51 protein-coding genes and 1 other RNA gene (2 of these 52 only partly in view) are annotated in these 57,671 nt (G+C 68.5%); 28 read left to right on the top strand and 24 right to left on the bottom strand.

Annotated elements, in window-relative coordinates:
- Positions 1–1,318, top strand: the 3' portion of a protein-coding gene (locus ACNUDN_RS17525; protein WP_419123081.1) for a xanthine dehydrogenase family protein molybdopterin-binding subunit. It extends 290 nt beyond the left edge of the window; the window shows 1,318 of its 1,608 coding nt (coding positions 291–1,608); the start codon falls outside the window, past its left edge; the stop codon is at positions 1,316–1,318.
- 85 nt (positions 1,319–1,403) lie between these two features.
- On the opposite strand, the gene ACNUDN_RS17520 is transcribed toward ACNUDN_RS17525, so the two are convergent.
- The 3 genes from ACNUDN_RS17520 to ACNUDN_RS17510 are packed head-to-tail and all read right to left on the bottom strand — an operon-like array spanning position 1,404 to position 5,252.
- Positions 1,404–2,789, bottom strand: a complete 1,386-nt coding sequence (locus tag ACNUDN_RS17520) for an HNH endonuclease signature motif containing protein (RefSeq protein WP_419123080.1) — start codon at positions 2,787–2,789, stop codon at positions 1,404–1,406.
- A 57-nt stretch (positions 2,790–2,846) separates the two neighbouring features.
- Entirely contained in the window at positions 2,847–3,494 is a 648-nt protein-coding gene (locus ACNUDN_RS17515) for an SOUL family heme-binding protein (protein WP_419123079.1), read from the bottom strand.
- 48 nt (positions 3,495–3,542) lie between these two features.
- Positions 3,543–5,252 (bottom strand): amidohydrolase, encoded by a 1,710-nt coding sequence (locus ACNUDN_RS17510; protein ID WP_419123078.1) that lies wholly within the window; start codon positions 5,250–5,252, stop codon positions 3,543–3,545.
- Positions 5,253–5,315: 63 nt separating this feature from the next.
- Between ACNUDN_RS17510 and ACNUDN_RS17505 the strand changes: the two genes are divergently transcribed.
- A complete protein-coding gene (locus ACNUDN_RS17505) occupies positions 5,316–6,296 on the top strand; it encodes a cobalamin biosynthesis protein (RefSeq protein ID WP_419123077.1) in 981 nt (326 codons plus the stop codon).
- Here ACNUDN_RS17505 and ACNUDN_RS17500 read toward each other — a convergent pair.
- Genes ACNUDN_RS17500 through ACNUDN_RS17490 form a run of 3 tightly spaced genes read right to left on the bottom strand, consistent with a single transcriptional unit; the run spans position 6,223 to position 8,235 of the window.
- On the bottom strand, positions 6,223–7,059 hold the full coding sequence (locus ACNUDN_RS17500) for an SURF1 family cytochrome oxidase biogenesis protein (protein ID WP_419125198.1): 837 nt from the start codon (positions 7,057–7,059) through the stop codon (positions 6,223–6,225). The two genes, ACNUDN_RS17505 and ACNUDN_RS17500, sit on opposite strands and share 74 nt — an antisense overlap.
- Before the next feature lie 2 nt (positions 7,060–7,061).
- Positions 7,062–7,556 carry a low molecular weight protein-tyrosine-phosphatase gene (locus tag ACNUDN_RS17495; protein ID WP_419123076.1) on the bottom strand — a complete coding sequence of 165 codons (495 nt, stop codon included), beginning with the start codon at positions 7,554–7,556 and terminating at the stop codon, positions 7,062–7,064.
- Complete coding sequence (locus tag ACNUDN_RS17490) at positions 7,549–8,235, bottom strand: HAD hydrolase-like protein (protein WP_419123075.1); 687 nt, start codon at positions 8,233–8,235, stop codon at positions 7,549–7,551. The genes ACNUDN_RS17495 and ACNUDN_RS17490 overlap by 8 nt, the downstream gene beginning before the upstream one ends.
- 75 nt (positions 8,236–8,310) lie before the next feature.
- Between ACNUDN_RS17490 and ACNUDN_RS17485 the strand changes: the two genes are divergently transcribed.
- The 3 genes from ACNUDN_RS17485 to ACNUDN_RS17475 are packed head-to-tail and all read left to right on the top strand — an operon-like array spanning position 8,311 to position 11,303.
- Positions 8,311–9,435 (top strand): Nif3-like dinuclear metal center hexameric protein, encoded by a 1,125-nt coding sequence (locus ACNUDN_RS17485; RefSeq protein ID WP_419123074.1) that lies wholly within the window; start codon positions 8,311–8,313, stop codon positions 9,433–9,435.
- Position 9,436: 1 nt separating this feature from the next.
- Positions 9,437–10,174 carry a zinc ribbon domain-containing protein gene (locus tag ACNUDN_RS17480; RefSeq protein ID WP_419123073.1) on the top strand — a complete coding sequence of 246 codons (738 nt, stop codon included), beginning with the start codon at positions 9,437–9,439 and terminating at the stop codon, positions 10,172–10,174.
- A gap of 13 nt (positions 10,175–10,187) precedes the next feature.
- Positions 10,188–11,303 carry a bifunctional RNase H/acid phosphatase gene (locus ACNUDN_RS17475; protein WP_419123072.1) on the top strand — a complete coding sequence of 372 codons (1,116 nt, stop codon included), beginning with the start codon at positions 10,188–10,190 and terminating at the stop codon, positions 11,301–11,303.
- Here the strand turns inward: ACNUDN_RS17475 and ACNUDN_RS17470 are convergent.
- A complete protein-coding gene (locus ACNUDN_RS17470) occupies positions 11,294–11,881 on the bottom strand; it encodes a helix-turn-helix domain-containing protein (protein ID WP_419123071.1) in 588 nt (195 codons plus the stop codon). The genes ACNUDN_RS17475 and ACNUDN_RS17470 overlap by 10 nt on opposite strands.
- 46 nt (positions 11,882–11,927) lie before the next feature.
- Between ACNUDN_RS17470 and ACNUDN_RS17465 the strand changes: the two genes are divergently transcribed.
- The 3 genes from ACNUDN_RS17465 (at position 11,928) to rnpB (ending at position 14,006) form a co-directional block, all read left to right on the top strand.
- Positions 11,928–12,842, top strand: coding sequence for an NAD(P)/FAD-dependent oxidoreductase (locus ACNUDN_RS17465; protein WP_419123070.1), 915 nt, complete (start codon positions 11,928–11,930; stop codon positions 12,840–12,842).
- Positions 12,839–13,456: an SAM-dependent methyltransferase gene (locus ACNUDN_RS17460; RefSeq protein ID WP_419123069.1), complete on the top strand. Its 618-nt coding sequence runs from the start codon at positions 12,839–12,841 to the stop codon at positions 13,454–13,456. The genes ACNUDN_RS17465 and ACNUDN_RS17460 overlap by 4 nt, the downstream gene beginning before the upstream one ends.
- Positions 13,457–13,602: 146 nt before the next feature.
- Positions 13,603–14,006: RNase P RNA component class A (gene rnpB / locus ACNUDN_RS17455), an RNA gene on the top strand.
- Between the two features lie 73 nt (positions 14,007–14,079).
- On the opposite strand, the gene ACNUDN_RS17450 is transcribed toward rnpB, so the two are convergent.
- Both ACNUDN_RS17450 and ACNUDN_RS17445 read right to left on the bottom strand, forming a co-directional pair.
- Positions 14,080–14,514, bottom strand: a complete 435-nt coding sequence (locus ACNUDN_RS17450; RefSeq protein WP_419123068.1) for an SRPBCC family protein — start codon at positions 14,512–14,514, stop codon at positions 14,080–14,082.
- 472 nt (positions 14,515–14,986) lie between these two features.
- Positions 14,987–16,510 carry a CYTH and CHAD domain-containing protein gene (locus ACNUDN_RS17445; protein WP_431960299.1) on the bottom strand — a complete coding sequence of 508 codons (1,524 nt, stop codon included), beginning with the start codon at positions 16,508–16,510 and terminating at the stop codon, positions 14,987–14,989.
- A gap of 172 nt (positions 16,511–16,682) precedes the next feature.
- Between ACNUDN_RS17445 and ACNUDN_RS17440 the strand changes: the two genes are divergently transcribed.
- Positions 16,683–18,464, top strand: coding sequence for a fatty acyl-AMP ligase (locus tag ACNUDN_RS17440; RefSeq protein WP_419123067.1), 1,782 nt, complete (start codon positions 16,683–16,685; stop codon positions 18,462–18,464).
- A gap of 16 nt (positions 18,465–18,480) precedes the next feature.
- Complete coding sequence (locus ACNUDN_RS17435; RefSeq protein ID WP_419123066.1) at positions 18,481–19,269, top strand: enoyl-CoA hydratase/isomerase family protein; 789 nt, start codon at positions 18,481–18,483, stop codon at positions 19,267–19,269.
- 40 nt (positions 19,270–19,309) lie between these two features.
- On the opposite strand, the gene panB is transcribed toward ACNUDN_RS17435, so the two are convergent.
- Positions 19,310–20,260: a 3-methyl-2-oxobutanoate hydroxymethyltransferase gene (gene panB, locus ACNUDN_RS17430; protein ID WP_419123065.1), complete on the bottom strand. Its 951-nt coding sequence runs from the start codon at positions 20,258–20,260 to the stop codon at positions 19,310–19,312.
- Positions 20,261–20,422: 162 nt separating this feature from the next.
- Between panB and ACNUDN_RS17425 the strand changes: the two genes are divergently transcribed.
- The 7 genes from ACNUDN_RS17425 (at position 20,423) to ACNUDN_RS17395 (ending at position 30,879) form a co-directional block, all read left to right on the top strand.
- Positions 20,423–21,814 (top strand): WS/DGAT/MGAT family O-acyltransferase, encoded by a 1,392-nt coding sequence (locus ACNUDN_RS17425; protein ID WP_419123064.1) that lies wholly within the window; start codon positions 20,423–20,425, stop codon positions 21,812–21,814.
- Positions 21,815–21,872: 58 nt separating this feature from the next.
- The gene (locus ACNUDN_RS17420) at positions 21,873–23,405 is read left to right on the top strand and encodes an alpha/beta hydrolase (RefSeq protein WP_419123063.1); all 1,533 of its coding nucleotides are present in this window, start codon (positions 21,873–21,875) and stop codon (positions 23,403–23,405) included.
- Between the two features lie 77 nt (positions 23,406–23,482).
- Entirely contained in the window at positions 23,483–24,991 is a 1,509-nt protein-coding gene (locus tag ACNUDN_RS17415; protein ID WP_419123062.1) for an alpha/beta hydrolase, read from the top strand.
- Between the two features lie 45 nt (positions 24,992–25,036).
- Positions 25,037–26,377 (top strand): glutamine synthetase family protein, encoded by a 1,341-nt coding sequence (locus ACNUDN_RS17410; protein WP_419123061.1) that lies wholly within the window; start codon positions 25,037–25,039, stop codon positions 26,375–26,377.
- A gap of 24 nt (positions 26,378–26,401) precedes the next feature.
- A complete protein-coding gene (locus ACNUDN_RS17405) occupies positions 26,402–29,386 on the top strand; it encodes a bifunctional [glutamine synthetase] adenylyltransferase/[glutamine synthetase]-adenylyl-L-tyrosine phosphorylase (protein WP_431960295.1) in 2,985 nt (994 codons plus the stop codon).
- Between the two features lie 9 nt (positions 29,387–29,395).
- On the top strand, positions 29,396–30,025 hold the full coding sequence (locus tag ACNUDN_RS17400) for a PaaI family thioesterase (RefSeq protein WP_419123060.1): 630 nt from the start codon (positions 29,396–29,398) through the stop codon (positions 30,023–30,025).
- Positions 30,022–30,879, top strand: coding sequence for a TIGR03619 family F420-dependent LLM class oxidoreductase (locus ACNUDN_RS17395; RefSeq protein WP_419123059.1), 858 nt, complete (start codon positions 30,022–30,024; stop codon positions 30,877–30,879). The genes ACNUDN_RS17400 and ACNUDN_RS17395 overlap by 4 nt, the downstream gene beginning before the upstream one ends.
- Positions 30,880–30,891: 12 nt before the next feature.
- Here ACNUDN_RS17395 and ACNUDN_RS17390 read toward each other — a convergent pair whose 3' ends face one another.
- On the bottom strand, positions 30,892–31,341 hold the full coding sequence (locus tag ACNUDN_RS17390) for a DoxX family protein (RefSeq protein ID WP_419123058.1): 450 nt from the start codon (positions 31,339–31,341) through the stop codon (positions 30,892–30,894).
- A gap of 127 nt (positions 31,342–31,468) precedes the next feature.
- On the opposite strand from ACNUDN_RS17390, the gene ACNUDN_RS17385 reads away from it, so the two are divergent.
- Together ACNUDN_RS17385 and ACNUDN_RS17380 are read left to right on the top strand one after the other, a co-directional pair.
- A complete protein-coding gene (locus ACNUDN_RS17385; RefSeq protein ID WP_419123057.1) occupies positions 31,469–33,022 on the top strand; it encodes an alpha/beta hydrolase in 1,554 nt (517 codons plus the stop codon).
- Positions 33,022–33,651 (top strand): LppA family lipoprotein, encoded by a 630-nt coding sequence (locus ACNUDN_RS17380; protein ID WP_419123056.1) that lies wholly within the window; start codon positions 33,022–33,024, stop codon positions 33,649–33,651. Before ACNUDN_RS17385 ends, ACNUDN_RS17380 begins: the two co-directional genes overlap by 1 nt.
- Positions 33,652–33,730: 79 nt before the next feature.
- On the opposite strand, the gene glnA is transcribed toward ACNUDN_RS17380, so the two are convergent.
- On the bottom strand, positions 33,731–35,167 hold the full coding sequence (gene glnA / locus ACNUDN_RS17375; protein ID WP_419123055.1) for a type I glutamate--ammonia ligase: 1,437 nt from the start codon (positions 35,165–35,167) through the stop codon (positions 33,731–33,733).
- Between the two features lie 145 nt (positions 35,168–35,312).
- Here glnA and ACNUDN_RS17370 point away from each other — a divergent pair, with 145 nt between their 5' ends.
- A complete protein-coding gene (locus tag ACNUDN_RS17370) occupies positions 35,313–35,780 on the top strand; it encodes an RDD family protein (protein ID WP_419123054.1) in 468 nt (155 codons plus the stop codon).
- Between the two features lie 59 nt (positions 35,781–35,839).
- On the opposite strand, the gene ACNUDN_RS17365 is transcribed toward ACNUDN_RS17370, so the two are convergent.
- From ACNUDN_RS17365 to sucB, 6 genes are all read right to left on the bottom strand, one after another.
- Positions 35,840–37,657, bottom strand: coding sequence for an amidohydrolase (locus tag ACNUDN_RS17365; RefSeq protein ID WP_419123053.1), 1,818 nt, complete (start codon positions 37,655–37,657; stop codon positions 35,840–35,842).
- A gap of 7 nt (positions 37,658–37,664) precedes the next feature.
- Complete coding sequence (locus tag ACNUDN_RS17360) at positions 37,665–38,417, bottom strand: DUF4191 domain-containing protein (RefSeq protein ID WP_419123052.1); 753 nt, start codon at positions 38,415–38,417, stop codon at positions 37,665–37,667.
- 4 nt (positions 38,418–38,421) lie between these two features.
- Positions 38,422–39,357 carry a lipoyl synthase gene (gene lipA, locus ACNUDN_RS17355; RefSeq protein ID WP_419125197.1) on the bottom strand — a complete coding sequence of 312 codons (936 nt, stop codon included), beginning with the start codon at positions 39,355–39,357 and terminating at the stop codon, positions 38,422–38,424.
- Between the two features lie 77 nt (positions 39,358–39,434).
- The gene (gene lipB, locus ACNUDN_RS17350; RefSeq protein WP_419123051.1) at positions 39,435–40,133 is read right to left on the bottom strand and encodes a lipoyl(octanoyl) transferase LipB; all 699 of its coding nucleotides are present in this window, start codon (positions 40,131–40,133) and stop codon (positions 39,435–39,437) included.
- A gap of 10 nt (positions 40,134–40,143) precedes the next feature.
- Positions 40,144–41,055 (bottom strand): TIGR01777 family oxidoreductase, encoded by a 912-nt coding sequence (locus ACNUDN_RS17345; RefSeq protein ID WP_419123050.1) that lies wholly within the window; start codon positions 41,053–41,055, stop codon positions 40,144–40,146.
- Between the two features lie 12 nt (positions 41,056–41,067).
- Positions 41,068–42,855, bottom strand: a complete 1,788-nt coding sequence (gene sucB / locus ACNUDN_RS17340) for a 2-oxoglutarate dehydrogenase, E2 component, dihydrolipoamide succinyltransferase (protein WP_419123049.1) — start codon at positions 42,853–42,855, stop codon at positions 41,068–41,070.
- 174 nt (positions 42,856–43,029) lie between these two features.
- On the opposite strand from sucB, the gene ACNUDN_RS17335 reads away from it, so the two are divergent.
- Entirely contained in the window at positions 43,030–43,380 is a 351-nt protein-coding gene (locus ACNUDN_RS17335; RefSeq protein ID WP_419123048.1) for an oxidoreductase, read from the top strand.
- A 39-nt stretch (positions 43,381–43,419) separates the two neighbouring features.
- Positions 43,420–45,024 (top strand): SDR family oxidoreductase, encoded by a 1,605-nt coding sequence (locus ACNUDN_RS17330; protein ID WP_419123047.1) that lies wholly within the window; start codon positions 43,420–43,422, stop codon positions 45,022–45,024.
- Positions 45,025–45,173: 149 nt separating this feature from the next.
- Here the strand turns inward: ACNUDN_RS17330 and ACNUDN_RS17325 are convergent, their stop codons facing one another.
- Positions 45,174–46,697: a leucyl aminopeptidase gene (locus ACNUDN_RS17325; protein ID WP_419123046.1), complete on the bottom strand. Its 1,524-nt coding sequence runs from the start codon at positions 46,695–46,697 to the stop codon at positions 45,174–45,176.
- Positions 46,698–46,773: 76 nt separating this feature from the next.
- On the opposite strand from ACNUDN_RS17325, the gene gcvT reads away from it, so the two are divergent.
- Together gcvT and ACNUDN_RS17315 are read left to right on the top strand one after the other, a co-directional pair.
- Entirely contained in the window at positions 46,774–47,871 is a 1,098-nt protein-coding gene (gene gcvT, locus ACNUDN_RS17320; RefSeq protein ID WP_419123045.1) for a glycine cleavage system aminomethyltransferase GcvT, read from the top strand.
- A 47-nt stretch (positions 47,872–47,918) separates the two neighbouring features.
- A complete protein-coding gene (locus tag ACNUDN_RS17315) occupies positions 47,919–49,022 on the top strand; it encodes a branched-chain amino acid aminotransferase (protein WP_419123044.1) in 1,104 nt (367 codons plus the stop codon).
- Here the strand turns inward: ACNUDN_RS17315 and ACNUDN_RS17310 are convergent.
- Genes ACNUDN_RS17310 through ACNUDN_RS17300 form a run of 3 tightly spaced genes read right to left on the bottom strand, consistent with a single transcriptional unit; the run spans position 49,019 to position 51,496 of the window.
- Positions 49,019–49,750: an adenosylcobinamide-GDP ribazoletransferase gene (locus ACNUDN_RS17310; protein ID WP_419123043.1), complete on the bottom strand. Its 732-nt coding sequence runs from the start codon at positions 49,748–49,750 to the stop codon at positions 49,019–49,021. The two genes, ACNUDN_RS17315 and ACNUDN_RS17310, sit on opposite strands and share 4 nt — an antisense overlap.
- Positions 49,751–49,754: 4 nt before the next feature.
- Positions 49,755–50,798 carry a nicotinate-nucleotide--dimethylbenzimidazole phosphoribosyltransferase gene (gene cobT, locus ACNUDN_RS17305; protein WP_419125196.1) on the bottom strand — a complete coding sequence of 348 codons (1,044 nt, stop codon included), beginning with the start codon at positions 50,796–50,798 and terminating at the stop codon, positions 49,755–49,757.
- A gap of 8 nt (positions 50,799–50,806) precedes the next feature.
- The gene (locus tag ACNUDN_RS17300; RefSeq protein ID WP_419123042.1) at positions 50,807–51,496 is read right to left on the bottom strand and encodes a DUF3043 domain-containing protein; all 690 of its coding nucleotides are present in this window, start codon (positions 51,494–51,496) and stop codon (positions 50,807–50,809) included.
- 83 nt (positions 51,497–51,579) lie between these two features.
- On the opposite strand from ACNUDN_RS17300, the gene ACNUDN_RS17295 reads away from it, so the two are divergent.
- Positions 51,580–52,659, top strand: coding sequence for a glycerate kinase family protein (locus tag ACNUDN_RS17295; RefSeq protein ID WP_419123041.1), 1,080 nt, complete (start codon positions 51,580–51,582; stop codon positions 52,657–52,659).
- Between the two features lie 124 nt (positions 52,660–52,783).
- A complete protein-coding gene (locus tag ACNUDN_RS17290; RefSeq protein WP_419123040.1) occupies positions 52,784–53,161 on the top strand; it encodes a HesB/IscA family protein in 378 nt (125 codons plus the stop codon).
- 70 nt (positions 53,162–53,231) lie between these two features.
- On the opposite strand, the gene ACNUDN_RS17285 is transcribed toward ACNUDN_RS17290, so the two are convergent.
- Complete coding sequence (locus tag ACNUDN_RS17285; protein ID WP_419123039.1) at positions 53,232–53,900, bottom strand: Rv0361 family membrane protein; 669 nt, start codon at positions 53,898–53,900, stop codon at positions 53,232–53,234.
- Between the two features lie 199 nt (positions 53,901–54,099).
- On the opposite strand from ACNUDN_RS17285, the gene ACNUDN_RS17280 reads away from it, so the two are divergent.
- Positions 54,100–55,071: a carbohydrate kinase family protein gene (locus ACNUDN_RS17280; RefSeq protein ID WP_419123038.1), complete on the top strand. Its 972-nt coding sequence runs from the start codon at positions 54,100–54,102 to the stop codon at positions 55,069–55,071.
- Between the two features lie 10 nt (positions 55,072–55,081).
- Here ACNUDN_RS17280 and asnB read toward each other — a convergent pair whose 3' ends face one another.
- Entirely contained in the window at positions 55,082–57,022 is a 1,941-nt protein-coding gene (asnB, locus tag ACNUDN_RS17275; protein ID WP_419123037.1) for an asparagine synthase (glutamine-hydrolyzing), read from the bottom strand.
- Between the two features lie 159 nt (positions 57,023–57,181).
- Here asnB and ctaC point away from each other — a divergent pair, with 159 nt between their 5' ends.
- A protein-coding gene (gene ctaC, locus ACNUDN_RS17270) for an aa3-type cytochrome oxidase subunit II (protein WP_419123036.1) crosses the window boundary here: on the top strand, positions 57,182–57,671 show its beginning. The gene runs 545 nt beyond the window's last position; 490 of the gene's 1,035 nt are visible here — the first part of the coding sequence; the start codon lies at positions 57,182–57,184; its stop codon lies off the right edge, out of view.

The raw sequence follows: 57,671 nt of genomic DNA, 5'->3' as shown, positions 1-57,671 counted from the left end.
CGTGCACGATGGCAAGGTCGAGACCAGCAGAGACATCGCTTACGAGGACGACATCACCCCACCGCCGCGGTTCATGTATCGCAGCCCCGATATGCGTTCGACCTTCCGCGTGGTGCCATTGGACGTGAGCCCACCCACCTGGGTGCGCGGGGTCGGCAAGGTGACGTCCGGGTTCGCACTGGAGTGCGGAATGGACGACCTGGCACAGCAATTGGGTATCGATCCGATCGAGATGCGGGTCCGCAACGAACCGGATCGTGACCCCTCGACCGATCTGCCGTTCTCGACGCGACGACTGACCGAATGCCTGCGCCGTGGCGCCGAATCGTTCGGCTGGTCCCGGCGTGACCCGACGCCGCGGTCCACCCGCGACGGTGATCAACTCGTGGGCTTCGGGGTGGCGAGTGCGGTCTACCATTCGATCAGCAGTCCATGCAGCGTATCGGCGCGGATCAACGCTGACGGTACCGCCCAGGTCCGCACCGCCAGCAGTGACATCGGACCGGGCACTGTCACTTCGATGACACAGGTTGCCGCCGATGCGCTCGGGTTGCCGCTGGCTCGGGTCCGATTCGAATTGGGCGACAGCAACTTTCCCGAAGCCCCCATGCACGGTGCGCAGCAGACGATGGCCAGTGTGGGATCCGGGGTCGCTCACGCCGGGACGATGCTGCGTGACAGATTCGTCCGCACAGCTCTGCTGGATCCCGCGTCGCCGCTGCACGGTTCGAGCCCGGACGACGTCCGGGTGGACAACGGCCGGATGTCGCTCACCGACCGGCCGGACCGCAGCGAGACCTATCAGCAATTGTTGACCCGCCGTGGCTGGACGCATCTGGAATCCGAGCACACCTGGACTCCGGGCGAGAATATCGAGGACTATTCGATCTGGTCCTACGGAGCGGTCTTCGCCGAGGTGGCCGTGGACGAGATGCTCGGCACCGTTCGGGTCCGGCACCTGGACGCCTACTACGACGCCGGCAGGATCATCAACCCGAGGCTGGCGCACAGCCAGGCGCTCGGCGGCATGGTGTGGGGGATCGGCATGGCGCTGCTGGAAGATTCGCACATCGACCATCGCGACGGGCGGATCGTCAACGCCAACCTGGCCGACTACCTGGTCCCCGTCAACGCCGACATTCCAACTCTCGACGCCACATTCCTGCCGGCGGAGGACGCCATCGCCAGCCCCATCGGCGTCAAGGGTCTCGGCGAACTCGTCATGATCGGGGTGGCACCCGCCATCGCGAACGCCGTGTTCAACGCCACCGGCCGGCGCCTCACGGAGCTCCCGATCACTCCCGAGCGCTTGCTCTGAATGCCCGAAGGCATTCGGAGGCAAGCTGACTCGGTATCAAGCGGTCGGCGCCCTCGGTGGCCGTGAGGATGCCGACGATGCTCGACTAGTTCGCCCGTGTTCGGGTGGGGTCGGCCGGTGGGGGTTGGAAGGGTTGGTACCACCACCAGTGGGCGCGTTCGCCGGTGGGTCCGGGGTAGGGCGCGGCGGTTGGTGGTGTGGTGGTGGGTGGTCGGGCCAGTGATCGGGGGGTGATTTCTCGGCCGGTGGCGTCGGTGATGGTGAGGGTGGGGGCGGGGCCGGTGATGGTGATCAGGCCGCGGTGGTGGCATCGGTGGTGGTAGGGGCAGACCAGTACGAGGTTGTCCAGTTCGGTGGGGCCGCCGTCTTCCCAGTGGGTGATGTGGTGGGCGTGTAGGCCGCGGGTGGCTGCGCAGCCGGGGATCACGCAGGTGCGGTCGCGGTGTTCGAGCGCGCGGCGCAGCCGGCGGCTGATGGTGCGGGTGGTGCGTGCGGCGCCCAGTGGTTGTCCGTCGCGGTTGAACCACACCTCGCAGGTGGCGTCGCAGCTCAGGTATTGCCGTTGGGCGGTGGTCAGGGTGGGCCCCAGGTGCAGCGCGGCGACCCGCTCGGCGATGTCGACGTGGACGACCACGGTGGTGTGGTGTCCGTGCGGGCGGCGGGTGGCCTCGGCGTCCCAGCCGGCGGTGACCAGTTCCATAAACGCCGCGGCTGCGTCGGGCATCGGGGGGCGCCGCCCGTCTTCGCCGGCATCGCCGTGGCCGGTGGGTTCTTGGCTGTACAGATCGGGACTGTCGGGGTCGGGACTGTCGGTGGTGGGGTGGTCTTCGGTGGGGTGGTCGTGGCGCCATTGGGTGATCAGGGCGTCGTGGTGGGAGCGCAGCGCGGCCTCGAACAGTGCGGCTTCGATCGTCGGGAGGGTGATCTTCCAGCAGGTGAATTCACCGGTGCAGGTTTTGCTGATCGAGGGTCTCGGTGGCGGTGTCGGGGCTGGCCGCGGGTCGTCATCGAGGTCGGGGTCGGGGTCGGGGTCTTCCCGGGTGTCGGGGCGGGGTTCGAGTTTGATCGCGGTGCGCAGTTGCCCGACGGTGGCCACGCTGGCCAGCTCGGCGTAGTGCTCATCGGAGCCGGCCCCCGCGCCTTCGGCGATCACGCCGACCTGATCGAGGGACAACCGGCCCGCCGCCAGTTCTTCGGTGCAGCGCGGGAACTCCGCGAGCCGCGCCGCGATCGCTGCGATGGTCTTACCGTGGCGTGGGGCGGATCCGGTTTTCCAGGCCATCAACCCCGCCAGCGAGCGTGCACCGGTCGCTCCCCAGAGCCCCTCCCGATCGATCTGAGCGGCGATCTGCACGATCTGCCCATCGATCGCATTGCGCTGACCGGTCAACTCCGCCAACTCGTCGAACAACACCTCCAGCCGATCACCACACGACACACCAGGTGCCAAAGACGCTGCGGCCGAACACATGACAACATCCTGACAGAGACCACCGACAACACCCTCCAGGCCAGAAGCGGCCCGATATCAGCCGCGCGTACCACCGTCGACGACGACCACGACCTCGTTGCGCCGGCGGAACGGCAGTGTCCACGGTGGGTCGTAGAACCACGCCATCGGCTCGCCTCGGGGGGTGAACCCGCTGTCGCGCAGACCGTCGAGCAGCTCGGTGCTCTTGGCGGCCACCGCCTGCGGGCTGCGGTCGCCACTGAACCGCAGCACCGCGTACGTCTCGCCCGGTACCTCGACGAGTTCCACCCGCTCATCGTCGGGTTGCGGCAGCAGGTCCATCGACCACTTCGACGGCATGAAGAAACGGATGACCGAGCCCCCGTCGGCGCCGCGCGCCTGGGCCACCGGCGCGGTCATCGCGATCTTCTCGTTCTGCTGGGCCACCGGCGCGGTCATCGCGATTTCGGTCTTACGGTGATTGCCGCCGAAGATGTAGCCCGCCAACCGGCGGAACCCCGCGTTGCGGGCCATTTCCTCGTCTCCGGCAACTGTGGTCTGCGCCGCGATGCGCGGACCGTAGCGGCGGATTTCGATGGCTCCGTCTCCGGAGCCGATCAGCGCTTCTCGTACGTACATGGGTTCCTCGGTGCCGGCGCGAACGCCGACGAGCGCGCCGAAACCCTCGGCGACCTGGGTCGCGGTCTTGGTGATCTTGGCCAACATGCCGCCAAAGTACCCGTCAACCGGCCCGCCGTATCTGACGAATTTGTGTCAGCAACAACCCTTGGCATTGCGTTCAGCCAGATGCGCGTGCGCGGCGTTGTCGGCGCCGCTGACAGCGGACAGGAACCGGTCGAGGTCGATCCGGCGACCGCCCAACCAGGTTCCCGCCACCGCGACGGCACCGGTGATCGCGTCGGCGCCGACCGTCCACGGGTCTGCGGTCAGCTCGACGAAGTCCGCGAGCTTACCCACCTCGATGGACCCGACCAGATGGTCGCGGTGCAGGGTGCGGGCGGCGTCGATGGTCTGCGCGCGCCACGCCTGATCCAGCGTGATGGCCTGATCGGCGCGGTGCACGGTGCCCTTGCGGGTGCGGCGGGTGGCCGCGGTGGCGATGTTGGTCAACGGTTCCGGCGGGGACACCGAACCGTCGTTGTGCAGCGACACGCAGGCTCCGGAGCCGACCGCGTCGGCGAACGCTGCCCACCGCGCCCCGTGCTCGGGGTCGAACATCGCGCCGTCGAGCAGTTCCCCCCAGTAGTAGTACTGGAACGGTGCCAGGGAGACGTGCACCCCCAGCCGGGCTGCCCGGTCGAAATGCGCGCGGGTGCCGGCCCCGCAGTGTTCCAGCCGCCACCGGTGATCGCTGCCGAGCAGGCCGTGCCGGATCAGGGCATCCTCGTAGGCGTCCAGGGCGAGATCCAGCGCCAGGTCGCCGTTGGCGTGGAACGCCATCTGCCACCCCGCCGGTGCTGCGTGGTCGAGGATCGCGTCGAGTTGCTCGCGGGTGTAGTTCATCGACCGGGCTCCGCCGGCCACCGCCGGGTCGATGCCGGCGGTGCGGGTCGCCTCGGTATCGAGGTACGGGAACGAGATCGCGATGTTGCCCACCCACGGCGAGCCGTCGGTCCACAGCTTGACGCCTGCCTTGGTGAGCCAGTTCTCACCGGCCGCGAACGCGGCCGGTTCGGCGTAGGTGTCGGTGACCGACATCTCCCACATGCTGACCCGCAACGGGCACGACGGCGCCGCGGCGAGGGCCTCGTAGCCGGCGGCGAACTTCGGGTCGTAGGTCATGTCCGATGTCGAGGTGTAGCCGCCCCGGGCCATGAGCGCGAAGTAGTTCGCCGCTGACACCAGCGGATCGCCCATCTGCTCCATCAGCGGCATCGTCACGGCGGTGACCGCCGGCAGCTCGAAGCCCTGCCCGTTCAGCGATCCGTCCGGTTTGCGGCCGAAATGACCTGCGACCGGGTCGGCGGGCGGTGTGCGGTCCCAGCCGTTGCGCCGCATCAGTGCCGAGTTGAAGTACGCGCCGTGGCCGGAGTTGTCGGTGACCACGGTGACGCGGTCACCGAAGATCCGGTCGAGTTCCTCGGCGTCGGGCGCCGGGTGACCGTGCAGTAACGCGTCGTAGCCCGCGAACCACAGCGGGGTGTCCGCGTCGCTGGTCGCCAAAGCCTCGGCGAACACCTGCTGGACGTCGGCCCAGGTTGCGCAGTCCCACGGGGCCACCGACCGGGCCGGGGCTTGGGTGGCGACCCCGCTGATGAGCGGGTGGCCATGCGGCTCAACGAATCCCGGTGCCAGCACGGCCGCTCCGGTGTCGACGACGTCGGCCTCCGGTAGCGCCGCGCGGCACTCCTCGACACCACCCACGGCGACGATCCGGTCACCGGAGACCGCGACCGCCTGTGCGCGCGGGGCGGCGTCGTCCATCGTGACGACGGTCCCGGCGGTCAAGATCACCTCAGCCATGGGCACAGTGTGTCATCCGAACCTCGCGGCGTCGGGCGAATGCAGTTGTGAGACGCTGCCGGGATGCTCGCTCGTGGGATCGGCGTGGCCGCAGGGGTGCTGGCCGACATGATGTTCGGCGATCCGCGCCGCGGCCACCCGGTGGCGCTCTTCGGCAGCGGTGCAGCGACTTTGGAGCGGCTCAGCTATGCCGACGACCGCCGCCGCGGGGTGGCGCACACCGCGGGACTGCTGCTGGCCGTCGGTGCCGCAGGCGCGGCGGTGCAACGGGCGGCGCGGCGCCGTTCGGTGGCTGCCGAGGCGCTCTGCGTTGCGGCGGCGACCTTCGCGGCCGCGGGCGGCACTACGCTCAATCGCACCGGGCAGCAGATGGCGAACATGCTCAACAGTGCCGATGTCGACGGCGCCCGCAGGCTCCTGCCGTCGCTGTGCGGTCGCGATCCTTCGGTGCTCGACGCGCCGGGCCTGACCAGGGCAGCGCTGGAGTCGATCGCCGAGAACACCTCCGACGCCCAGATCGGGCCGCTCGTCTGGGCGGTCGTGGGAGGGGTACCGGCGGTGCTGGTGTACCGCGCCGCCAACACGCTGGACGCGATGATCGGCAGCCGTTCCCCGCGCTACGCCAAATTCGGGTGGGCCGCAGCCAGGTTCGACGACCTGGTCAATCTGGCGCCGGCACGGGTGACCGGCCTGCTGGTCGTGCTGTGCGCCCCGGTCGTCGGTGGCTCACCGGTGTCGGCCTGGCGGGCATGGTGGCGCGACGCGGACAAGCACCCGAGCCCGAACGCAGGTGTGGCGGAAGCATCCTTCGCCGGTGCCCTGGGAGTGCGACTCGGCGGACCGACGCAGTACGCCCACGAACTGGAGATCCGGCCGACGCTCGGTGACGGCCGCGTCCCCACCCCCGACGACCTGGTCCGGGCGGTCCGGCTGTCCCGTGCCGTCCAGCTGGTCGCGGCCGCTTGCGCGGTCAGCGCCGCTTGCCGTAGCGGTCGGCGAGCTTCTGTTCGGCGCTCAGCGGGACGGGCTCGTCGCCGGCGCTGACCGCCTGTGCGTCGGCCAGCGCTTTCTCCCGGCGTCGGACCTTGAGCTCCGAGTAGACGAAGTAACCGACCCCGAGCGGGGCGATGATGCCGAACGCGATCCACTGGATGCCGTAGGACAGGAACGGGCCCGCGTTGAGATGGGGGAGCGGAATCACCCCGAGTCCGCCGGGCTGACCGTCGACCAGTTGCAGGTAGGACCCCGTCAGCGGCACTCCGGTGACCGCGGAGATCTGCTCGGTGTTGATGGAGTACACCTGACGCACACCGTCGGCCTCGAACGGAGCCTTGTCCCTGGCCAAACCTTCGGAGTCGCGCAGCCGCGCGGTGATCGTGACCGTCTCGGTCGGCAGAGCGTCCAACGGCGGCACCCGCGACCCCTCGACCGGGCGCACATATCCGCGGTCGACGAGCACGGTCGGTCCGCCGTCCACCGCGAACGGAACCAGCACCTCGAATGCGGCGTCGCCGTCGATCAGGCGCAGCCGGGCCAACACCTGCGATTCGGGCAGATAGCGACCGGTGGCCGTGACGCGCTGCCACTGTTCTTCGGGGGCCGCCGAATCCTGCTGCGGCAACACCGAAGTCACCGGTACCGGATCGGCATCCAGCGACCGCGCGATCTGATCGTTTTCACGGGTGGTCTTGGTGTTCTTGCCCAGTTGCCACGGTGCGAGCACGGTGAAGCACAGGTAGGCGAAGGCCAGCACCACGACGTACAAGGCCAGCCACTGCGGCCGCAACAGGAACGCCCAGCGCCGCATCGTCACACCACCTGTTCCCGGTCGGCCAGCCGTTGGTCGACCCATCCGTGCAGCCCGGGCAACGCGGCGTCGATCACCGTGAAGACATCCTCGAAATCGTCCTGGGTGCCGTAGTAGGGATCCTCGACGTCGAGCACGTGGGCGCCGGATCTGGGGTCGAAGGAGCGCAGCATCCGCAGCCGTTCGGCGGGCACACCCATGTGCTGCAGCATCCGCAGGTGGTTGCGACCCAGCGCCACGACCAGGTCGGCGGCCAGATGGTCGTCGTCGACCCGAGCGGCCCGGTGCGCACTGGGATAGCCGTGGGCCCGCAACACGTGGCCCGCCCGTCGGTCGGCCGGTTCCCCTTCATGCCAGTGTCCGGTCCCGGCGCTGGTCACCCGCACCACGCCGGCGAGTCCGCGTTCGTCGATCTGATGCGCGAACATCTTCTCTGCCATCGGACTCCGGCAGATGTTGCCCGAGCAGATGAACGTCACATGCAACACCTCAGACACCCAGCACCTCACGCAGCGCCTCGACGTCACCGACGTGGGCCAGGGCGCCACCGTCACCCTCGCCGAAGTCGCGGTGACCGTACCCCCAGCCCACCACGATGGTGCCGATGCCATGCGCCGCCGCCCCCTCGACGTCATGGGCGCGGTCACCGACCATCACCACCCGCTCCGGGATGGGGGCCAGCTGGCCGAGCGCACGCGCGACGACGTCGGCTTTGGCCGCCCTGCTCCCGTCGGGACTGGCGCCCGCGATCACCTCGAAGTGCCTGTCGAGACCGAAATGCGCCAGGATGCGCTGCGCGGTGGTCTCGACCTTCGACGTCGCCACCGCAAGTCGCACCCCGGCTGCCTGTAGATCGGCGAGCACGGCCGGGATGCCGGTGAACGGCCGGTTCATCGACCAGCCCCGGCTGGTGTAGTCGGCCCGGTAGGCCGCGATCGCGGCGTCCGCGTGCTCCCCGAGGCGCAGCGACCGCAACGTCACGTGCATCGGGGGCCCGACGATGCGGCTGACCAGGTCCCCATCCGGGACGGCGGCACCCACGGCCTGCAGCGCATGCCGGAAGCTCGCGACGATTCCCTCGGCGGAATCGGTCAGTGTCCCGTCCAGATCGAAGATCACCAGGTCGCCGCGGCCCACGGGAGCCACGCGTTGAATGCCGTCGAGCGTGTCTGTCACGGGTCCATTGTCCCTGAGACGGGACGGTGGGCGCCGGTAGGTGTTCACCGACACCGCTAGCACTACTGTCGTGGGGTGGCAAGTGTCCGGCTGGTCGACCTCATCGACGTGCTCGAAGCGGCCTACCCTCCGGGCCTGGCGCAGAGCTGGGACTCTGTCGGCCTGGTCTGTGGCGACCCGTCCGAAACGGTGGAGTCGGTGACGGTCGCGGTGGATGTCACCCCCGAGGTGGTGGCGCAGGTGCCTGACGGCGGGTTGTTGCTGGCCCACCACCCGTTGTTGCTGCGCGGCGTCGACTCGGTATCGGCCGACACCGCCAAAGGGGCGTTGATCCACTCCCTGATCCGGACCGGGCGCGCGTTGTTCACCGCCCACACCAACGCCGACGCCGCCTCGCCCGGGGTCTCGGATGCGCTCGCCGGGGCGTTGGGCCTGGAGGTCTGCGGGGTTCTTTCGCCCGTCCCGTCGGGCCCGACGCTCGACAAATGGGTGGTGTTCGTGCCGGTCGGCGACGCCGACGCGGTCCGGTCGGCGATGTTCGCGGCGGGCGCCGGCCAGGTCGGTGACTATTCACAGTGCAGCTGGAGTGTGCCCGGTACCGGCCGGTTCCTGCCGGGAGACGGTGCGCGGCCGGCCATCGGCGCAGTGGGCACCGCCGAGCAGGTGGCCGAGGAGCGGGTCGAGATGGTGGCCCCGGCGGGGTGCCGCGGCGCGGTCATCGCCGCGCTGCGCGCCGCCCACCCCTACGAAGAGCCGGCGTTCGACGTGTTGGCCTTGCAGATGCCACCCGGTGACGTCGGCCTGGGACGTGTCGCATGCCTGCCCGAACCGGAGCCGCTCGCCGCGTTCGTGTCCCGGGTCCGCGCCGCGCTGCCCGCCACATCCTGGGGGGTACGCGCCGCCGGCGACCCCACGGCGACGGTGTCTCGCGTCGCGGTCTGCGGGGGTGCGGGCGACTCGCTGCTGGCCGAGGTGGCTGCGGCGGGCGTCCAGGCCTACCTGACCGCCGATCTGCGCCATCACCCCGCCGACGAGCACCGCCGGGTCTCCGGTGTCGCACTGATCGACGCCGCCCACTGGGCCACCGAGCTCCCGTGGTGCAATCAAGCCGCGGCGGTGTTGCGCGGCCACTTCGGCGAGGCGTTGCCGGTCGACGTGTCCACCGTGTGCACCGATCCATGGAATGTCGAGGGATTTTGACGTGAAAGCCTCTGTGGCGCAACAACAGTTACTTGCCGAGCTGGCCGAGCTGGACGCCGAGATCGGTCGGCTCGAGCATCGGACCAAGAACCTGCCGGAGCACAAGGCGGCGCAGGACGCGCAGGCCGCCCACCGTGCCGCCGGCGATCGGGTGGCGGCGCTGCAACTTGCGCTGGCCGACATCGACACCCAAGTCGCCAAGTTCGAGACCGAGATCGACGGTGTGCGGCAGCGCGAGGATCGCGACCGCGCGTTGTTGGAGGGCGGGACCGTCGACCCCAAGCAGCTCACCGATCTGCAGCACGAACTGGAGACCCTGCAACGCCGGCAGGCCAGCCTGGAGGACGCTCAGCTCGAAGTCATGGAACGGCGTGAGGAACTCGCGGCCGACCAGACCGCCGAGCAGACAGCCCTGGACGCGGCGCAAAGCGCACTCGACGACGCGCAGCGGGCGGCCGAGGAGGCCCGCGCCGAGCTGACCCAGGCCAAGGAGCGGTTAGCGGGCCGGCGCGCGGAACTGGTCGCCGCGATCGACGGCGAGTTGATCACACTCTACGAACGTCAACGGGCCCGTACCGGCGTCGGTGCAGGGCTGCTGCAGGGCCGCCGGTGCGGAGCGTGCCGCATCGAGATCGACCAAGGCGAGTCGGCGCGCATCGCCGCGGCTGCCGACGATGACGTCCTGCGCTGTCCGGAGTGCTCGGCGATCCTGCTGCGCGTCAAGGTCTCCCGATCGTGAAGGTCCCCCGATCGTGAAGGTGATCGTCGAGGCAGACGGTGGATCGCGGGGCAATCCGGGGCCGGCGGGCTACGGAGCGGTGGTGTGGTCGTCGGACCGGGGCGCGGTGCTCGCCGAGACCGCCAGGCCCATCGGCCGGGCCACCAACAACGTGGCCGAATACCGCGGGCTGATCGCCGGGCTGGAGGCCGCCGCGAACGTCGGCGCCACCGATGTGGAAGTCCTGATGGACTCCAAACTGGTCGTCGAGCAGATGTCCGGACGGTGGCGGGTCAAGCATCCCGACTTGGCGCCGCTACATCGACAGGCCGGTGATCTGGCACGCAGATTCGCGCGGATCAGCTACACCTGGATTCCCCGGGCGCAGAACAGCCACGCCGACCGGCTCGCCAACGAGGCGATGGATGCGTCCGGCGAGACGGAGCCCGAAAGAGGCTCGATGACAAGGGAAACGACGACCACTGAGGTGCCGGGAAGCGAAGCCACCGCCAATCCGGCGGGCTGGACCGGGGCTAAGGGGGCGCCCACCGAACTGTTGCTGTTGAGGCACGGGCAGACAGCACTGTCGGCGCAGCGCCGGTACTCCGGCCGGGGCAACCCGGAGCTCACCGAACTCGGGATCCGGCAGGCGGATGCGGCGGCGCGCTACCTCGGTCGGCGGGGCGGCATCGACGTCGTCGTCGCGTCTCCGCTGCAGCGCGCGCAAGACACCGCCGCGGCCGCCGCCAAGGCGTTGGACCTGGACGTCGACACCGACCACGATCTGATCGAGACGGACTTCGGCGCGTGGGAAGGTCTGACGTTCCGCGAGGCCTCAGAACGGGATCCGGACGTTCATTCGCGCTGGCTGCGCGACACGTCGGTGCCGCCCCCGGGCGGTGAGAGCTTCGACGCCGTGGCGGCGCGGGTGGTACGGGCCCAGCGCCGCCTGATCGCCGAGCATGCGGGACGGACCATCCTGGTGGTATCGCATGTAACCCCGATCAAGACGCTGCTGCGGGTCGCCCTCGATGCCGGCCCGGCCATCCTGTACCGGCTGCACCTGGATTTGGCGTCGTTGTCCATCGCTGAGTTCTACCCCGACGGCGCGGCATCGGTGCGGCTGGTCAACCAGACCTCCTACCTGTGATCGCTGTGCAGATGCACCCGCTCACCGTGCAACCCGAGCAGCATCAGTGCCTCGACCGGTCCGTCGACCGCCCCGAACCAGTGCGGGGTCCAGGTCGAAAATTCAACCGCCTCACCAGGTTTGATGGTGAAATCGCGGTCGCCGAGCATCAGCCGCAGCTGGCCCGACAGTACATACATCCAGTCGTGGCCTTCGTGGACCGGTAATTCGGCCGGTGGGGTGCGACGGCGGGCGCTGATCCGGATCTTGTACGCGTGCAGTCCGCCCGCCGGGCCCTGTCCGGTCAACGGCCAGAACGTGATCTGGTTGTGGGTGTGCGAGGCGCCGCGGATGCGTGGGTCCTCGATCTCGGGGTTCTTCAGCAGTTCGTCGGTGCTGACCGACAGCGCCGAGGCCAGCCGGGGCAGGTGATCGAGGGCGAGCCGGCGCTTGCCGGATTCGAGCCGGCTCAGCGTGGAGATGTCGATGTTCGACCGGGTCGCGACATCCTCGAGCGTCATGCCCCGTTGCCGACGCAGGTCGCGAAGTCGGCGCCGCACCCGTGCATCGACGCTGTCCTCCTCTTTATTTGCCTTCATGGCAAACAAGCTTGGCATTGTGATCTCGGCGAGGCAAGGTCGAGGCATGGACAAGATCTGGGACTGCGTGATCGTGGGCGGTGGCGCCGCCGGGCTCAGCGCCGCCCTGGTGCTGGGCAGGGCACGTAAACACACGCTGGTGGTGGACTCCGGTGCGCAGAGCAACCTGGCGGCCCACGGAATCGGTGGGCTGCTGGGCTTCGACGGGGTGCCGCCCGCCGAGCTCTACGCCCAGGGGCGCCGCGAACTGGCCAGGTACCCCGGTGTCGAATTCCGCTCCGGTGAAGTGGTATCGGGCACCGCGTCCGACGACGGATTCGTGCTGGAGTCGGCGGACGGCACAGTGATCCCGACGCGGCGCGTGGTGCTGGCCACGGGTATGCGCTACGAGGCGCCGCCGCTGCCGGGGATCGCCGAGCTCTGGGGCGGTCCGGTGTTCCACTGTCCGTTCTGCCACGGCTGGGAGGTCCGCGACAAGCCGCTGGCCGTTCTGGCCAACGGGGAGCGTGCGGTGCACATGGCGACCCTGTTGCGTGGCTGGAGTGACGATGTCGTGCTTCTCACCGGTGGACCGGCCGACCTGAGCGACGAAGACCGGTCCCGCCTGGCCGGTGCAGGGGTGCCGGTGGACGATCGGGCGGTGGCCGAATTGATTTCTGCGGATGGCGATTTGACCGAGGTGGTGTTCGCCGACGGGTCGACTCTGGCCCGCAGCGGGCTGCTGGTCGCCACGACACTGCGCCAGCGTTCGGAACTGGCGGCCAAGCTGGGGGTGAAATTCGCGGCGCCGGGCCCGGTGTCAGCCGACGCCGTCGCCGTCGACGGTCGGTTCCGGACCTCGGTACCCGGTGTGTTCGCGGCCGGGGACGTGAGTACTCAGATGCCGCAGGTGGCGGCGGCGATCGCCGCCGGTTCGGCGGCGGCAGCATCAGTCGTGGCGAGTTTTCAGGAGGAATCATGACATCTGAGGTGAAACAGCATTGGGAGGAGCGGTACGCCGAGCGGGACCGGATCTGGAGCGGTCGGGTCAACCCCTGGCTCGCCGAGGTCGCCGGTGCGGAGGGGCCCGGCCGAGCACTCGATCTCGGGTGTGGTGAGGGCGGGGACACCGTATGGCTGGCCGAGCACGGTTGGCATGTGGTCGGCGTCGACATCTCCGAAACCGCGCTCGGGCGGGCCGCGGCAGAGGTGGCTGCGCGGGGTCTGACCGATCGGGTGCAGTTGGTGGCGATGGACCTGTCGGCGGACTTTCCCGACGGCACGTTCGACCTGGTGTCGGCCCAGTTCCTACAGTCCATGGTGCACCTGGACCGGGAGCGGATCTTCGCTGCGGCCGCGCGGGCCGTCGCCGTGGGCGGACTGCTGGTGGTCGTGGACCACGGTGCGGCGCCGCCCTGGGCCGAACACGTCCGCGACCACGTGTTCCCCGGCGTCGACGAGGTGCTTGCGTCGATCGATCTCGGGGACCGACGGTGGGAACACGTGCGGGTCGAAGCGGTGGAGCGCGAGGCGGTGGGGCCCGACGGGCGGACCGGGGTGCTCATCGACAACCTCATCGTGCTGCGGCGGCAATAGGGTGATCGGACCAGGACGCGGGGGCGCCGGCTGCCGCATGAGCAGCCCGGCGAGCCCGTCGGATCGGGTGCCGACGCCGCTCCCGACGAACTGGTGATGCTTCATTACCGGAATCCGGGGGCGAGCCAGTACCTTGTTAAGGCGGATGAGCTGGCCGGGCGGCCGCGGCACCGTGGTGTCGAGGAAAGTCCGGACTTCACAGAGCAGGGTGATTGCTAACGGCAATCCGAGGTGACTCGCGGGACAGTGCCACAGAAAACAGACCGCCACCCTCAGGCTTTCGGGCCGCGGGGAGGTAAGGGTGAAAAGGTGCGGTAAGAGCGCACCAGCACCCCGGGTGACCGGGGTGGCTTGGTAAACCCCACCCGAAGCAAGGCCAAGAAGGCCGCAACCTGGTTGCGGCCGCGCAGACGTTCGAGGGTTGCTCGCCCGAGTCTGCGGGTAGGCCGCTTGAGGCACCCGGCGACGGAGTGTCCAGATGGATGGTCGCCGCCTCGCCGCCAGACATGGCGCCGAGGAACAGAATCCGGCTTACAGGCCAGCTCATCCGCCCCGGGCCGCTGAGCTGCACGGTCAGCCTGTTTGTGTGACCGTCGTCCGCAGTGCGTCCGCAGTAGATCGCACTAACCCTCTAACGCACTCGCGCAGCGGTCGAGGATCGTTCGGAAGTTCCAAGGGAAGAGCCGAGAGGTCACAGCTTCCAATGCCTTCCCACCCGAGTGAGTTGGGTGGGAATACGTTGTCGCCCAATTCACGCGCGTTCCGTCGCCTGAGGGAGTCAAAGTGAGCGTCCCGCCCTCGTGGGCAAATATTGGAAAGGAACGAGTAATCCGATATGAGTAACTTCGCGGCGGGTCGTAGGCAGTGATTTCCTCTCGAAGCCACATGCCGACAGCAGTGGCTTCCCGAAGTGCGCCGACGCCAGGTTCCGAGGAATCCTTCGTCCAACCGGCTCTTAGAATCAGCGGCGCGGTTTCCAAGTTTGCGGGGTCGGCAAGCCCGTGGAACACACGTTCCGGAGAGGCTCTGATTGTGCGCTCTACGTTGATCGTGACCATGGTGCCTCCTGCTCGACTACGTAGACCTTCCAGGATGCTAGGCCTCAAGTGTCTTCTAGTCAGGCGCGCCGCTGGGCCGATTCCTCGCATGAAGGGCAATGCGGCCATTTAGTGTCAGAAGTGAGTCAAGACTGGTTAGGACTCACTAGGCCAGTCTAGTACCGCGTAGGCCGCTGGGTTGACTGCATGACCCCTGGGGCATTGCGGCACAACTGTTTTGAATCGTCACCCGCGCGCAGCGTGTCACTGCCATCGGCGGATCGCCACGGAAGTTCCGCCACGCAGTGGCTACGCACAGAAGCACTCTGCGCCCACTGTCGGCAGCTTGAGGGAGGCTGACACATCGGCTTTCGCCTCCATGGATATCCCGCTGGCTGCCATGCGCCACCATTGACACCAACTTGCGCTACCCGCCGTAACGCCGAAACTCGATATCCGTCTTAAGGGCCGGCTCATCCGCCCCGGACTGCGGTCAGGACTTCCCGGCGGCCTTGTCCAGCCGCCGCAGCGCGTCCTCGATCTGTTCTTCACACCGCACGGCCAGGTCGTCTTCCTGCTGGTAGAGCAGGCCGTAGGTGAAGGTGTCCTCGCCCGCTGCATGAGCAACCTGCGCCTGCCGGCTCAGGTGCGCGCGGCTGACCACACTGTCCTGATGATCGCCCAGCAGCGTCTGGATGACCTTCGCGCGGTCGGCCACCTTGGTCTCCCCGGTGGCCGCGGCGGTGTATCGAAGCTGTTTGGCACGCTTGCGGATTCGATGCAGTGCCTCGTCGGCATCCTCGTCGGCTTCCCCGGCGGCGGCGCGAGCCGCCTTGGCCGCCTTGCGCACCCGCCGATACGCCGAGTCGATCGTCAACTCTGCCGGGGCGTCCCCGCCCGCCGCTGCGGTGGGCTCGGTGGCGACGAGCTCTTCGAGGGCATCGAGCAACCGAAAGTAGCGCTGCGAGCGCATCGCGGTCAGCGACCGCTTCCATCCCGCGTGGTATCGCTTCTTGGCGCCCTCGACCAGCCGTTCGCGCACCGGCCCGCGCACATTCGCCTCGGGCAGGCCGTCGATCGCGCGCTCGTAGCGTTCAGCGAGCACCTCGGCGTCACGGGCCACACCGAGTACCGCGGCGAGCTCCCGCAGCTCGTCGAGGACCCACTCGTGTCCGGCGACGTCGAACGAGCCCGCCGAGGATTGCAGCAGGCTGCGGATCTTGCGCGTCGCCACCCGCATCTGGTGCACCGAGTCCCAGGTGTCGGAGCGGACGGCGCGATCCCACTCGATGAGCTCGGCGAGGTGCTGGGCGACGGCGCGCCGCGCCGGATCCGCCGGCGGGGTGACCGTCCCGGCGGTTTGGTCGGCCGGCGTGCTGTCGGCCAGCACCCGCGCCAACTTCGAGCCGTGCCCGGCGGCTTGTGCGCCGGCGTCCAGCAGCCGATTGGTCAGACGGTCGAACACATCGTCACCGGCGCCCGGGTGTAACTCGAGCTCCCACTCCCGCCAGCGCTGCTCGTCCCCGCCGACCGCGCTGGCCGTCACCTGGTCGTCGCAGAACTCGGCGACGGGGTCGCCGGACAGCCCGTACAGCACCTCGACATTCCTGGTGGTGCTGATTCGTGCCACGGGTTCCAGCGGACGGTCCCGCACGATCGCGAGCACGATGTCGCGCAGACTCTCCGGAACGGCATACACGTCGGCAGCACTGACGTCGGCAGCACCCTCATCGGACAGCGGCGCGTGCACCTCGGTCCGACTGTCCGGGCCGGCGGGCAGCTTCAGGTGCCAGGCGGCGTCCGGCCCGCCGGTGCGGCGCCGCAGGGTGATGCGATTGCGGGCCAGGTCGCGGTTCGGTGTGTCGAAGTAGACAGCATCCAGGGACTGTGACGGTGACCGCTCCACTCGGCTGACCGCCGAGAGGCCTTCGAAGGAGGGGGAGACGGTCGCCTCGACCACCTCGAACTTGCGCTCGGTCTCCGTGTACCTGGAGGTTTCGCGCGATTTGGCCGCCATGGTCACCTTTGCTCTGGGATTTGTGTGGTCTGTTCTGTGGGCTCGATGGAGGGACCACAGCGTGCCATATCGAGGTGAACGGGCCACTCCGATCCTCGCCGGTGTCAAACCGTGATCCGGCACGCCCATTTTAGATGCGCACTTTTGGCCAGAGTTCTCTTAGGATTGTCTTATGAGTCCAGCGATGCGGCTCGACGACTACCTCGACCGCGAAGGCAACATAGCGATCCCGGTTGGCGTCACGCTGACCTCCTTCCTCGACCGTAACGTCGCGGAGCTCGGTGACGAGCCCGCGTACCGGTACCTGGATTTCGACCGTGAGCGCACGGTCGAATTGAGCTGGCGTCAGCTTGACGTGCGATTGCGTGCAGTCGGAGCCCGCCTGCAGCAGGTGACGCGACCCGGTGACAGAGTCGCCATCCTCGCGCCGCAGGGCGTCGACTACGTCGTCAGCTTTTTCGCCGCCATTCTCGCCGGCGGCATCGCGGTGCCGCTGTTCGCTCCCGAGCTGCCCGGCCACAGCGATCGGCTGCACGCGGTGCTGACCGACGCCGAACCTGCGGTACTGCTGACCACCACGGCCGCGGCGCAGTCGGTGCGTGACTTCGTCCGGGTGCTGCCCCGCGACCGGCGGCCGCGGATCATCGCGGTGGACGCCGTGCCTGACAGTGTGGGCGCGGCGTTCGCGCCCGCGCCGCTGCATACTGACGACGTCGCCTACCTGCAGTACACCTCGGGCTCCACCCGCGCGCCGGCCGGCGTGGAGATCACCCACCGCTGCGCCTGCACCAATGTCGTCCAGATGATCGAGTCCGTCGGCCTTGATCCCAACATCCGCAGTGTCAGCTGGCTGCCCCTGTTCCATGACATGGGCCTGCTGATGATCATGTTCCCAGCGTTGTGCGGCGGCCACATCACCTTGATGTCGCCGGTGTCCTTCGTGCGCCGCCCGTACCGGTGGATCAAGGAACTCGGCGCCTCGGACGCGCCGACATTCGCGGCGGCGCCCAACTTCGCCTTCGAACTGGCCGCCCAGCGCGGGCTGCCGCCGGCGGGGGACACCCTCGACCTGAGCAACGTCGCGGGTCTGATCAACGGCTCCGAGCCGGTCAGCATGGCCTCCATCGAGAAGTTCCACGCCGCGTTCGCGGCGTACGGTCTGCCCGCCACCGCGGTCAAGCCGTCCTACGGGATGGCCGAGGCGACACTGTTCGTGTCCACGACCGGACCGCAGGCTCGGCCCGAGGCCACGTATCTCGACCGCGAGCAACTCAGTGTGGGCCACGCCGTACCGGTCGGCGCCGACCACCCGAACGCGGTGGCGCAGGTGTCGTGCGGCACGGTCGCCCGCAGCCAGTGGGCGGTGATCGTGGACCCCTCGACAGAGGCCGAACTGCCCGACGGCAGGGTGGGCGAGATCTGGCTGCACGGCGACAACGTCGGTCGCGGCTACTGGGGGAGGCGGGAAGAGACGGAACTGACGTTCCAGAACAAGCTGCAGTCCCGCCTGCTCTACGACAGCCACGCCGAAGGTTGCGCCGAAGACGCACTGTGGCTGCGCACCGGTGATCTCGGGGTTTACCTCGGGGGCCAACTGTTCATCACCGGCCGGGTCAAAGACCTGGTCATCGTCGACGGACGCAATCACTACCCCCAGGACATCGAAGCGACGGTGGCGGCGGCCTCCGCGGCGGTGCGTACCGGATTCGTCACGGCATTCTCGGTGCCCGGCGACGGCCGCGAAGAGGTTGTCATCGTTGCCGAACGGGCCCCGGGCGCGGGGCGTGCCGACGCCGCGCCCATCCAGGAAGCGATCCGTGCGGCCGTGTCGCGCCACCACGCGATCCCGCTCAAAGAGGTCAAACTGGTGGCAGCAGGCGTGATTCCACGGACCACCAGCGGCAAGCTGGCGCGCCGGGCCTGCCGCGCCGAGTATCTCGACGGCGCACTGTAGCCGCTACAGTCCGGGCGTGACCGAATACCAGACCATCACCCTCGCGCAATCGGGCGTCATCGCCAGGATCACGCTGAATCGGCCCGACGCCGCGAACGGCATGAACGCCACCATGACTCGCGAGCTCGCGGATGCGGCCGGACGGTGCGACACCGCGCAGACCAAGGTCGTGGTCCTCACAGGCGCCGGCCGATTCTTCTGCGCCGGAGGTGATCTGAAGGATTTCGCCTCGGCGCCGAGCCGGGGGCGCCACGTCAAGGGGGTGGCCGACGACCTCCACCGCGCCATCTCGACGCTGGCACGCATGGATGCGGTCGTGATCACCGCCGTCAACGGCACGGCGGCGGGGGCAGGCTTTTCGCTGGCGGTCGCTGGTGACCTGGTGCTGGCCGCCGAATCGGCGTCGTTCACCATGGCCTACACCCGGGTCGGACTCAGCCCGGACGGCAGCGCCTCCTACCACCTCCCCCGACTGGTCGGCATCGCCAGGACCAAACAGTTGATGTTGACCAATCGCACCCTGACGGCGCGAGAAGCGCTGGACTGGGGGCTGGTCGGTGACGTTGTCGCCGACGACCACCTCGTCGTGCGCACCGACGAACTCGCCGAGCAGATGGCCAGGACCTCCGCCGGATCCAACGGCGCGGTCAAGGCGCTGCTGTCCGACACGTTCGCCAACGGCCTGGAACAGCAGATGGAGCTGGAGGGGCGGTTGATCGCCGTGCGCGCCGAATCCGCCGACGGACGCGAAGGTGTGGACGCGTTCCTGTCCAAACGTCGGGCCCAGTTCGGCCCCCAGGCCTAACCAGCCGCCCGGGCGGTACCCCGGGGTCAGGCCCCGGGGGTCAGTAGGAGTGCTCCTCGGCCGGGAACGCACCGGTGGCGACCTCGGCGGCGTAGTCGGCCGCGGCGCGGCGCAGCTCGTCTCCGACCGATCCGAAGCGTTTGACGAACTTCGCGGTCCGCCCGTTGGTCAGGCCCGCCATGTCCTGCCACACCAGCACCTGCGCATCGCAGTTGGGGCCGGCACCGATACCTACGGTCGGGATGGTCAGCTTGCCGGTGATCTGAGTGGCGAGTTCGGCGGGCACCATCTCCATCACCACCGCGAACGCGCCGGCCTCCTGCACGGCGATCGCGTCGTGGATGGTCTGCTCGGCGGCATCGCCGCGGCCCTGAACCCGGAAGCCGCCGAGGCCGTTCACGCTCTGCGGGGTGAAACCGATGTGGGCCATCACCGGGATGCCGGCGGCGCTGACCGCGGCGATCTGATCGGCAACCCGCTCGCCGCCCTCGAGTTTGACCGCATGCGCACCGGTCTCCTTGAGCATCCGCGTGGCGGTGGCCAGCGCCTGCTGCGGTCCGGCCTCGTAGCTGCCGAACGGAAGGTCGGCCACGACCAGCGCGTGCGGGGCTCCGCGGACGACGCCGCGCACCAGCGGGATCAGCTCATCGAGAGTGACCGGCACGGTGGTGTCATAGCCGTAGACGACGTTTGCCGCAGAGTCGCCGACCAGAAGCACCGGAATCTCGGCGTCGTCGAACACCGCGGCCGTGGAGTAGTCGTATGCGGTCAGCATGGCCCACTTGTGGCCCTCGGCCTTCCACTTGTGCAGATGGTGCGTCCGGACTTTGGTCCGCGGAGCGGACGATTCGGGAGAGGTCCGCGGAGCGGACGATTCGGGAGAGGTCCGCGGAGCGGACGATTCGGGAGAGGTCCGCGGAGCGGACGATCCGGGAGAGGTCCGCGGAGCGGGAGTGGTGGCGACAGCACCGTACACAGACTGTTCAGACATCGTTGTCCCCCAGGTGGGTGGGTCGTTGTGAAATCCTCGTGGCCGAACTCGGTCCCCGGGTTTCGCTGACACGACCAGTCTGCCACTTCTGTCACCAGAAGTTGAACGGCGCGTTAAGTGGATTTGCTCACACCCGCGCCGCTCGGGCATACGATCGGCGGCATGCAACGGCTCAGCGGCCTCGACGCCAGCTTCCTGTACCTGGAGACCGCGGCACAGCCACTGCACGTCTGCTCGATCCTGGAGCTCGACACCTCCACGATGCCCGGCGGTTACACCTTCGACCGGCTGCGCGACGCGCTGGAGCTCCGGATCAAGGCGATGCCGGAGTTCCGGGAGAAGATCGTCGACAGCCGCTTCAACCTGGATCACCCGGTATGGGTGGAGGACAAGGACTTTGACGTCGACCGGCACCTGCACCGGATCGGGCTGCCGTCCCCGGGCGGCCGGGCCGAGCTCGCCGAGATCTGCGGCCACATCGCGTCACTTCCGCTGGACCGCTCCCGCCCGCTGTGGGAGATGTGGGTGATCGAGAACGTGGCCGGCACCGATGCGCACGCCGGTGGCCGCATCGCGGTGATGACGAAGGTGCACCACGCCGCCGTCGACGGTGTGACCGGTGCGAACCTGATGTCGAAACTGTGCACGACCGAACCCGACGCGCCACCACCGGACCCGGTGCACGGCCACGGTGGCGGGACCGAGCTCGAGATCGCCGTCAGCGGCGCCGTGCGTTTCGCCACCAGGCCGTTGAAGCTGGTCAACGTGCTGCCCAACACGGTGTCCACGGTGATCGACACCGTCAAGCGGGCCCGTAACGGTCTGACGATGGCGCCGCCGTTCGCCGCGCCCAGGACCGCCTTCAACGCCAACGTGACCGGGCACCGCAACGTCGCGTTCGCCCATCTCGACCTCGACGACATCAAGACGGTCAAGAACCACTTCGGTGTGAAGGTCAACGACGTGGTGATGGCGCTGGTATCCGGAGTGCTGCGCACATTCCTCATCGAACGCGATGAGCTGCCGGAGAGCTCACTGGTCGCGATGGTGCCGGTGTCGGTGCACGACAAGTCCGACCGGCCCGGGCGCAATCAGGTATCGGGCATGTTCTCCCGGCTGGAGACCAACATCGAGGATCCGGTTGAGCGACTCAAGGCCATCGCCGAGGCCAATTCAGTTGCCAAACAACATAGTTCGGCGATAGCGGCAACCTTGCTGCAGGATTGGACCCAGTTCGCCGCGCCCGCGGTGTTCGGTGTCGCGATGCGGGTGTACGCGAGCAGTCGGCTCAGCGGTGCGCGGCCGGTGCACAATCTTGTGGTCTCCAATGTGCCGGGGCCGCAGGGGTCGCTGTACATGCTCGGCTGCGAGGTCAAGGCGATGTACCCGTTGGGTCCGATCTTCCACGGTTCGGGCCTGAACATGACGGTGATGTCACTGTCGGGCAATCTCGACGTCGGGATCGTGTCGTGTCCAGAGCTGCTGCCCGACCTGTGGGACCTGGCCGATGCGTTCGACGTCGCCCTGCAGGAGTTGCTCGCAGCCACCCGATAGGGCGGCTCTTCCCGCGCCGTGCCAGCGCAGATGCCGGTTCATGGCAGCATGTGGTGCCATGACGCTCAAGACCGGGGTCGCCCGATCCGGCCTGCTCCTCACCCTGGCTGCGCTGCTGGTCGCCGGCTGCAGCCAACTGGTGTCCGGACGCGCGCTGATCGCGGTACCCCGGCCCGGCACACCCATCGAATGGGGTCCGTGTGAAGCCGGACCGTCCGATCAGGTACGCATCCCTCCGGGTGCCGAATGCGGCATGCTCTCGGTGCCCGTCGATTGGGACAATCCCGACGCTCCCGACGGCGAGGTCGCTCAACTCGCACTGCTGCGGATCAAGGCCGGAGGGGACAAGATCGGATCGCTGATCGTCAACCCGGGAGGGCCGGGCAAATCGGGTAAGGAAGCCGCCGCCGCGATGGCCGCCACACTGCCCGAAGAAGTCCGCCAACGATTCGACCTGGTGGGTTTCGACCCGCGCGGAGTGGCCGAGTCCACCCCGGCGGTGTGGTGCAACAGCGACGCCGACCACGACCGGTTGCGGGCCGACAACGTCGTCGAGTACACCCCGGAGGGGGTCGCGCATCTGGAGAAACTCACCCAGGAGTTCGTGCAACGCTGCGTCGACAAGATGGGGCTGGACTTCCTCGGCAATGTGGGAACCGAGAGTGTCGTCAAAGATCTCGACGCGCTGCGGGCCGCGCTGGGCGACGAGCAGCTGACGTTCCTGGGCTACTCCTACGGCACCCGCATCGGCGCCGGCTACGCCGAGGAGTACCCGCAGAACGTCCGGGCGATGATCCTCGACGGCGCCATCGACCCCAACGCCGACCCTGTCGAGGCCGACGTGCGTCAGGCGGCGGCGTTCCAGCAGGCGTTCGACGACTACGCCACCGACTGCGCCATCGATGCCGACTGCCCGCTGGGCACCGACCCGGACAAGGCCGTCGAGGTGTACCAGTCCTTGGTGTGGCCGCTGGTCGACAACCCCGCGGACACCACCGATCCGCGCGGCCTCAGTTACAACGACGCCGTCGTGGGCACCATCCTGCCGCTGTACTCACCGGGCCTGTGGCGCCACCTCACCCAGGCGCTGTCGGAGATCGAGAAGGGGCGGGGCGACACCATGCTCGCGCTGGCCGATCTGTACATGGGTCGTGACGCGCAAGGGCATTACAACAACGGCACCGATTCGCGTATCGCGGTCAACTGCGTCGACAAGCCCCCGATCACCGACCGCGCCACGCTGGTCGAACAGGACAGACGGCTCCGAGAGGCCGCGCCGTTCATGTCCTACGGCGAATTCACCGGTCTGGCCCCGATGTCCACGTGCGGTTTCTGGCCCATACCCCCGACCAGCACCCCACACGAGATCGACGTCGACGGGCTGCCGCCGATCCTGGTCATCTCGACCACCAACGACCCGGCCACCCCGTACCAGGCCGGTGTCGACCTGGCCCGCCAGCTCGACGGCACGCTGGTGACCTACGAGGGCACCCAGCACACCGTTGCGCTGCAGGGGGACTCGTGCATCGACGAGATCGCGACCCGATACCTCGTCGACCTGACCGTTCCGCCACCGGACACCCGCTGCTGACGTCGCCTGATAACAGCCCGGTCACCGTTGCCTCCCAGAGCAGACCGGCGCCGCGGTCGCGTGCGACGATTGCTGCCATGTTGCGGGCCGCCCGATTGATCGCAGCGCTGGCCCTGACTGCGGCCGCGCTGTGTCCACCGGCGGCCGCGACACCGGGCGCGGTCGACGAGCCCTACACCGCCACGCCGGTGTGGGGCTCGTGTGCGCCGTGGATCGCCGATCCGTCCCGCATCCCCACCGCTCAGTGCGGAACGGTCGCGGTGCCGGTCGACTACGCCAAACCCGAAGGCGCACAAGCACAGTTGGCGATCATCAGGGTGCCCGCGTCTGGCTCCAGGATCGGCGTCCTGATGGTCAACCCCGGCGGACCGGGTGCGTCGGCCGTCGACACGGTGGCCGGGATGGGGGCCGCCCTGGGCGACAGCGAGATCGGACGTCACTTCGACCTGGTCGGCATCGATGCGCGCGGCGTCGGACATTCGACGCCGGAGCTGCGCTGCCGAACCGACGCGCAATTCGACGCGTATCGAGCGGAGCCGATGGCGGACTACAGCCCGGCCGGCGTGGCCCACATCGAGGCGTTGATGGGCGAGTTCGCCGCGCGATGCCTGGACCGGATGGGTGCGGACTTCCTGGCCAATGTCGGCACCGCGAACGCCGCGCGCGATATGGACGTGGTGCGCGACGCGTTGGGCGAAGACCGCATCAACTATCTCGGCTTCTCCTACGGCACCCAGGTGGGCACCGTCTACGCCGCCCGCTATCCCGACCGGGTGCGGGCGATGGTCCTCGACGGCGCGGTCGACCCCAGCCTGGACCCCATCTCCAAGAGCATGAACCAGATGGCCGGTTTTCAGCGTGCGTTCGACAAGTATGCCGGCGACTGCGCGAAGTCGCCCGGTTGTCCCCTGGGCACCGACCCCGCGCAGTTCGTCGCGCGTTTCCATCAGCTCGTCGACCCGCTGGTGACTCGACCTGCGGCGACCGCCGACCCACGCGGGCTGAGTTATCAGGACGCCATCACCGGCACCGTGAGCAGTCTGTACTCACCGCGCTACTGGCCCTACCTGACCAGCGGGCTCCTCGGGTTACAGCGCGGCACCGACCCCGGTGATCTGTTGCTGCTCGCCGACGACTACCAACAGCGCGACCGAGACGGGCACTACAAGAACCGCCAGGACGCGTTCAACGCGATCCGTTGTGTCGACGCGGTGTATCCGACCGACTCCGCGCCATGGGTGGAAGCCGACCGGCGAGCGCGTGAGATCGCGCCGTTCCAGGCCTACGGCCAATTCACCGGGTACGCCCCACGAGACGTGTGTGCGCAATGGCCGGTCCCGCCCACCCCGGTGGTCGGAGTGGTCGGCTCGCCCGGGCCCGGGAAGGTGATCGTGGTGTCGACCACCGGCGACCCGGCCACCCCCTACCAAGCCGGGGTGGACCTCGCGCGCCAGATGGGGGCCGAGCTGATCAGCTTCGACGGGGCCCAGCACACCGTGGTATTCAACGGCGATCAGTGCGTCGACACCGCCACCGTCGAGTTCCTCGTCAACCTGACCCCGCCGCCCTCCGGTTTACGCTGCTAGCAGCGCCGTAACACAGAATTAACAGGCGGAACCTAGGCTTCGGGCATGGATCGGCAGAAGGAATTCGTGCTGCGCACACTGGAGGAGCGCGACATCCGCTTCGTCCGGCTGTGGTTCACCGACGTGCTCGGATACCTCAAGTCGGTGGCGATCGCCCCGGCCGAACTGGAGGGCGCGTTCGAAGAGGGAATCGGCTTCGACGGCTCCTCGATCGAGGGTTTCGCCCGGGTGTCGGAAGCCGACATGGTGGCGCGTCCCGATCCGTCCACCTTCCAGGTGCTCCCGTGGTCGGACAGTTCCGGTAAGCACCACTCCGCGCGGATGTTCTGCGACATCACCATGCCCGACGGTTCGCCGTCGTGGGCCGACTCCCGCCACGTGCTGCGGCGTCAACTCTCGCGGGCCAGCGATCTGGGTTTCTCCTGCTACGTGCACCCCGAGATCGAGTTCTTCCTCCTCAAACCCGGCCCGGATGACGGCACGCCGCCCGTGCCCGCCGACAACGGCGGCTACTTCGACCAGGCCGTCCACGATTCGGCGCCGAACTTCCGTCGCCATGCGATCGACGCGCTCGAGCAGATGGGCATCTCCGTCGAGTTCAGCCACCACGAGGGTGCGCCGGGCCAGCAGGAGATCGACCTGCGCTACGCCGACGCGCTGTCGATGGCCGACAACGTCATGACGTTCCGCTACCTCGTCAAGGAGGTGGCGCTCAGCGACGGCGTCCGTGCGTCGTTCATGCCCAAGCCGTTCGCCGAGCATCCGGGTTCGGCGATGCACACCCACATGAGCCTTTTCGAGGGCGAGACGAACGCCTTCCACAGCCCGGACGATCCCCTGCAGCTCTCCGAAGTCGGAAAGTCGTTCATCGCAGGCATTCTCGAGCATGCCAACGAGATCAGCGCCGTCACCAACCAGTGGGTGAACTCCTACAAGCGCCTGGTCCACGGTGGCGAGGCGCCCACCGCCGCCTCCTGGGGCGCGGCCAACCGCTCGGCGCTGGTCCGTGTCCCGATGTACACACCGCACAAGGTCTCCTCGAGGCGGGTGGAGGTGCGCAGCCCGGACTCGGCGTGCAATCCGTACCTGACCTTCGCCGTCCTGCTCGCCGCCGGTCTGCGCGGGATCGACAAGAACTATGTGCTCGGACCCCAGGCCGAGGACAACGTCTGGAGCCTCACCCCCGAGGAACGGCGCGCCATGGGCTACAAGGAGCTGCCCGGCAGCCTCGGCGTGGCACTGTCGGAGATGGAGAACTCCGAGTTGGTCGCCGAGGCGCTCGGCGAGCACGTGTTCGACTTCTTCCTGCGCAACAAGCGCAGCGAGTGGGAGAACTATCGCAGTCATGTCACGCCGTTCGAGCTGAAGAACTACCTGTCGCTCTAGCCGGGGCGCGGCCGCGCTACCTTGATGGGCGTGGCCAAACCCGCGACGCAGCGTCCGAAGCTGCCCGGCGTCGGACGGCTCGGGCTGGTGGAACCCAGGGCGCAGGCCGATCTCGACTCGCTGGGCTGGAACACCGAAGCCCACGTCGAACTGCTGTGGTCGCTCTCCCGCGCCCCGGACGCGGACACCGCGCTCAAGGCACTCGTTCGGCTGTCCGAAGCCCTCGGACCCGGCTGGGGCGAGCTCGACGGCGCGGTGCGTAAGGACCGTGGTCTGCGGGGCCGGCTGTTCGGGGTGCTCGGGTCCTCACTGGCGCTCGGGGACCATCTGGTCGCCAACCCCGACTCGTGGCACCTGCTGGCCGGCGACGTCAGGTTGCCGCTCCCGCATCAGCTGCGGGACATGTTCGCCGCACACGCCGACAGGGTCGACAGCGCTGCGACCGCCGCCGCGCCGCTGCGGACGTTCTACCGCGACCGTCTGCTCGTACTGGCCGCGCTGGACGTGGCGTCGACGGTGGAGAACGAACCGGTGTTGCCGTTCACGGTGGTCGGGGAGCACCTCTCCGACCTGGCCGACGCCGCGCTGACCGCGGCGCTGCGGGTGGTGACGGCCTCGGTGTGCGCAGACAAACCCGCGCCCGCGCTGACCGTGATCGCGATGGGCAAATGCGGTGCGCGGGAACTGAATTACGTCAGCGACGTCGATGTCATCTTCGTCGCCGACGACGGGTCCCACAGCAGCCTGGCATTGGCCACCCGGATTGCCGGTGAGATGATGCGGTTGGCCTCCGACGCGTTCTTCGAAGTCGACGCCGCGCTGCGACCGGAGGGTAAACAGGGGCAGCTGGTGCGGACCCTGGATTCGCACGTCGCGTACTACGAGCGCTGGGCCAAGACGTGGGAATTCCAGGCGCTGCTGAAAGCGCGGCCGGCCGCCGGCGACATGGAACTCGGAGACCGCTACATCGCGGCGCTGATGCCGATGGTGTGGACCGCGTCCCAGCGCGACGACTTCGTGCCCGAGGTGCAGGCGATGCGCAGACGCGTCGAAGAGCTCGTGCCCGCCGGGGTCCGGACCCGCGAGATCAAGCTCGGCACAGGTGGTTTGCGTGACGTCGAGTTCGCGGTGCAGCTGCTGCAGCTCGTGCACGGCCGCAACGACGAGTCACTGCACGTCGCGTCGACCGTCAACGCCCTGGCGGCACTGGGCGACGGGGGCTACATCGGCCGCGACGATGCCGCCAACATGACGGCCTCATACGAGTTCCTGCGGCTGCTCGAGCATCGGCTGCAACTGCAGCGACTCAAACGCACCCACATGCTTCCCGAGGCCGACGACGAGGAATCGATGCGCTGGCTGGCGCGGGCGGCGCATATGCGGCCCGACGGCAGGCACGACGCACTGGGCGTGCTTCGTGAGGAGCTCAAGCGTCAGAGCCACCGGGTGTCGCGTCTGCACGCCAAGCTGTTCTATCAACCGCTGCTGGAATCGGTCGGGCAAGCGTCGCTTGGTCTTTCGGCCGGAATGAGCACCGACGCCGCTGAACGTCAGCTTGCCGCGCTCGGTTACGAGGGCCCGCAGAGCGCCTTGACCCATCTGGCAGCCCTGACCTCGAGTTCAGGCCGCAGGGGTCGAGTGCAGCAGGTCCTGCTGCCGACGCTGCTGGATTGGTTGTCGGACACCCCCGATCCCGATGCCGGGTTGTTGGCCTACCGCAGGATCAGCGACGAGCTCGCCGAACAGCGTTGGTATCTCGCGACGCTGCGTGACGAGGGCGCGGTCGCCAAGCGGCTCATGCATGTCTTGGGCACCTCGGCCTACGTGCCGGAGCTGCTGATGCGGGCACCGGAGGTGATCCAGCTCTACGCCGACGGTCCGGACGGTCCGAAACTGTGCGATGTCGACACCGAGGGCGTCGCCCGCTCGCTGGTGGCCTCGGCAGCACGCCACAGTGATCCTTCGCGGGCGATCGCGGCGGCGCGTTCGCTGCGGCGGCGCGAACTGGCCCGGATCGCCTCGGCCGACCTGCTCGGCATGTTGGACGTGACCGCGGTGTGCCGACAGTTGACCCTGGTGTGGGTCGCAGTGCTGGAGGCCGCGCTGGATTCCGTCATCCGATCGAATGCGCCGCAGGGCAGGGCTCCGGCCCGCATCGCGGTGATCGGCATGGGCCGGCTCGGTGGTGGGGAACTCGGCTACGGTTCGGACGCCGATGTGCTGTTCGTGTGCGAGCCCAACCCGGGTTTCGAAGAGTCCACGGCGGTCAAGTGGTCGGTGACGGTCGCCGAGCAGGTACGGGCACGGCTGGGCACCCCGAGCGCCGACCCGCCGCTGGAAGTCGACGCCAACCTGCGGCCGGAAGGCCGCAGCGGTCCGTTGGTCCGGACGTTGACGTCCTACCAGGCCTACTACCAGCAGTGGGCGCAGCCGTGGGAGATCCAGGCGCTGCTGCGCGCGCACCGAGTCGCCGGTGATCTTGAGCTGGGGGAGCGGTTCCTGCTGATGGTGGACAAGACGCGCTACCCGCAGGGCGGGGTGTCGCCGGAGACGGTGCAGGAGATCCGGCGGATCAAGGCGCGCGTGGATGCCGAGCGGCTGCCCCGGGGTGCCGACCCGAACACCAACACCAAGCTGGGCCGGGGCGGGCTCACCGACATCGAATGGACCGTGCAGCTGCTGCAGCTGCGGTTCGCGCACAGGATCCCGGCCCTGCACAACACCTCGACGCTGGAGAGCCTCAACGCGATCGGGGCGGCCGAACTGATCGCCGAGGGCGACATCGAACTGCTGCGTGAGGCGTGGCTGACCGCGACACGGGCCCGCAATGCGCTGGTGCTGGTGCGCGGTAAACCCACCGACCAACTACCCGGCCCGGGCAAACTACTCAACGCGGTCGCGGTCGCCGCGGGCTGGCCCGGCGGCGACGGTGGCGCCGAGTTCCTGGACAACTATCTGCGGGTGACGCGGCGGGCGAAGGCTGTCGTGCTCAGGGTTTTCGGCGGCTGAGGAGGCCTGGTGGACTTCACGTTCGACGCGATCAGCGCCGAGGACTACGACCGGCAGCGTGCCAGCTACGAACCGCTGACCGACGCACTGCGCGAACTCATCGATGTCGGCATTCACACCGAGGTCGACGACGCGACGGTTCGGCAGGCGCTGACGCATCTGGAGTCCGCGAGCGCGCTCCTGCGTCGGCAACAGCGGGACGGCAGGCCGCATTTGCGACATGCGGACACGGGTCGGGTCATCGACTGGGCGAACCCTGCCGTGGGACTGCGCAATGCCATTGCCCCTCCGATGCGCATCGAGCACGAGGCCGATGGCGGCTGCTGGAGTGAGTTCACGCTGGGTCCCGCCTACGAGGGGCCGCCGGGCTGGGTGCACGGTGGGATCTGCGCGCTGGTGCTCGACCATCTGCTGGGTGAGGTTGCCAGCGAGGGCCTTTCGAAGCCGAAGTTCACCGGCACGATCAGCCTGCGGTACTTGCGGGGCACACCGCTGGGACCGCTGCGCGCCGAAGGTCGCATCGAGCGATCGGAGGGCGTGAAGACCTACGCCCGCGGCTTTTTGATGGACGGCGACGGGGTGACGGTGGAGGCCGACGGGGTGTTCATCGAGCCTGCCTGGGCGCGTGACGCCGGATGAAGTTCTATGTCAGCACGGCATTTCTGGACACCCGAGAAGCTATCGAGATCGCCAGGGCGGCAGACGATCTGGGGTATCACGGGATGGCGATTCCCGACCATGTGATCAACCTGGAGACGCTCACGACGCCCTACCCGTACACCAAGGACGGTAACCGGCGCTGGGAGCCGTTCACCGACTGGCCCGATCCCTGGGTGATGATCGGCGCCGTCGCGTCGGTGACGTCGCGGCTGCGTTTCGTCACGACGGTGTATCTGCCCGCGATGCGGGATCCGTTCTCGGCGGCCAAGGCAATCGGCACCGCGGCGGTGCTGGCCGGCGGCCGCCTTGAGCTCGGTATCGGGGTGGGCTGGTGTCGGGAGGAGTTCGAGCTGCTGGGTCAGCAGTTCGAACGGCGCGGCAAGCGCACCGACGAGATGATCGAACTGATGAAGGCGTTGTGGTCACCGGGTTGGACGGAGTTTTCCGGCCAGTTCTACACGGCACCGCGGATGGAGATGGAGCCGACGCCGCCGCCGATCCCGGTCTACGTCGGCGGCCTGTCGGACGTCGCGCTGCGTCGCGCCAGCCGTCACGACGGCTGGATCGGTGACCTCATCACCACCGACAAGGCGCTCGAGCGCGTCGCCGCCCTGCGGCGGCTGCGGTCCGAGCGCGGGTTGGACATGGCCGGATTCGAAGTGATCACGCCCCTGACCGATGCCTTCACCCGAGAGCATTTCGACCGCGTCGAGGCGGCCGGCATCACCGGGATCATCACCATGCCGTGGATGTTCTACAGCGGCCCCGACGCGTCGCTGACCGACAAGATCGACGGGATGCGCAGGTTCGGCAAGGACCTGGGGGTGGACTGACGGCTTCGGCGGTCAGGCCCGCGCGGTAACCCTTCCTCGACCCCGGATGCCGTCGATCGACCAGGCGCCGGCACCCATGGCGACCAGGAGCAGGAACCCGAAGCAGAACAGGATGGCGCCTTCGCCGCCGTTCTCGATCGGGAAGAACGAGGCGGGCAGATGCTGCCAGAAGTAGGCCACCGCCATCTGGCCGGCCGCGATGAAGGCCGCGATGCGGGTGAACAGGCCCACGGTGATGAGAAGCCCGAGCACGATCTCCAACACGCCGGCCCACCAATACGGCCAGGTGCCCACCGGGACGGCCGGGCCGGTGAACCCGCCCGCGCCGTCGGCCATGCCCGTCGGCCAGGCAAGGATCTTCTGGGTGCCGTGCAGCGTGAACAGCAGCCCGAACACGATGCGGAAGATGCTCAGTACGGGGGAGGAGTAACTCGCCAAGCGTGCGTCCAAGTTCGAGGTCATGCCCTTCAGGGTACTTAGTGGACCGCAGTCCGGATATCGTCGGGTACCGCCGGCGGCACGACCGGCTCGACGCTCGATCGGCCGCGTCGCGATGCGCGATACTGAGTCCCATGGCGGGGGTCCACCGGTGAACGCGATCGACGCGTTCTACGCGGTGTGGACCGATGCGCGGCGCACGTTCGGGGCGGGCACACCCGTGGACGGAGCGCCGTTCGATGCCAGCGCGCCGCTGCGGCAACTGGGCGCCGAGGTCGGTTCCGCGGCGCCGACCGGGTGGTGGTCCGGTGGTGCCGCCGACGCCTACGAGGCGAAGAACGCCGAGCATCAGAGGCTGTTCGGTCGGCTCGCCGACCTCGATGAGCGGCTCGGGCGCACCGTCAGTCGGTCTGCCCAGGTCGTGACCGCGGGCCGGCAGGATCTGGACGCGCTGCGGCAATGGGTGACCGATGCCGCGAACACGGTGCCTCCGGGCGCGGGGCGCGACGCTCAGCTCGCCCGGATCGTGAGCGCCGGACTGGAGCGCCTCAGCGAGATCGTCACCGGTGCCACCGAGGAACTCGGCGACGTCGCGAGAAGCATCGGCGGCATCAAGGACGAGTACGACGCCCTGGCCGGGAGGGAGGAGCTGCCCGTCCACAGTCCCGACGGCGGTGGCCCTCACGGCGATGAACCCGACGAGAAGGCCGATGGCGACAGGACCGATATGTCCTCCGGCGACATCGCCCAGGTCGATCAGGCCAACCGCGAACTGCTGCAGGAGATGCTCGAGGAGTACCGACAGCTGCCCGACGGTCAGGTCAGGGCCGATCGGCTCGCCGACATCGCCGCGATCCAGGAAGCGCTCAAGATGCCCGACTCGCACCTGGTGTACCTGGAAAAGCCTGAGGACCCGTCGCAGATGATCCCGGCTGCCACCTCGGTGGGCGACCCGTTCACCGCCGACCACGTATCGGTCACCGTGCCCGGGGTCAGTGGCACCACCCGGGGCACCATCGCCGGGATGACCGGGGAGGCCGCCGAGTTGCGCAACGAGGCCGTCGACGTCGCCCAGCAGGTCGGCGCCAGCACCGACGTCGCGACAGTCGCATGGGTCGGTTACCAACCGCCGGCCAACCTGGGCCAGAGCTCCGTGCTCAACGATGATCTCGCCCAGGCCGGCGCGCCCAAGCTGACCGCGTTCCTGGGCGAACTGGACGCCGCATCACGCAACCCCGGCCAGACCACCGCGCTGTTCGGCCACTCCTACGGGTCGCTGACATCGGGTATCGCGCTCGGCGACGGCGCCGGCCGGTACGTCGACAATGCCGTGCTCTACGGTTCCCCGGGTTTCCAGGCCACCACCCCGGCGGATCTGGGCATGACCGACGACAACTTCTTCGTCATGGCCACCGCCGACGACCCGATCAACTACATCGCGGACCTGGCACCGCTGCACGGCTGGGGTTCCAGCCCCAACGACATCATCAGCGACGACGGGCGACTGCGGTTCCGGTTCGAACACCTCGACACCTCCGCCGGAGACACACCCATTCCGGGGTACGAGTCGAAGACTGCGGCCTCGGGGCACTCCGATTACGGCCGCAGCGCCGGGGAACGCATGACCGGCTACAACCTGGCCGCGATCCTGCTGGACCGTCCCGACCTCGCCGTGCGGGAAACACCGTACTCATGGAGCCGATGATGCCGACCCGGATGCCGTTCGGCCCGATCCCCGCCGCGCTGCTGTGTACCTCGATTCTGATTGGTGGCTGCTCCTTGACCGAAAACCCCTATGAAACACAGACTGTCGCCGGAGACGAGGCCATCGCGCTGATCGACAGCATGCGAGCCGACGGCAGCTACGAACAGGCGCGGGCGAAACTCAACGACGCCGCGGCTGCCATCGCCGAACGGATCGCCACCGCCACACCCGGCCAGACCTGGCGCTTCACCGATGATCCACATGTGCTGAGAGTCAAGGAAGCCGGGCTGCCCTGCGAGAAGCTGACCGGGGACATCGCCCGCCGTCCGCTGGCCGATTCGGTCACCTTCGGCCGCACCTTCAGCGCCGACGAGTTCGCTGCCGCCAACGGCATCGTCGCCGACGAGGCGGCCAAGTTCGGTGCCACCGACAAGACGTCGCTGTTCGACGACCAGACCAAACGCGATATCGCCATCTCGGGCAACGGCTACGAGTTCACCCTCAGTCAGATCGACAACGCCATCCTCAACATCACCGGAGACTGCTTCCTGATGCAGTCGGTCGTCGATCTGCCGCCTGGACAGTTGCCCCCGGAACCGCCGATCGTGGCTCCCACCACCCCCTCCTGAAGGGCGGCACTGTGGAAACGCCGACCGGCGCACCCGAGCAGGCTCGGATGCGCCGGTCAGCGCGTCGGCGACGTACGACTTACACGTCGTAGTACAGCGAGAATTCGTACGGGTGAGGACGGATCTGGATCGGCATGATCTCGTTCTCCCGCTTGTAGGAGATCCAGGTCTCGATCAGGTCGGTGGTGAACACCCCGCCCTCGGTGAGGTACTCGTGATCCTCTTCGAGCTTGTCGATCACCGATGCCAGTGACGTCGGCGCCTGCGGAATGTTGGCGGCCTCCTCGGGCGGCAGCTCGTACAGGTCCTTGTCGACCGGGGCGAGCGGCTCGATCTTCTTCTTGATGCCGTCGATACCGGCCATCAGCATCGCCGCGAACGCCAGGTACGGGTTGCCCGAGCTGTCCGGGCAGCGGAACTCGAGGCGCTTGGCCTTCGGGTTGTTGCCGGTGATCGGGATACGGACACACGCGGACCGGTTGCGCTGGCTGTACACCAGGTTGATCGGCGCCTCGTAGCCCGGAACCAGACGCTTGTAGGAGTTCACCGTCGGGTTGGTGAACGCCAGCAACGACGGTGCGTGATGCAGGATGCCGCCGATGTAGTGGCGCGCCAGATCCGACAGGCCCGCGTAGCCCGCCTCGTCGTGGAACAGCGGCTTGCCGTCCTTCCACAGCGACTGGTGGGCATGCATGCCCGACCCGTTGTCGCCGAACAGTGGTTTGGGCATGAACGTCACGGTCTTGCCGTTCTGCCACGCGGTGTTCTTGATGATGTACTTGAACAGCAGCACATCGTCGGCCGCGTGCAGCAGCGTGTTGAACTTGTAGTTGATCTCGGCCTGGCCGGCGGTGCCCACCTCGTGGTGGCCGCGCTCCAGCACGAAGCCGGCGTTCTGCAGATTGGTGGCCATCTCGTCGCGCAGGTCGACGTAGTGGTCGTAGGGGGCGACAGGGAAGTAGCCGCCCTTCGGGCGAACCTTGTATCCCCGGTTCGGACTGCCGTCGGCTTCCAGCGGCTCGCCGGTGTTCCACCAGCCGGATTCGGAGTCGACCTCGTAGAAGGTGCCGTTGATCCGGGAGTCGAAGCTGACCGAGTCGAAGATGTAGAACTCGGCTTCGGCGCCGAAGTAGCAGGTGTCGGCGATGCCGGTGCTGGCCAGGTAGTTCTCTGCCTTGCGGGCGACGTTGCGCGGGTCGCGCGAGTAGGCCTCGCGGGTGAACGGATCGTGCACGAAGAAGTTGAGGTTGAGCGTCTTGGCGGCCCGGAACGGGTCGATGCGCGCGGTGGCCGGATCGGGCAGCAACATCATGTCGGACTCGTGGATGGACTGGAATCCGCGTACCGACGAGCCGTCGAAGGCCAGTCCGTCCTCGAACACGCTCTCGTCGAATGCCGATGCCGGGATCGAGAAGTGCTGGACGACGCCGGGCAGGTCGCAGAACCGAATGTCGACGTACTCGACACTCTCGTCCTTGATCAGCTTCATGATGTCGTCGGCGGTCTTTTCTGCCACTGAATGATCTCCTTTGACTTTGGTAGCCCGCCGGTGACGCTATGGACACGATGTTGCGCGGCAGTCAACCGCATGTTGCGTAGACGTTACGCATCCCGCGTGCGGCAGTGAATGAACACTATCGGCCGCCGCCTATCCTTACGTCATGGCCCGCACTATTGGGTCCTGGCTGTCGGGACCGTCGCAATCGGATGACTCCGGCCAACGGTCCACCTATCCAGGCGAACGCCTCGGTCTTCCAGAGACCGGCCCTGGCTCGATCGCGCGATTCGGTCGCCGCATCGGCGCGCTGTGTACCGACTGGCTGGTCTGTTACGGGCTGGCTGCACTGGCGATGACGTTCGGATGGGTGAGTATGGCGGGGTTGTCGACCGCGGTGCTTGTCGTATGGCTCGTGCTCGGTGTGACCTCGGTGCGGTTGTTCGGGTTCACGCCCGGCCAGTTGGTGCTCGGCGTGAAGGTGGTACCGGTGGACAACCGGATGCACGTGGGCACCGGCCGGGCGTTGGCGCGGGGTCTGCTCATCACGCTCGTCATCCCGGCCCTGTTCACCGACGCGGACCTTCGCGGTTTGCACGACCTGGCCACCAAGACGGCCGTGGTGCGCCGATGAGTAGCCCTGTGTCGAGCGGCGCTTGCGCGAAGAGCGATGGACCCGATGAGCGCTTGCGCTCAGCTCTGATGCCGGATCTGTCCGTTCATCATCGTCATGGTGACCGTCGTGGCATGGATGTCGTGTGGGTCGATGTCGAAGATGTTGCGGTCCAGCACGATCAGATCGGCGAGCTTGCCGGTCTCCACTGATCCCACCCGGTCGTCGAGCCTGATCTGATAGGCCGCACCCAGGGTGTTCGCGTGCACTGCCTCCTCGACTGTCAGCGCCTGATCGGCCGGTGCCAGCACGGCCGCCTCCGGATCGCCGATCAGTCGACGGGTGACCCCGATCTGGACGGAATCGAGCGGTTTGTAGGTGGAGAAGTACCCTGCTGCCGGCCAATCCGTGCCCAGTGAGATGCGCCCGCCGGTCCGCAACACATCCTGTGCGCGGTACATCAGGTCCTGCCGGGGTCTGCCGTAGCGGGCCGCCATGTTGATCAGGGTGTCGGGATCGGCCGACATCCAGTTCGCCGAGAATTGCGCGACGGCGCCGAGCTCGGCGAAACGCCGGTTGTCGGGGTGCTCGACATAAACCAGGTGCGCCACGGTGTGCCGGCGATCCCGGGGCGGATTCGCCGCGGCCGCGGCCTCGATCGAGTCCAGGGCGGTCCGCACGGTGCGCTCTCCGCAGGCGTGGACATGCACGTCGAACCCGGCGGCGTCGACGTCGCCGACCAGTCGCCGCCATTGCTCTTCGGTGAACGGGGACGCGCCGACGGAGTCCGGTCTGTCGGCGTACGGTTCGAGCAGCCACGCGGTGTAGCCACCCTGGGTTCCGTCACCGATGATCTTGACGACGCCGACCTGTACCAGCTCGGTGGAGATCCGGGCGCGCAGGTCGCTGAGCTGCGCGACGACATCGTCGACCGGCGGCGATTTGACGCTGTAGGAGGCGACGACGCGGAACGGCAGCGCGCCGCGCGCTTCGACGCCGGTGTACAGGTCGATCAACGCGCCCTGGTCGTCACCGATGGGTGGGACGCCGGCATCGAACACCGAGGTGATCCCGGCAGCCGACGCCTTCGGCAGCCAGCCCTCCATCAGCTCGCCCATCGACTCGGGGGTGATCGGCTCGATCGCGTCGACCAGGCCGAGCACCGCCGCGACTTCGAGCACGTACCCGGTCGGCTCGCCGTCGACATCGCGGACGTAGTAGCTGAACCCGGGGATCGGATCCGGGCTGTCGCGGGTGACACCGGCGATCTGCAGTGCGACGCTGTTGGCCCACAAGCTGTGGCCGTCGATCGCGAAGAAGAACCCGGGCCGATCGGGGAGCACCGCGTCCAGGTCGGCGCGGGTCGGGCCGTTCGGTCCGAACATGTCCACGCGCCAACCGAATCCGCGCACCGGCCCGACCGGGTTGGCTCGCGCGTAGGCGGCGATCGCGTCGAGCGCATCCTGCCCGGTCGGTACCTGCAGATCGACTCCGGTGGACAGGAAAGCCCCGAGAAACGGGTGGATGTGCGCCTCGACGAAACCCGGCATCAGGAGTTGTCCCGCCAGATCGATCACCCGGGTATCCGGTCCGGCCAGGGCGAGCGCACCGGCTTCGTCGCCGACGTAGGTGATGGTGGCGCCGGTGACGGCGACGGCGTCGGCCCACGGGGTCGCGTCGGCCACGGTGTACACCCGGCCGTTGTGGAACACGAAATCGGGATCGGCCGCGGCGTCGGCGTTGTCCTGGCCGCCGGACTCCGGCCCGGTCGCGCAGGCGGCCGCGGTGGCAGTGGCGGCGGTCGCCACCGCCGCCACGCGCAGCATGGCCCGGCGCGACAGTGAGCCCCGGCGACCTAAGGCGGCGAAATGCGGTGCCCACTCGCAGGCGGTGCACACCCGCCGGTCAGCGTCTCCGAACGGTGCGCTGTACCCCGCGCATCTTGGCCTGGGCGGGCAGCGGTCCCTTGGGCATCGCGGCAGGCCCCATCTTGGTGCCCAGCGCGGCCAGCCGGGACTCCAGCGCGTCCATCTGCTTGACGGTGATGTTTGCGGGCAGCTTGGTCAGGTGGCGTTCCAGCTTGGACAGCGGCACCTCGCCTTCACCGTTACCGATGATGACGTCGTAGATCGGAACGTCACCGACGAGCCTGGCAGTACGTTTCTTCTCCTGGGCCAACAGTGGCTTGACCCGCGCGGGTGCCCCCTCGCCGACGAAGATCACGCCCGGGCGGCCGATCACCCGGTGCACGGCGTCGAAGTGGCCGGTCGCAGCGACGCCGGGAGTGACCCGCCATTTGCCCCGCAGGTTGTCCAGCGCCCACGCGGCCGCGCCGGTCTGCCCTTCGGCCTTGCGGTAGACGGACTTCTGGGCGCGCCTGCCGAAGATGATGAAGGCGACCAGCGCACCGAGCACGACGCCGAGTGGGATCAGCATGTACGTCGTGTATCCGCCGGCGTACACGCCCGCGGCGACGGAGACCCCGACGATCAGCACGAACGCGCCGATCATGTACGGCAGCAGCCGCTTGTCCTCTTTGCGCTGGATCTGGAACGCCTGCCACAGCTGACTGCGCCGCTGCTTGGACGCCGCCTTGCGGGCGGCCTTCGCCTCGGCCTTGGCCGCCTTGGCCTCGGCGGGGTTACGCGATTTCGCCATTGGCTCAGGATACTTGCGCAGAGGTCGCCGCCGGAGCGGCTCCGGCCGACCGCGACGCGACCGTTTGCGCGTACAGTTTCCCGGCTCGGTAGGACGACCGCACCAGCGGCCCGGCCAGCACACCGGCGAAGCCGATCTCGGTGGCGTAGCGCTCGTGGTCGACGAACTCCTCCGGATGCACCCAGCGCTCCACGGGATGGTGCCGTGCCGACGGGCGCAGGTACTGGGTGATGGTGACGATGTCGCAACCGGCGTCATGCAGGTCGTGCAGCGCGGTGCGGACCTCCTCCGGCGTCTCACCCAACCCGAGGATCAGGTTGCTCTTGGTGACCAGACCGAAGTCGCGCGCCATCGTGATCACCGACAGGCTGCGGTCGTAGCGGAACGCCGGCCGAATCCGCTTGAACACCCGGGGCACCGTTTCGACGTTGTGCGCCAAGACTTCCGGACGCGACTGGAACACCTCGTCGAGTTGCGCGGGGATGGCGTTGAAGTCGGGGATGAGCAGCTCGACGCCGGTGTTCGGGTTCAGCGCCTTGATCTGGCGGACCGTCTCGGCGTAGAGCCACGCGCCACCGTCGGGCAGGTCGTCGCGAGCCACACCGGTCACCGTCGAGTACCGCAGACCCATCGCGGCGACGCTCTCGGCCACCCGGCGGGGTTCGTCGCGGTCCAGTTCGGCGGGCTTCCCGGTGTCGATCTGGCAGAAGTCACAGCGCCGAGTGCACTGCTCACCGCCGATCAGGAAGGTGGCCTCGCGGTCCTCCCAGCACTCATAGATGTTGGGGCAGCCGGCTTCTTCGCACACCGTGTGCAGACCCTCGCGGCGGACCAGGTTCTTGAGGTCCTTGTATTCCGGGCCCATCTTGGCCCTGGTCTTGATCCACGGCGGCTTACGCTCGATCGGCGTCTCGGCGTTACGGACCTCCAGGCGCAGCAGCTTGCGGCCTTCGGGGACCGCGTGGCCGGCGGCCGGGGATGCCCCCCGCTTGTCGGGGGTGGACCCAGGGGCGATAGTCACTGGGCCGATTCTACGCCCGCCGCGGACGTCACACCGACGGCGATACGGCCGTCGAGGGCGTCGACAACAGCGACCCCGACCCGGTCGATGACGTCCTCGACAGCGACGATGCGCCCCAGCTCGGCGGTCAGCGACGTCACCCCGGCATCACGGATGCCGCAGGGCACGATCGACCCGTACGCGTCGAGATCGCAGTCGCAGTTCAGGGCGAACCCGTGCAACGTGGTGGCCTTGGCCACCCGAATGCCGATTGCGGCGATCTTGCGGGCGGGCCGCAGCCCGTCGCCGGCCACCCACACCCCGGAACGGCCGTCCACCCGGCCGGTCCGCACACCCAGCTCTGCGCACACCGTGATCAGTGACTCCTCAAGGCGCCGAACGAAATTCACGACGTCGAGCGGCTCGGCCAACCCGATGATCGGGTAGCCGACCAGCTGGCCGGGCCCGTGCCAGGTGATCTTGCCGCCGCGGTCGGTGTCGACCACCGGTGTGCCGTCGGTCGGCCGCTCCTCGGCAAGGGTGCGGCGGCCCGCGGTGTAGACCGGCGGGTGCTGGAGCAGCAACAAGGTGTCGGGTCCGCCCGCCGCGCGCTCGTCGGCGATCACGCGCTGAAGATCCCACGCTGCCTGGTACTCGACACTTCCGAGCTGCCGTACCTGCACCGGTGCGCTCTGCGCCCGGATCGAAGCCGCCATGAACTCGACGTTACTCACGGCTGGGCGCGGTGGCGAACGCCAAGGCCTCGCCGATGGTGTGGTGGTGGAAGTGGAAGCCGGCCTGCTCGAGGGCCGCCGGGATCGCGCGCTGACCGCCTAACACGCCTTCGTCGGCGAACTCCCCGAGCGCGATCCGCAATGCGAAACCCGGCACCACCAGTGCGGTGGGCCGGTTCACCGAACGGCCCAGCGCGGTGGTGAACTCGGCGTTGGTGACCGGCGCCGGGCCGGTCAGGTTCACCGGCCCGGAAAGTGCATCGCGCGACACCGCGAACAGCAGCGCCCGCACCTGGTCCTCCAGGCTGATCCAGGACAGGTACTGGCGGCCGTTGCCGAGTCTGGCGCCCAGTCCCAGCGAGAACAGCGGCTTGAGCCGGCTCAGCATGCCCCCCGCCGGCGCCATCACCAACCCGGTGCGGGTCAGCACCACCCGCACACCGGCCTGCACCGCCGCGGTTGTCGCGGCCTCCCAATCGAAGGCGAGCCGGGCCAGGAAATTGTTGCCGGGGCCGGCGGTCTCGTCCACCGGGGTGCTGCCGGTGTCGCCGTAGTAGCCGACGGCGCTGGCGTTGACCAGGACCGGCACCCCGGCCTCGACGACGGCGTTGGCCAGCACCTCGGTCGGACCGATCCGACTGTCCCGCAGGCTCTGCTTGAACGCGCCCGACCACCGCTTCTGCCCGACGTTGACCCCGCACAGGTTCACCACGGCGTCCACACCGCGCAGCGTGTTCGCATCGAACTCACCGGTGTCGGGGTTCCAGAACACCTCGTCGGCGTTCGACGGTGCCCGCCGAACGATGCGGATCACCCGGCGGTCGGTGGCGCGTAGCGCGTAGACCAGCGCCGTACCGATCAGACCGGATGATCCCGCGATTGCGACGACCGAATCTGATGGCATCGACACTGCTGTCTACAGTCCCAGGTCGGCCTCGAAGGCGCCCTCTTCCAGCCGGCGCTTGATCGTCGTCACGAAGCGTCCGGCGTCGGCGCCGTCGATGAGGCGGTGATCGTAGGTCAACGGCAGGTAGCTCACCGACCGCACACCGATCGACTCGTTGCCGAATTCGTCGACGATGACGCGCGGGCGCTTGACGATGGCCCCGGTGCCCAACATCGCCGCCTGCGGCGGAACCAGGATCGGGGTGTCGAACAGCGCACCCTGACTGCCGATGTTGGTGATGGTGAACGTGCCGCCGGACAGCTCGTCGGGTTTGAGGTTGCCTGACCGTGCCCGTGCGGCGATGTCGGCGATCGCCCGGGCCAGTCCGCCCAGCGACAGGTCACCGGCATTGTGGATCACCGGGGAGAGCAGACCCTGCTCGGTGTCGACTGCGAAGCCCAGATGCTCGGCGTCGTAGTAGGTGATCTCCTTGGAGTCCTCGTTGTAGCTGGCGTTGACGTTCGGATGGATCTTCAGCGCGTCGATCACGGCCCGCGCGATGAACGGCAGGTAGGTCAGGTTGACGCCCTCCCGCTCGGCGAACTTCGCCTTCGCCTTGGCGCGTAGGGACACGATCTTGGTCATGTCGACCTCGTGAACCTGGGTCAGCTGCGCGGTGGTCTGCAGCGATTCGCGGGTCTTCTTCGCGGTGATCTGCCGGATCCGATTGGCCTTCTGGGTGGTGCCGCGCAGGTGTGCCAGTGCGCCTTCGGGAGCAGGCGCAGGAACCTTGGCAGGCGCCTCCGCCGCGGGCTCGGCCTTCGCCGACTCCTTCGGCGCCTTGCTGGCCTCCGCGGCGGCCAGCACGTCCTGCTTGCGGATCCGTCCACCGACGCCCGTGCCCTTGACGGTGGCGAGGTCGACGCCGTGTTCACCGGCGAGCTTGCGCACCAACGGGGTGACGTACGGGCTGGACTCACCCGACGGGGCTTCGGCTGCGGCGGGTTTGGGCTCCGGCTGGGATTTGGGCTCGGGCTGGGATTTGGGCTCGGGCTCGGCTTCTTCGGCCGGTTTTGCCGACGGCTTGGTCTGCTTCGGTTCCGGCTCGGGCTCGGGCTCGGGCTCGGGCTCGGGCTCGGGTTCGGGCTCCGACGAGGACTCGGCGCCCTGGTCGCCGATCTTGGCCAGCTCACCGCCGACCTCGACGGTGTCGTCCTCCTCGGCAGTGATCGAGAGCAGGGTGCCCGCGACCGGCGACGGGATCTCGGTGTCGACCTTGTCCGTGGAGACCTCCACGAGCGGCTCGTCGACCTCGACGGTGTCGCCGACATTCTTCAGCCAGCGGGTTACCGTGCCCTCGGTGACCGACTCGCCCAGCTCGGGCATCAGCACCGGGGTTGCCGAACCCGATGATCCACCGCCCTCCGACTTCTTGGGCTGCGGTTCCGGCTCGGGCTCGGGCTCGGGCTCGGGCTCTGGTTCTGGTTCGGGCTCGGCTTCGGGCTCCGGGGTGGAGTCCTCGTCGGCACTGCGGTCACTCTCGCTGTCGCTGTCACCGCCGCTGTCGCTGTCACCGTCACTGGCATCGCCGATCACCGCCAGTTCACCGCCCACCTCGACGGTGTCGTCCTCCTGCGCGACGATCTTCTGCAACACACCCGCTGCGGGCGACGGGATCTCGGTGTCGACCTTGTCGGTCGACACTTCCAGCAAAGGCTCGTCCTCTTCGACCGTGTCTCCCTCCTGCTTCAACCAGCGGGTGACTGTCCCCTCGGTAACGCTCTCTCCGAGTGCGGGCATCTGGACGGAGATGGCCATAGTGTCGTGGCTCCCTTGCACGGTCGTTCGCAGTCTCTGAGCTGTCGTATCCCATCCTGTCACGTCGGCCCCGACGTTTCGCCGCGGACAGGCCTACTCGCCGCTCTGGCACTATCGAAATAGGGCATGACGTGACAGAGCGCGACACGCGGCGGCCGGAAGGAGCGAATCCAGGTGGGCCTGTTCGACAGATTTCGCGGTCGACGCCGAACCGGCAAGGCGGCCAGCGATCCCGCAGCCGACTTGCGCTACCTGCAGGCCTGGGTCGCCGAGCACCACGGAGTGGAAGCGTTCGTCGAACCCAAGACGACCGTCACCGAGGTCACCGTTGTGCTGGTGGCCGCCGACGGCGAATGGACCCGACGCAAAGCCGGCGGCGACGCCGGAGCCCGCAGACTCTCCGACCGCCTGAAGATCCCGGTCTACGACGTACAGAAAGTCGGCTACCCGCAGCGCATGCGCGATTACGACGCCCGCAAACGAGTCGAGCGCAAGCGTGCCGCACGCGAGGAACTCGACCGCTGACCGGCGGGTCGTCCGCTCCGGCTCCGGTACTGTCCGCTCGTGATTGAGCACCGCTTCGTCGACAGCAGCGACGGAATCCGGATAGCCGTGTCCGAGGACGGCGACCCCGACGCGACGCCACTGGTGCTGGTGCACGGGCACCCGGACGACCGGCGGGTGTGGGACGCCGTCACCGCACTGCTGGCCCACCGCTTCCGGATCGTCGCCTACGACACCCGGGGAGCCGGCGATTCCGACGCTCCCGACCGGACCTCGGCATACACGGTGCGGCGGTTCGCCGACGACTTCGCCGCGGTCATCGACTCGCTCGACGGTGCGCCGGTCCATGTGCTCGCACACGGATGGGGAGCCGCCGGGATCTGGGAGTACCTGCAGCGCGCCGACGCCGCCGGACGGGTCGCCTCGCTGACGGCGGTGTCGGGCCCCGGCCTGGCCGCCGGCTACCTGCGCGGCACGGTGACCAAGCTCGGTGGTCCGCGCCGGTTCGGTCGCGGCGTCGGCCAGTTCGCCCGCCTGGCGGCGCACGCGCCCCGCCTGTTGACCGCCAAGCCGTACCGGGCCAACCTGCTGCCCGCCGCGTCGACCGGCGCCCCTGTCGACGTCCCCGTGCAATTGATCGTGTCGGCGCGCGACGAGTCCGTGCCCGAGGACATGGGGGCCTGGGCCACCCGACTGTGGCGCCGCGACATCAAGACCGGCCCGGTCGCGCCCGGGACGCACCCGCAGATCCTCGCTCGGGCGGTCACCCAGCTGGCAGACCACCTCGACGGTGCGCCGGCCGCGCGGGAACTGCTGCGCGCACAGGTCGGCCGGACCCGCACCGCGTTCGGCGACAGCCTGGTGGTGGTGACCGGCGCTGCCAGCGGCATCGGCCGGGAGACGGCGCTGGCGTTCGCCCGCCACGGCGCCGACCTGGTGCTCGGCGACATCGACACCGCAGGTCTGGACGAGAGCGCCGCACTGGTCGCAGCCACCGGCGCTGCGGTCCACAGCTACACCGTCGACGTCGCCGACGCCGCAGCGGTCGAGGCGATGGCAGAGCGGGTCTGTGCCGAGCACGGCGCGCCCGACGTCGTGGTCAACAACGCCGGTGTCGGGCACGCGGGGTTCTTCCTCGACACCCCGGCCGAGGAATTCGATCGCGTGCTCGACATCAACTTCGGCGGGGTCGTCAACGGATGCCGGTCCTGGGGCAGGCGCATGGTCGACCGCGGCAGCGGCGGGCACATCGTCAACGTCGCGTCGATGGCGTCCTACACGCCGGTCAACGTGATGAACGCTTACTGCACCTCCAAGGCCGCAGTGTTCATGTTCTCCGATTGTCTACGGGCAGAACTCGATTCGGCCGGAATCGGGGTCACCACGATCTGTCCGGGCATCATCGGCACCAATATCGTCGACGCCACCAGATTTTCGCTGCCGCAAGCCCGCAGTGCCGAGGCGGAGACGATCCGGCGCCGGGTGCGCAAGGGCTTCGCGGTGCGGCGGGTCGGACCGGACAAGGTCGCCCGCGCCATCGTCGCAGCAGTCCAGAAGAACAAACCCGTACGCCCCGTCACCGCCGAGGCCTACCTCGTCTACGGCCTCTCCCACGCTCTGCCCCAAGTCATGCGAAGTACGGCCCGCGGCGGAAACATCATCTGAGGCAGCGAGTTTCGCCAGCACCCGACCAGCCGCTCGCGGCTGAAGCCTGATTAGCCGCTCGCGGCTCACGCTCGATTAGCCGCTCGCGGCTCACGCTCGATTAGCCGCTCGCGGCTGAAGCCTGATTAGCCGCTCGCGGCTGCGCCTGATTAGCCGCTCGCGGCTATGTCCTCCAGGACCGCGAACATCGTCCGGGTCGGCACCCCGGTACCGCCCTTGGGGGTGTAACCCCACGGTCCGCCGGAGTTGTAGGCCGGTGCCGCGACGTCGATATGGGCCCACTGCACGCCGTCGGCGACGAACTCCCGCAGGTAGGTCCCGGCGACCAACATGCCCGCGAAACGCGAACCGCTCACATTCGCCAAGTCGGCGACCGTCGACTTCAGGTCGTCCTTGAGTTCTTCGGGTAGCGGCATCGCCCACGCGTTCTCGCCGACCTGCTGGGAGATCTCGGCGACTCGGTCGCGGAACTCGTCGCTTCCCATCACCCCCGGAGTCCGGGCGCCCAGCGCCACCGTCTGCGCCCCGGTCAGTGTCGAGGTCTCGATGAGGTAGTCGGGCCCGTCCTCGCATGCCCGCGCTATCGCGTCGGCCAGGATGAGGCGGCCCTCGGCGTCGGTGTTGAGCACCTCCACAGTGGTTCCGCCGTACTGCGTGAGCACATCCCCGGGACGCTGCGCGGTCGACGACGGCATGTTCTCGGCCATCGGGACGTAGGCGATCACGGTGATCGGCAACGACCGCCGGGCCGCGAGCACGACGGTGGCGATCACGGCTGCCGCCCCGCCCATGTCGGAGGTCATGTGGTGCATATTGGCCGCCGGCTTGATCGAGATGCCGCCGGTGTCGAAGGTGATGCCCTTACCGACCAAAGCGACCTTCTTGGCCTTGCGGCCGCCCCCGCGGTGCACCAGCCGCACCAGCCGGGGTGGGCGCGACGAGCCCTGACCCACCCCGACGATGCCGCCGTACCCGTCCTTGGCCAGTGCCTTCTCGTCGAGCACCTCGACCTCCAGCCCCGCAGCCTCGCCGAGAACCTTTGCGCGCTTGGCGAATTCGGCGGGATGCAGGTGGCTCGGCGGGGTGTTCACGAAATCCCGTGCGGTCGCCACCGCGGTGGCGATCTCCTCGGCGTGCGTGGCCGCGTCCTTGGTCGCCGCCTTCGTGTCCGAGGCCAGCACGGTGATCTTGCGCAGTCCGGCGTCCTTGGGTGCGGTCTTGGCGCTGCGGAACTCGGAGAACCGGTAGGCGCCCAGGATCAGGCCCTCGATCGCCGCCTGTAGGTCCAGTTCGGACAGCGTGGTGATCACCGACTCCACCCCGGTCAGCGACCGGGCAGCCGCGCCGGCGGCCCGTCGCACCGTTTCGGCCGGCCAGTCGTCACGGTCCTTACCCAATCCGACGGCCAGCACGCTGCCCACCGGTAGTGACGGCACCACGATTCGGCTCACCTGCTCGCTGCCGCCCTTGGCGCCCAGCGCCTGTAACGCCGCCTCGATCGCGTTGACGGCGTCGGCGTCCAGATGTGCGGTGGCGATTACCGACGCCCGGGAGTCGGCGCCGTCTCCCTCGCTGACGACGGGCACGATCAGTACCGATGATTCGGCGCGGCGCTTGGGCAGCGCGCCGGCAACGGTGACGACAGGAGACTGGTAACCCGCTGAGGTGCTCACGGGGATTCACCCTAGCCATCGGTTCGAACCCCCAGCCATCGGTTCGAACAGCGTCGCGCGACTAGTGTGGTTCGCCGTGAGTGACAACTTGTCGGCTGGCCCTCTGGAGAACCGTCACCGCGAGCTCGGTGCGAGCTTCGCCGAATTCGGTGGCTGGCTGATGCCGGTGTCCTACGCGGGCACAGTCGCCGAGCACACCGCCACCCGCGCCACCGTCGGTCTGTTCGACGTCAGCCACCTCGGCAAGGCGCTGGTCAAAGGGCCCGGTGCGGCCGACTACGTCAACTCGGCGTTCACCAACGACCTGCGCCGGATCGGACCCGGCAAGGCGCAGTACACACTGTGCTGCACACAGGACGGCGGCGTGATCGACGACTTGATCGCCTACTACGTCTCCGACGACGAGATCTTCCTGGTTCCCAATGCGGCCAACACCGCGGCCGTGGTCGCCGCACTGCAGCACAGCGCCCCGGACCAGCTGACGATCACCGACGAACATCGATCCCGTGCCGTGCTCGCGGTCCAAGGGCCCAGATCGGCCGATGTCGTGGGCGGGCTCGGGTTGCCGGTGGACATGGACTACATGGGCTACGCCGACGCCGAGTTCGGCGGCGTGCCGGTGCGGGTGTGCCGCACCGGATACACCGGCGAACACGGCTACGAGCTGCTGCCGGCCTGGGAGCAGGCCGAAGTGGTGTTCGACGCGCTGGTCGAGGCCGTACGGGCAGCGGGCGGTGAACCGGCCGGACTCGGCGCGCGAGACACGCTGCGCACCGAGATGGGTTATCCGCTGCACGGCCACGAGCTGTCGCTGGACATCTCCCCGCTGCAGGCGCGCTGCGGTTGGGCGATCGGGTGGAAGAAGGACGCGTTCTGGGGTCGCGACGCGCTGGTGGCCGAGAAGGAGGCGGGCCCGCGGCGCACCCTGCGCGGTCTGCGCGCGGTGGGCCGCGGCGTGTTGCGGCCGGACCTGACGGTGCTCGACGGCGACACCCCGATCGGCCTGACGACGTCGGGAACCTTCTCTCCCACTTTGAAAGTCGGGATCGCACTGGCCCTGATCGACACCGCCGCCGACATCGCCGACGGCGCGCACGTGGCGGTGGACGTCCGCGGACGGCAGGTGGAATGCGAAGTGGTCAAGCCGCCGTTCGTCGACACCCGGACCCGCTGAGACCGCACCCCAAAAACCGTTGGCCAGCGGGTTATACAATCGCCTGCATGACTGATCGCCTCGAGTTCACCGTCGATCGCAACGCGAATCCGGCGAGCGACGAGGTACGCGCCGAGATCCTGGGCAACCCCGGTTTCGGGAAGTTCCACACCGACCACATGGTGTCCATCGACTACACCGCGGGCCAAGGCTGGCACGACGCCCGTGTCATTCCCTACGGCCCGATCGAGCTGGACCCGTCGGCGGTCGTTCTCCATTACGCGCAGGAGATTTTCGAGGGACTGAAGGCCTACCGCTGGGCCGACGATTCCATCGTGTCGTTCCGGCCCGAGGCCAACGCCGCGCGGCTGCGGAGCTCGGCGCGACGGCTGGCCATCCCCGAACTGCCCGAAGAGGTCTTCATCGAGTCGCTGCGGCAGCTGATCGCCGTCGACGAGAGGTGGGTGCCACCCGCCGGCGGCGAGGAATCGCTGTATCTGCGGCCGTTCATCATCGCCACCGAGCCGGGACTCGGCGTCCGCCCGGCCAACTCCTACCGCTATCTGGTCATCGGCTCACCCGCGGGCGCCTACTTTCCGCGCGGTATCAAGCCGGTCAGCGTGTGGCTCTCGCACGAGTACGTGCGCGCCTCGCCCGGCGGCACCGGGGCGGCCAAGTTCGGGGGCAACTACGCCGCGTCGCTGCTGGCACAGGCCGAGGCCGCCGACCACGGGTGCGACCAAGTGGTGTGGCTCGATGCGATCGAGCGCCGCTATGTCGAGGAAATGGGTGGTATGAACCTGTTTTTCGTCTTCGGCAGTGGCGGCACCGCGCGTCTGGTCACCCCCGAGCTGTCCGGTTCGCTGCTACCGGGGATCACCCGGAACTCGTTGCTGCAGTTGGCCACCGATGCCGGGTTCGCAGTCGAGGAGCGCAAGATCGACGTCGATGAATGGCAGAAGAAGGCCGCCGCCGGCGAGATCACCGAAGTGTTCGCATGCGGGACGGCCGCGGTGATCACGCCGGTGTCCCATGTCAAGCACGGGGACGGCGAATTCACGATCGCCGACGGAGAACCGGGCGAGATCACCATGGCGCTGCGCGACACGCTGACCGGAATCCAGCGCGGTACGTTCGCCGACACCCACGGCTGGATGGCCCGGCTGTCCTAACGGATCGCCAGACCGATGGCCGCGATGGTCGTCGTCACCTCCACGGTCGCGCCCAGGACATCGCCGGTGATACCGCCGAACCTGCGGACGCAGTGCGCGACGAGTACGGTGCTGGCCGCCAGCGCGAGCAGCACCACCAGCGGTCCCTGCCACGGTCGCACACCCGCCAATGTGGCCAGGCCGGTGACCGCCACGATCCAACCCGCGACCACCCAGCGCGGCTGGGTGCCTGCGACCAGGGACCCCAATGTGCTGCCCGGCGCGGCCGGCACCCCGCCCCGGCACGCGGCGACCACGGCCACCCGCCCCGCCAGCACCGCGACAAGCACCGCGAGCCAGCCGGCATGCGCGAACGCCAGCGACTGCACCACGATCGTCACCGTCACCGCGGCGGTGCCGAACGGGCCCGAGCTACCGTCCCGCATGACCGCCAAGGCCCGCTCGGGCGGTCCGTAGCAGCCCAGGGCGTCGACGGTGTCGGACAACCCGTCGATGTGCAGTCCGCGGGTGGCCAACAACAACACCGCGACCGCCGACGCGCCGGCCAGCGCGCTGTGACTCCCGAAGGCCCAGAAGCCGGCCCACAGCACCGCGGCCGCCAACGCGCCCAGTGCCGCGCCTGCGAGCGGCAACGCCGACAGCACCCCGCGGCCCGCGCCGACCGCCAACCTCGACGGCGTGGGCAGTATCGTCGCGAACGCGAAAGCGCCCGCCACAGAACGCATCACAGCCCTAGGCCTCGCTGATTCCGGCTTCCTCGAAGGTGGCCATCGACCCGAGGGTCGCGACGGCGGCCCGCAGCACCGGCAGTGCCACCAGCGCGCCGGAACCCTCGCCGAGTCGCATTCCCAGTTCCACGATCGGCTCCAGCTCCAGCTGTCGCAAGGCCAGCGTGTGCGCCGGTTCGGTGGATCTGTGCCCCGCCTGCCACCAGAGCCTGGCGCCCGGCGCCAGCCGGTCGGCGGCCAGCGCCGCGGCCGTCACCACCAACCCGTCCAGCAGCACCGGGGTACGGCGCACCGCGGCCTGGGCGCAGAACCCGGTCATCGCCGCCAGGTCGGCACCGCCGCAGATGCGCAGCAGCGCGATGGGATCGGCGGAGATCCGCCGGGTGCGGTACAACGCGTCGCGGATCGCGGCGGTTTTGCGCGCCCACCCGGCATCATCGATCCCGGTGCCCCGGCCGACGACCGCCACCGGCTCCGAATCGGTCAGCGCGGCGACCAGCGTGGTCGCCGGCGTGGTGTTTCCGATGCCCATGTCGCCGGCGACGAGCAGATCGGCTCCGGCGTCGACCTCTTCGTCGGCGATGCGCCGCCCCGCGTCGATCGCCTGCACCACCTCGTCGGGCGTCAGCGCATCCTCGACGGCGATGTTGCCGCTGGAGCGCCGAATCTTGTGGGCGCCGACCTCGGCCGTCCACGGCTCGTCGGTGTCGACGGCCATATCGGCGACCCGCACCCCCGCTCCGGCGATCTCGGCCAGCACGTTCACCGCGGCGCCACCAGCAGCGAAGTTGGCCACCATGGCCGCGGTCACCGCCGGCGGATAGGCCGACACGCCCGCGCCGGCGACACCGTGGTCGCCGGCGAACACCACCACGCGGGCCCGCTCGAACTGCCTGGGCGGGCATTCGCCCTGGCACGCCGCGACCCACACCGAGAGGTCCTCGAGGCGTCCCAGCGATCCGGCCGGTTTCGTCAGCGCCGTCTGCCGTCGCCGTGCGGCCGCCGCCGCGTCGGCGTCGGGTGCGGCAATGTCAGGAAAGTACGCCACCTGCGGCGTCACGCCACGCGGGTGCCGCGTTCGACCTGTGGCCGCGGCGCCCGCATCCGGCGCAGCTGCGAGGCGCGGCTGGCCGCATAGAAGCCGAGCTTGAAGCCCGTCTCGGTGTTGCCGGGGAACTTCTCGTCTGCCATCCGGTTCACCTTGCGACCCAGGAAGAAGCCGTCGAGCACCATGACCAGCACCAGCACCAGCATCGCTGGTGACAGGAAGGCCTGGACCTGCACCGACGGTGCCGCCAGCATGACGAAGATCAGGAACAGCGCCGACGGCATGAACAACCCGAGCAGGTTGCGCCGCGAATCCACCACATCGCGGACGTAACGGCGGACCGGGCCGCGGTCACGGGGCAACAGGTAGGCGTCCTGGCCGGCCATCATCTTCTCGCGCCGTTCGGACATCTCGGCCCGGCGCACCAGACGCTCGGCCTTGCGCTCCTCCCGGGACAGCTTCGGCCCGCGCATCTCCTTGCGTCGCTTGCGGGCCTCGGCGCTCGTCATCGGCGCGGGCGCCACCGGGCCACGCCGGCGGGCGGCCTCACTGCGCTTGGGAGTCGGCTTGCCCTTGGGTGGCGTCGTCGTCGGCCGCTCACCCGCCGCGGCCGAAGGGGCCGCCGCCTTGTCGTCGGTAGCGGACTCGGAGTCACCCGAGTCCCCGGCGTCGTCGTTGTTACGGCCCAGCAGTTTCACGTCTGCCAGATTACTTTGCGGTCGGCGGCCGACCAATCCGTGCCGCTCTGCGCCCCGGCACCCCGACGTCATAGTCTGCCGGGGTGGCCGCCACCGACACCGACGCCAGGAACATCCTCATCGCCCCGGATTGCTTCGGGGACAGTCTGACCGCCGTGCAGGCCGCGCGTTGTATCGCCGAAGGCTGGGAGCGCGCCCGCCCACGAGACGTGCTGACCCTGGCGCCGCAGTCTGACGGCGGACCCGGATTCGTCGACGTGCTGGCGACTCGACTGGGGGAGGTGCGCACGGCGACGGTCAGCGGCCCGTTGGACACCGACGTCGAGGCCCGGTGGGTGTTCGACGCCACCCCGCCGGGCACCGCCTACATCGAGTGCGCCCAGGCGTGCGGGCTGGCTCTGCTCGGCGGACCGCCGACGGTGCGGACCTCACTGGAGGCGCACAGTCGCGGGGTGGGTCAGCTGATCGCGGCTGCCCGCGCCGGCGGAGCGCGCCGGATCGTCGTGGGGCTCGGTGGCAGTGCCTGCACCGACGGCGGGCGCGGCATGGTCGAGGCGCTCGGCGGACTGACCGCAGCGCGGGAACTCCTCGACGGTGTCGAGCTGATCGCCGCCAGTGACGTCGAGCACCCGTTGCTCGGTCCGCGGGGCGCCGCGACGATTTTCGGGCCGCAGAAAGGAGCCGACCCGGACGCGGTCGCCGTGCTGGAACAGCGGATGACCGCCTGGGCAGAGCAGCTGAGGGTGGCTGCCGGCCGGGTGGTCACCGACGACGCGGGGGCGGGCGCCGCCGGCGGTATCGGGGCGGCGTTGCTAGCCCTGGGCGGTAGGCGCGAGTCGGGCGCGGCCATCATCGCCGAGCACACCGGCCTCGACGCCGACGTCGCCGGGGCGGACCTCATCATCACCGGTGAGGGCCGATTCGACGACCAGTCGCTACACGGCAAGGTGGTCAGCGCCCTGGCCGCGGGCGCACGGTCGAGGCGGACGCCGGTGCTGGTGCTGGCCGGTCAGGTGACCCTGGACACCCAGGCGCTGCAGGACGCGGGTATCGCGGCAGCCCGTTCGGTCACCGATCGGGCCGGATCGGTGCAGCGTGCCATCGAAGATGCCGCCGAGCAGCTGACCGGCCTGGCCTCCGACGTCGCCGCGGACTGGGGATAGCTGGGGGAATACCGCCGCGACGGGGTACCGTTGAGGCAGTGGGGCCAACGTCGTACGTTCACGCGTACAACCCGTCGTAAGCCCACCGGCGGTCCCACCCACGTACATCCACACGGGAGATTCCATGACTGTTCAGGACGAGTCGGCAGTGCAGGCAGGTCAAGCCACCGACGCCCAACACGGTGTGACCCTGACGGATGCCGCTGCCGCCAAGGCCAAGGCTCTGCTCGACCAGGAGGGTCGCGACGACCTCGCGCTGCGCATCGCCGTTCAGCCGGGCGGGTGCGCGGGTCTTCGTTACAACCTGTTCTTCGACGACCGCTCGCTCGACGGCGACCTCACGGTCGACTTCAACGGTGTCGAGCTCACTGTCGACCGGATGAGCGCGCCCTACGTCCAGGGCGCCACGATCGACTTCGTCGACACGATCGAGAAGCAGGGTTTCACCATCGACAACCCCAACGCCACCGGTTCGTGCGCCTGCGGCGACTCGTTCAACTGATCGAAGCAGTTCGCCGCAACCGATCGGGGCGTTTCAACCGGTCGGTTCGGCGGGCTGTCGGGTCGGCGACTCAGTACTGACCGGCCGTGCGCGGCAGGTAGGAACACACCAACACCTGATCGTCGATCGACAGCACCTGAGCGACGGCCTGCTCCTCGGCCTCGCTGGGCCGGTTACGGGACGAACCGGTGGCCGGCTCTACGCGCATCGTGAACAACACCTGGGCCTGGGTCGGTGAGGACAGCACCATCTTGTCGATCGACGTGACCTCGGCGCTGTCGTACTGCTTACGGAACGCATCGCTGGACAGGCTCGCGAGCGCCAGATCGGAACGGCGCTCCTTGACCGCATCGAAGAGGCCGCACAACGTGTGGCGGGCCACCGCCTCCTCATCCCCGTCGGTCAGCGCATCGAGGTAATTCTGAATCGCGGCCTGCGCCGACGTCTCCGTCAGCGCACCGGTCGCGACCGCGCCACCGCGCCCGCCGGTGAGCGCCACAGCGGCGATCACGCCGGCCAGCACGACAACCGCGACGACGATGACCGCGGCGACGATCCAGGGTCGCTTGCGGTTCGGGTACTGCACCGGCGGGGGCAGTGGCCCCGGATACGCGGCAACCGGGCCGTCTTCCGGATAGGGCGTGCCCAGCGGCGGATAGGTCTGCGGGGGATAGGGCTGCGGGTACATCTGCGGGCCGGGTGGTCCTGCGCCATAGGGAGGCGGGTAAGGACCGGTCATAGATTAGCTCCCGGGGAAGTCGATCGGATCCTGCGGCATCTACAGTGACCGGGCAGGCATTTATAGGCAGGTTAGCGCACAGGCCGGCGGTGACCCCGTCGGCAGCGCTGCCGAAGCGGGCCCGACCTGGCGCCTCGAAAGGTCCACCGGCCCGGCCGACACTAGGCTGAAACGCCGAAACGACGAAGGGTGAAACTGCGTGACCATTGCGGTGACCGGATCGATAGCAACTGATCATCTGATGCGCTTTCCGGGGAAGTTCTCCGAGCAACTGCTCGCAGACCACCTGCAGAAGGTGTCGCTGAGCTTTCTCGTCGATGACCTCGTCATGCATCGCGGCGGCGTCGCGGGCAACATGGCGTTCGCCATGGGCGTCCTCGGCGGCCGCCCGGTGCTGGTCGGAGCCGTCGGCGAGGACTTCGACGACTACCGCCAATGGTTGACCTCGCACGGCGTCAACTGCGACAGCGTGCTGGTCTCGCAGAGTTCGTACACCGCGCGGTTCGTGTGCACCACCGACGAGGACATGGCCCAGATCGCGTCCTTCTATCCGGGCGCGATGTCGGAAGCCCGCAACATCAAGCTGGCTGACGTGGTGTCACAAACGGGCACACCGAATCTCGTGATCGTCGGGGCCAACGATCCGGAGGCCATGTTCCTCTACACCGAGGAATGCCGGAAACTCGGACTCGCCTTCGCCGCCGATCCCAGCCAGCAGTTGGCACGTCTGTCCGGGGAAGAGATCCGCAGGCTGATCGGCGGAGCCACCTATCTGTTCACCAACGACTACGAGTGGGATCTGCTGCTGCAGAAGTCCGGTTGGTCGGAGGCCGAGGTGATGAACCAGATCCAGTTGCGGGTGACGACGCTGGGGGAGAAGGGCGTCGATCTCGTCGGACGCGACGGCACCTTCGTCCACGTCGACGTGGTGCCCGAGACCCACAAGGAGGACCCGACCGGCATCGGTGACGCTTTCCGGGCGGGCTTCCTCACCGGCCGCGACGCCGGCCTGTCGCTGGAGCGCTCTGCTCAGCTGGCCTCCCTGGTGGCCACACTGGTGCTCGAAGCTTCCGGGCCGCAGGAGTGGACCTGGCACAAGGAGTCTGCCGTGGAGCGCCTGTCCGGCGCCTACGGGGCCGATGCTGCCGCGGAGATCGCCGCCGCCCTGTAGTCGGCGACAGTCACAGCTGCACCGGGTAGGTCGGCTCGCTGATCTGCGGTGTGATGCTCCTGTCGACGAAGATCGCGTACCAGAGCATGAAGATCAGCACCGTCCACAGTCGGCGGCTGTGATCGCCGGCGCCGCTGCGATGCTCGTCGAGCATGGCACGCACCGCGGTCAGGTCGACGAGTTCACCGGCGCCTGACGTCCCGATCATGGCGTAGGCCCAGTCGAGCAGTTCGCCCGAACGCAGCCAATGCCGGATCGGCACCGGGAAACCGAGCTTCGGCCGGTTGAGCACGTGGGCGGGAACGATCGGCTCCAGCGCGCGGCGCAGCGCGTACTTGGTCGTCGACCTGGTGATCTTCTGGTCGTAGGGCAGCCGGGACGCCACCGCGAACACCTCGGGGTCCAGGAACGGCACGCGCAACTCCAGGGAGTTGGCCATCGTCATCTTGTCCGCCTTGACCAGGATGTCGCCGCGCAGCCAGGTGAACAGGTCGATGTGCTGCATCCGGGCCACCGGGTCCCAGCCCTGCGACCGCGCGTACAGCGGGGCAGTGACGTCGGTGTGCAACCACTCCGGCCGGAACCTGGGCAGGACCGCGCGCAGCTGCGCGTCGGAGAAGCTGCGCGCGTTTCCGTAGTAACGCTGCTCGAGGGTCAGTGAGCCTCGGTGTAACAGACTCTTGCCCCGCATGCCCTCCGGCAGCGGACCGGCCATTCTGCCGACCGATCTGCGCAGGCCTCGGGGCAGATAATCGAAGGGCTTCAACGACAGTGGTTCACGGTAGATCGTGTACCCCCCGAAGAGCTCGTCGGCGCCCTCCCCGGACAACACCACCTTGACGTGCTTTCGGGCCTCTTTGGCGATGAAGTACAGCGGCACCAGCGCCGGGTCGGCGACGGGTTCGTCGAGGTACCAGACGATCTCGGGGAGTGCCGCGACGAACTCCTGCTGGCTCACCACTTTGGTGACGTGCCGCGCCCCAATCGCCTCGGCCGAGGCGACAGCGACGTCGACCTCGGAGAACCCTTCCCGCTCGAAGCCGGTCGTGAACGTGATCAGCCGCGGGTTGTGGCGCATCGCGAGCGCGGCGATCGCGGTCGAGTCGATACCCCCGGACAGGAACGCACCCACCGTCACGTCGGCGCGCATGTGTTTGGCCACCGAGTCCTCCAACACCGCGGTGATCTCGTCATAGCGGGCCTGGTCGGCGCCGGACCGGCTGGAGAACGGCACCGCGTCGAAGCGGGGCTCGAAGTAGCGCGTCACCACCGGGGGGTTGCCCGGGCGGACCCGGGCGAAGCTGCCGGATTCCAGTCTGCGGATGCCCCGGTGCAGGGTCTCCGGTTCCGGGACGTACTGCAGCACGGTGTAGTGCTGGACGGCGCGCTCGTCGATGCCCGGGTCGATGCCGAGACGGTCGGCCACGTCGAGCAGACATTTCTTCTCACTGCCCACCGCGGTGCCCCCCGGTCCGGTGGCCAGATAGAGCGGCTTGATGCCGAACGGATCTCTGGCGCAGAACAGTTCCTGCTCCACGCTGTCCCACAGCGCGAACGCGAACATCCCGCGCAGCCGGGTCAGCGAGTCGGCCGCACCCCAGTGGTGATAGGCCGCGACGATCGCTTCGCCGTCACCGTCGGTGTGGAACTCGGCGCCGAACTCCCTACGCAGGGCGTCACGCAGCTCCAGGTAGTTGTAGATCTCTCCGTTGAACACCAGCGAGTAGCGGTTCGGCGCGTCCGGCGGCCCCCACCGCAGCGGTTGGTGACTGTGGGCGATGTCGATGATGGAGAGTCGGTTGAAACCGAGCACCACACGGTCGTCGTTCCAGGTGCCCGGCTCGTCCGGGCCGCGATGGCGCATCTGGGCCGTGGCGGCCGACACCGCGTCGACGGTGGTGGGGGAAAGGTCAGAGGAAGGGTCGGTGACCAGCGCCAGCAGTCCGCACACCGCGCCAGTATGCCTAATCCCGCGGATGGGCCGGGACCGGCACTCGCGCGCATTCGCCGGTCGCTTCGCATCACATCCACGGCGTGGTCTACGCTGCGTAGTATTCGATGCAGCGGTCTGACCGCCCACCGGTCAATCGACTTAGTAGGAGGCGCCAACGTGTCCGCTCGCGGCCCTAAGTTGGTGGCATTGTCCCTGCTCTTGGGCGGGACGGCGGTGCTACTCAGCGGATGCAGTTGGTCGGAGGTGCTCGGCCTCGGCTGGCCCACCGGCATCACCCCCGAGGCCCACCTGAACCGTGAGTTGTGGATCGGGTCGGTGATCGCCGCGCTCGTCGTCGGTGCGATCGTCTACGTGCTGCTGTTCTGGACCATGGCGTTCCACCGTAAGAAGAAGACCGACACCGAACTGCCGCGGCAGTTCGGCTACAACATGCCCCTTGAGCTCACGCTGACGGTCATCCCCTTCATCATCATTTCGGTGCTGTTCTACTTCACCGTCGTGGTGCAGGAGCGGATGCTGCACAAGGAGGACAATCCCGAGGTCGTGATCGACGTCACGGCCTTCCAGTGGAACTGGAAGTTCGGCTACCAGCGAGTCGATTTCGCCGACGGGACGCTGACCTACGACGGTGTGGACGACGAGCGTA

This window comes from Mycobacterium sp. smrl_JER01, assembly GCF_048513595.2.
Lineage (GTDB): Bacteria > Actinomycetota > Actinomycetes > Mycobacteriales > Mycobacteriaceae > Mycobacterium.
Note: the sequence above shows the minus strand (reverse complement) of the source record. Positions and strands in the feature narration are given on the sequence as shown.

Bases quoted from the DNA above. Each gene is read 5' to 3' on its own strand.
- ACNUDN_RS17460 (WP_419123069.1), top strand. From the start codon at position 12,839: ATGACATCTGAGGTGAAACAGCATTGGGAGGAGCGGTACGCCGAGCGG.
- ACNUDN_RS17315 (WP_419123044.1), top strand. From the start codon at position 47,919: ATGACTGATCGCCTCGAGTTCACCGTCGATCGCAACGCGAATCCGGCG.
- sucB (WP_419123049.1), bottom strand. From the start codon at position 42,855: ATGGCCATCTCCGTCCAGATGCCCGCACTCGGAGAGAGCGTTACCGAG.
- ACNUDN_RS17520 (WP_419123080.1), bottom strand. From the start codon at position 2,789: ATGTGTTCGGCCGCAGCGTCTTTGGCACCTGGTGTGTCGTGTGGTGAT.
- ACNUDN_RS17510 (WP_419123078.1), bottom strand. From the start codon at position 5,252: ATGGCTGAGGTGATCTTGACCGCCGGGACCGTCGTCACGATGGACGAC.
- ACNUDN_RS17500 (WP_419125198.1), bottom strand. From the start codon at position 7,059: ATGCGGCGCTGGGCGTTCCTGTTGCGGCCGCAGTGGCTGGCCTTGTAC.
- ACNUDN_RS17290 (WP_419123040.1), top strand. From the start codon at position 52,784: ATGACTGTTCAGGACGAGTCGGCAGTGCAGGCAGGTCAAGCCACCGAC.
- ACNUDN_RS17450 (WP_419123068.1), bottom strand. From the start codon at position 14,514: ATGGTCACGATCAACGTAGAGCGCACAATCAGAGCCTCTCCGGAACGT.
- ACNUDN_RS17420 (WP_419123063.1), top strand. From the start codon at position 21,873: ATGACGCTCAAGACCGGGGTCGCCCGATCCGGCCTGCTCCTCACCCTG.
- ACNUDN_RS17505 (WP_419123077.1), top strand. From the start codon at position 5,316: ATGCTCGCTCGTGGGATCGGCGTGGCCGCAGGGGTGCTGGCCGACATG.
- ACNUDN_RS17465 (WP_419123070.1), top strand. From the start codon at position 11,928: ATGGACAAGATCTGGGACTGCGTGATCGTGGGCGGTGGCGCCGCCGGG.
- ACNUDN_RS17415 (WP_419123062.1), top strand. From the start codon at position 23,483: ATGTTGCGGGCCGCCCGATTGATCGCAGCGCTGGCCCTGACTGCGGCC.
- lipB (WP_419123051.1), bottom strand. From the start codon at position 40,133: ATGGCGGCTTCGATCCGGGCGCAGAGCGCACCGGTGCAGGTACGGCAG.
- ACNUDN_RS17470 (WP_419123071.1), bottom strand. From the start codon at position 11,881: ATGAAGGCAAATAAAGAGGAGGACAGCGTCGATGCACGGGTGCGGCGC.
- ACNUDN_RS17285 (WP_419123039.1), bottom strand. From the start codon at position 53,900: ATGACCGGTCCTTACCCGCCTCCCTATGGCGCAGGACCACCCGGCCCG.
- ACNUDN_RS17360 (WP_419123052.1), bottom strand. From the start codon at position 38,417: ATGGCGAAATCGCGTAACCCCGCCGAGGCCAAGGCGGCCAAGGCCGAG.
- ACNUDN_RS17405 (WP_431960295.1), top strand. From the start codon at position 26,402: ATGGGCGTGGCCAAACCCGCGACGCAGCGTCCGAAGCTGCCCGGCGTC.
- ACNUDN_RS17380 (WP_419123056.1), top strand. From the start codon at position 33,022: ATGCCGACCCGGATGCCGTTCGGCCCGATCCCCGCCGCGCTGCTGTGT.
- ACNUDN_RS17370 (WP_419123054.1), top strand. From the start codon at position 35,313: ATGGCCCGCACTATTGGGTCCTGGCTGTCGGGACCGTCGCAATCGGAT.
- ACNUDN_RS17395 (WP_419123059.1), top strand. From the start codon at position 30,022: ATGAAGTTCTATGTCAGCACGGCATTTCTGGACACCCGAGAAGCTATC.
- ACNUDN_RS17345 (WP_419123050.1), bottom strand. From the start codon at position 41,055: ATGCCATCAGATTCGGTCGTCGCAATCGCGGGATCATCCGGTCTGATC.
- ACNUDN_RS17410 (WP_419123061.1), top strand. From the start codon at position 25,037: ATGGATCGGCAGAAGGAATTCGTGCTGCGCACACTGGAGGAGCGCGAC.
- ACNUDN_RS17425 (WP_419123064.1), top strand. From the start codon at position 20,423: ATGCAACGGCTCAGCGGCCTCGACGCCAGCTTCCTGTACCTGGAGACC.
- ACNUDN_RS17445 (WP_431960299.1), bottom strand. From the start codon at position 16,510: ATGGCGGCCAAATCGCGCGAAACCTCCAGGTACACGGAGACCGAGCGC.
- ACNUDN_RS17390 (WP_419123058.1), bottom strand. From the start codon at position 31,341: ATGACCTCGAACTTGGACGCACGCTTGGCGAGTTACTCCTCCCCCGTA.
- panB (WP_419123065.1), bottom strand. From the start codon at position 20,260: ATGTCTGAACAGTCTGTGTACGGTGCTGTCGCCACCACTCCCGCTCCG.
- ACNUDN_RS17440 (WP_419123067.1), top strand. From the start codon at position 16,683: ATGAGTCCAGCGATGCGGCTCGACGACTACCTCGACCGCGAAGGCAAC.
- ACNUDN_RS17515 (WP_419123079.1), bottom strand. From the start codon at position 3,494: ATGTTGGCCAAGATCACCAAGACCGCGACCCAGGTCGCCGAGGGTTTC.